This is a genomic window from Streptomyces sp. NPDC002838 (genome assembly GCF_040295365.1).
Taxonomy (GTDB): Bacteria; Actinomycetota; Actinomycetes; order Streptomycetales; family Streptomycetaceae; genus Streptomyces.
The window spans coordinates 54,830-111,063 of sequence record NZ_JBEOVF010000030.1 but is presented as its reverse complement, the minus strand read 5'-3'; the positions used below and the strand labels follow the sequence as shown (position 1 = coordinate 111,063).

Genomic DNA, 56,234 nt, shown 5'->3' with positions numbered 1-56,234 from the left:
GGCGGGTTTGAGGTCGCGGTGCAGGACCCCGGCCGCGTGCGCCGCGCCCAGCGCGCCGAGCAGGGCGATGCCGATCCGGGCGGCCTCGGCGGCGTCCACCGGGCCGCGGGTGGCGATCCGGTCGGCGAGGGACGCGCCGTTGATCAACTCCATGACGATGTACGGGCGTTCGTCGTGCTCGACGACGTCGTGGACGACGACGATGTGCGGGTGGCTCAACTGGGCCACCGCGCGTGCCTCGCGCAGGGTGCGGTCGCGCTGCCGCCGGGCCTCGTCCGCGGAGAGGGTGTCGTCCAGGGGGAGTTCCTTGACCGCCACACCTCGCCCGAGCAACTGGTCCGTGGCCCGCCACACGACGCCCATGCCGCCGCGACCGAGCCTCGACTCGAGGCGGTAACGCCCCGCGATCACACGGAAGTTGGCCCCCTCGGTCCCCATGCGCCCCATCATGCCGCACCGGACGGACGCCTTCCGGGGCGGCGACCGGCCAAGTATGCCGCCGCCCCAAGACTGCCGGTGGCACACTCCAGGGAACTCAGGCCTTGAGTGCGCACACCGCTCAGGTGATCCTGGCCGAGATCGGTGCGGACATCTCCCGTTTCCCGTCCGCCGGCCACCTCGCCTGCTGGGCTGGATTGTGTCCGGGCAACTACGACTCCGCGGGCAAGAGCCCCTCCGGCAAGTCCCGTGCCACCCGCCGCCCGGTCAGCAACTCAACCACCTCGGCTTCCAGGCCAGCCTCCAACCCGTGCAGGCCGCCGCACCGCATCGTGGTCACCCGAATTGAGACAAGACGAGCGCACCGACCTTTCTTGGCAAACTCAACGAGAACTCGATGAGATCACATGGCGGCTCAACACGCGCCCAAGAAAAACCCTCGGATATCGCACACCGGCAGAAGAGCTGGACGAAATACTAAGCGCCGCTCGATGCTCTCACCGCTTGAATTCACCCTCTCGCCAGCCCTGCAGCACAGTCTCAAACTGTTTGCGCGTGGTGGCCCAGTCTTCCACAGGAGAGGCCATGTAGATCGCGTACTCAACCCCGCTCCGGGCGATGTACATCAGGTCGACGGCTCGGTACACCCCAGCACGGCGTGAACCCTTCACCTGCTCCGTCCACTTGTACTCCAGCCGGGAGCCTTGACGGTCACGGTAAAGCTGGCGCTGCATGCTCAAGTGTTCGTAATCCACCAGCTGCCGTCTCAACTGCTGTTCCAAGTCGACTTGGTGCTCGTACGGGTCGCCGAAGTCCGGCAAGGTATCGACGGCGATACGCACTACGTGCTCACCCCTGTCGGGCGAATAGTCGATCTGCTGCAAGCCATCCTTGCTCTTGATGGAAACCGACCGCTCCCAGCCCTCGGGGAGGTAGAGGCTAAAGCCCGCGGGATCGTCGTACTGCTTCCAGCCCGCGGGAACCGTCCCCTGCGGCTCCTCCGTCGGCGAGGGACTGACGCTGGGGCTGAGGTTGGAACCCTGCGTGGCGGAGATCCCGTTGCCGGAGTTCCACTCGCGCAACGTGACCGCGGCTCCCGCGCCGATGATCGCGACGACGGCGACGACAAGGGCGACCGTGCGCAGACGGCGCCGCTTCTTCGGGGGCGCCGCGGGCGGGCCCACCTGGGTGACGGCGGCCGGATGCGGCCTGGTGACACCGGTCTGCGGCTGCTCGTAGCGCCCCTGCTGTCCGTACGACCCGTGCCGCGTCGGCACGAACGCCTGCGCCCTGTTCGACCGCCGCCCCTCCGCCGCCTCGGCGAGCATCTGCTCGGCCTCCGCAGCGCTCGGCCGGTCGGCCGGGCCCTTGCGGAGCATGGCGGTGATGACGGGCCCGAGCGGTCCGGCGTTGACCGGCTGGGCGGGTTCCTCCTCGACGACCGCCTGCATCGTGCCGATGGGCGAGGTGCGGCGGAACGGCGAACGGCCCTCCACCGCCGTGTACAGCGTCGCGCCGAGTGCCCACAGGTCGGAGGCGGGGCCGGGGTCGTGGCCGCGGACGCGCTCGGGGGCGAGGTAGTCGACGGAGCCGACGACCTCGCCGGTGCGGGTGATGGCGGTGTCGCCCTCGATCTGGGCGATGCCGAAGTCGGTGAGGAGGACGCGGCCGTCCTCCGAGAGCAGTACGTTGCCGGGCTTGACGTCGCGGTGCAGGACCCCGGCGGAGTGCGCGGCCCGCAACGCCCGCAGCACCCACAGGCCGATGCGCGCGGCCTCGGTGGGCTCGACACGCCCGCGCTCCTTGACCGCGTCGGCCAGCGAGCGGCCCTCGACCAGCTCCATCACGATCCACGGCCGGCCGTCGTGCTCCAGCACGTCATGCACGGTGACGACGGCGGAGTGGTTGATGCGCGCGGCGGCCCGTGCCTCGGCGCGGGTGCGGGCGAGCAGCCGTTCCTGGTCGCTCTCGGAGACGTAGAGCGCGGCGGTCAGCTCCTTGATCGCGACGGCCCGGTGCAGCACCTCGTCGTGCGCTCGCCACACGCGGCCCATGCCGCCGCTGCCGATCGTGTCGGCGAGCCGGTAGCGCCCCGACACGAGCTGGCCCTGCATCTGATTCACGTTGCCCCGCAATGCTCTTGACAGGGTCAGACTAAGGACCGCCCGAGGTGCGGGGAACCACGGGGGTGCCAAGGAAACCGCACTGTGATGGTTGTCGCCGCCAGTAAGCGCTCAACTGTCACTCGGCGTCGAGGGGGCGCGTTCAGCCCGTGACCTGATAGGTCGCCGACGCCTGCTCGTGCAGCCGGGACACCTCGTCCCGCTCGGCCTCCGGGCCGCGCACCTGCACCACGTGGTACTTCCCGTCGATCAGCATCGCGAGATTGCGCACGAACAGCTCGCGCCCGTCGTCGCCGGTCCAGGTGAACTGCCCCTCGGCCATGGTCCGTCCGCCCACCTGGATCGTCTTCAACCCGGTGGCGGTGGCCCAACTGGAGTCGCGGTACGGCTGCAGCTCCGGCTCCTTCTCCCGCTGGTACACCATGGGATCGGTGCCGTCCTCGTCCGCGGTGTCCCGTCCCGGTACGACGATGAGCTCGAAGTTCCCGTGCGCGTACACGACCTGACCGCGCCCGTTCACCGGGGTGCGGTCCCAGCCGTTGGCGACGGCGACCTGGAAGCCCTCCGTGTCCTTGCGCAGGGTGAAGCCGTCGGCGACCTGGGGGCCGGTGGTCTGCGTCTCGCCGGCACCGGCGGACGACGAGGGGCTGTCGTCGGTCCCCGGCGAGGTCTGGTCGGGCCGGGGCTCGCTGTTCGCCTCCGAGGACGGCTCGGGCGCCGGGCTGACTTCACCGGCGGCACCGGTCCGGTCCGTGCCACCCTCCGCGCCGGGCTCCGCCTTCGGCATGAAGTACATGGCATACACGATCGCGGCGGCCAGTGCGAGCAGGATCAGCACAAGCAGGTTCCGGCCGAGTCTGCGCGGCGAACGGACCTCCTCCCGAGCCCGCTTGTGCCGCCCGTGGTGCGCGGGCAGCCCGGCACGCCGCCGCCGTACCAGCTCGCCCCGCCGCCGTACGATCGGCAGCCGGCTCGTGTCGGAGGGCGGAGCCGCGACGACGTGCGCACCGGCCTCGGGCTCGGGCGCCGAGCGCACCAGCGAACGCAGCCAGCCGCGCAGCTCCTCGAAGTCGAGCCGCTCGGTGGGGTCCTGGCGCAGCAGTGACTCCACGACCGGCCGCAGCGGCCCGCACTCCTCGGCGAAGGCGGGCGGCTCGGCACACACCATCTGCACGAGCTCGGCCGTCGACTCCTCCGGATACGGCGCGTGCCCCTGTACTGCACGGAAGAGCAGCGCGCCCAACGCCCACAGGTCGGTCGCGGGCCCGATCGGCGCCGCCAACTGCCAGTTCTCGTGCACGGGTCCGGCCTGCTCCGGCGCCCACCGCTCGGTCACGGGCCCCACCACCGCCATCCGCGCCTGCCGCGCCCGCTCGGCCGCCAGCGCGGTGGCGGGCCCGCCACGCCGCACGGGCGCCTTCGCGGCGAGGTCGTCCCAGCGGGTGGGGGTGCCGGGGGCGGGGGTACCGCGGTCCGAGACGGGCGTGCCGAAGCCGGGGGCGGGGGCGGGCGCGCCGAAGTCCGTGGTGCGGCCACCGGCGATGTGCGGTGTGGCGCCGCCGTTTCCGCCGGGAGACAGCGCCGTATGGCCCTGGCCGCCTTGTCCGTTGCCTCCGGTGGCCCCGGTGTCTCCGGGCGGCGGCGTGCCGCCGGTTCCGGTGCGGGGCGCGGCGCCGTGCCACGGGGTGGTGGTGCGCACGCCGTAGGGGTCGGCGATCTGTCCCGGCGGCTCGACACCCGGCGGGTGTTGCACGCCGTTCGGGCCGGGGTACGGCGGCTGCGTCGAGCCGTGGGCTGGTGCGGCCGGGGCGCCTTCGGGGGCGGAGCGGGCCCCGGGCAGGGCCGCCGGGTTGCCTCCCGGGGCGGGACGTGCCCCCGGCAGTGCCGTCCGTCCGTTCTGCTGGGCCTCCTGGACCCGGGCCGCGGCCCGCGCCCCCGCGCGATACGCGGCGATCGCACCGGCCCGCGCCGCCCTGATGTCCGCACCGGTGTCGACGGCTCTGGGGGCGAGCTCGGACGACGCCCCGTCCGCCCGGTTCACCCCGTTCGCCACGTCCGACCCGGCAGCCGGCAATCCCCCGGCCGCCCGAGCCTCGATGGCCGCCCGCCGAGCGGCCTCGGGATCCGCCCCGCCGAACCCGACCGCACCGCCGCCCCCGTGGGCACCACCGGACACACCGGGACCGCCGGACACACCGGGACCGCCGGGGCCGGGACCACCGAATCCACCGGGCCCATGGAGGCCACCGCCTCCATGGGAACCACCGTGCCCCTGGGAACCACCGTCCCCATGGGATCCACCGGCGTCACCGAACTCGCCGCCCCACTCCCCCGCCTCGGCCGGCACCGGGTCGTACCCGCACAGTGCCTCCTCCGCCGCGCCGACCGCGAGGCCGGTCAGCATCACACGGCCGTCGTCGCAGACGAGCACCGTGCGGGCGGTGATGTTCCGGTGCACCCAGCCATGGGCGTGCAACACCCGCAGTGCCGTGAGGACGTCGGAGGCGACCTCGGCCGCCCGGTACGGCGTCAGCGGCTGCTCGGCGAGCAGCGCCGCCAGCGGCCGCGCCGACACCAACTCGCTGACGATCCACAGCGAACCACCGTCGGCGAACACGTCGAAGACCTGGTCCAGCCGGGGATGGTCGGGGATCCGCGCGGCGGCCTGCGCGGCCTCCACGGCCCGCTGTACGGCAGGGTCGGCCGGCCGCCGTGGGCCGGTGCGCGCCTGCGGTCGCCGCGCCCCACGGTCCCGCGGGTCCCGTGCCGTGAAACCGTCCGGCAGCCCCTCCGCGTCGAGCACCTCCGCCTCGACGACCTCCGGCAACGGCACCTGCCTGACCAGGACTTCCTGCCCGCTGTAGGTGTCGAAGGCCCGGGTCTCGGTGAGTTCGTACTCGTCGGACGGCGGCAGCGGCAGGCGGTAGCGGTCGGCGAGTACCCGGCCCGCATAGTCGTCCACGTTGCCTCCCCCGGCCGCCCGGTTGGTCAATTCCGTTCGCCTCGCGGCCCGTTCCGCATGCATTCCTGGATGCGTACGGTCCGCAAGCACTCACGATACGTGCCGGAGGCAACCCGCAAAGAGGGGATGGCAGATCTGACGCCCGATCTCAATGTCCGGGACGCCAGGCCGTTCCCTCACGACTTCGGTTCGAAGGTCTCCGCCAGCGTCCGCCATGTGTTCTCGCGCAGCTCGCTGTCCCACTTGGCGGCTTTCGCCGTGTACATCAGCGCATATCCGAGTTGGTCGTTGACGACGAAGCCACGGTCGATGGTCCGGTACTTCGTCCCGCTCTCCACATAGGTGAACTCCCAGTCGGCCGCGTTCCAACCGCGGTAGTCCACCTGCTCTATGCGGATCCTCTTGTACTGGGAGCGCGTCATGTACCGCTCCTGGCTCTTCCAGTCCGCCACCGGGTCGCCCTTCGGCGTGGACGTCCAGGCGACGAGCAGCTTCTGCCCGTCGGGGCCGGTGAAACGATCCCCCGCCGAACCCGTGGACTGGTAGTCCCACCCCTTGGGCAGCCCGAGCGAGTACCCCTGGCTCCCCTGGTGCGTCGAGGCCACCGCGTTGTCGCCGGCGGAACCGGAGGAACCGTCCGAGCCCGCACCGGCGCCCTCGGAGGCGCTCGCCCCGCCACTCGGTGTGCTCTGCGACCCCGAGCCCGTCGTCGCGGACTCGGTCGCCGCGCCGTCCGTACGGGTGCCGCCGTTCTCGTCGTCCTTGGTGTCGGCACTCGCGCTCGCGCCCGCCGTCACCTTGGTGCCGCCGCCCTTGGCCCCGTCGGAGCTCTCGCCGTCACCGCCGAACATGAGCGCCAGCACGGTTCCGATCACGGCGAGCACCACGACCACCGCGATGATCACCAGGGTCCGCCGCGGCACCACATCGGTGAGCGGCGCCCTGGGCACGGGCCGCGGCGGCATGTCCGGCGGCGTCATCACGGGCCACCCGGAGCTCCGTCCGCTCGACGCACCACCCGACACCGCACCGCCCGACGCAGCGCTGTTCGCCCCGCCCGTCGACGCGGCACCCGTTCTCCGCGCACCCTGCTCGTGGCCTTGTGCACCGGAGACCCCACTCGAAGCCGACGCCGTCGACACACTCGACGCCTCCTTGTCCGAGGGAACGCCCGCACCGGAACCCGAGACGCCCGTGCCGCCCCCGGGGCCCGAAACCGCCTTACGGGATCCGGAACCTGAGGTCGCCGTACCGGAGCCGGCGCCCGAAGCCTTCGCGTCAGAGCCGGAACCCACAGCGCCCGTACCACCGCCGGACCCCGAAGCCGCCGTACCGGAGCCGGACCCCGAGCCCGCCGCATCCCCACCGGCATCCGAGACACCCGCCCCGCCACCGGACTTGTCACGGGTCGTGGCCGCGGATGACGCCGCGGAAGAGGCCGCCGCCCCCGCCGCCCCGGCGGCCTTCCGCACGGAACGCAGCGCCCCGCGGAACCGCTCGGCCGCCTCCTCGCCCCGCTTGCTCCCGCTGCCGCCGCCCGAACTCCGCCGGTCCGTACGCTCCTCGGGCGGCACCGGCAGCGGTACGACCTTCGTCGCGTCCAGCGGCGGCTCCGGCTCGGCCGCCTTCGGCTCGGGCGCGTGGATCACCGCGTTGAGCATCGTGCGCGCGCCCGCGTCGTCGAGCCGCTTGGCGGGATCCTTGGTGAGCAGGCCGTAGATGACGTCCTTCAGCGGCCCAGCGTTCTTCGGCTCCTCCAGCGGCTCGGTCATCACGGCGGTCAGGGTCGCGATCGCCGAGCCCTTGTCGTAGGGCGGGACACCCTCGACCGACGCGTACAGCAAGCCGCCCAGCGACCACAGGTCGGCCGCCGGTCCCGGCTTGTGGCCGCGGGCCCGCTCCGGGGAGATGTAGGAGGGCGCGCCGACGAGCATGCCGGTCGAGGTGATCGACGGGTCGCCCTCGACCTGGGCGATGCCGAAGTCGGTGAGCACAACCCGGCCGTCCTCGGAGATCAGCACGTTCGACGGCTTCACGTCGCGGTGCAGGATGCCCTCGCGGTGCGCGGACCGCAGCACGTCGAGGACCGCCAGACCGACTTCCGCCGCACGCCTGGGCTCCAGCAGGCCGTCCTCCCGGATGACTTCGGCGAGCGACTTGCCCTCGACGAGCTCCATCACGATCCACGGCCGGTCGTCCTCGTCGACCACGTCGAAGACCGTCACCGCGCTGTTGTTGCGGATCCGCGCGATCGCCTTGGCCTCGCGCAGCGTGCGCGTGATCAGCCGCCGTTTCTCGTCCTCGTCGATGTTGGACGGGAACCGCAGCTCCTTGACGGCGACCGTCCGGCCCAGCGTCTCGTCCTCGGCCCGCCACACCGTGCCCATGCCGCCGCGGCCGAGCACTTCACCCAGCCGGTACCGCCCCGCGAGGAGACGCCCACGGTTGTCCTGACGAGTCTCCTGACGAGATGTCCCCGCCCTCTCCGCCTCCGACATGCGTCCCCTCATACAACCCGCCCTGACAGAGCCTCCATTGTCCCTCACCCGACAAGTGCCCGACGCCCCGGGTGCCCCTGGCTGCCCCCGGAGTGCTCCACACGCGGGGTCCCCGGTGAACCGCCGTTCCGCCGGTCTGCATGATGGGCCGCGACAAGGGAGGATTCGTGATGCGGCCGCTTCGGACGTTACTGGCCGTGCCCGTGTCCCTGGTCCTCCTCTCCCTGGGCTCGGCCGCCTCCTCGGCGCCCTCGGTCGCGCCCTCGGGCACACTCCTTCCGCTCCTGGTCGCGCGGGGCGGCGCGCCCGCCGCGGCCCTGCTGGCCCGCGAGGAGACCGACACCCGCTACGCCCAGGCCGGCTGGGGCATCGCCCGCACCGACCGCTTCCGGGCGGGCAGCATCACGAAGACCTTCGTCGCGACGGTCGTCCTGCAACTGGCCGCCGAACACCGGCTGAAACTGTCCGACACCGTGGAACAGCACCTGCCCGGTCTGGTGCGCGGAGCGGGCGACGAGGGCCGCGCGCTGACCCTGCGCGCCCTGCTCACCCACACCAGCGGCCTGTACGACTTCACCGCGGACACCGGCGGCGTCGTCCCCCTCACCCCTCGTCAGGCCGTACGCATCGCACTCACCCATCCCCTGGCCGACCCCGGCCGCTACCACTACTCGAACACCAACTACGTCCTGCTCGGCCTGGTCATCGAGCAGGTCACCGGCCGCTCGTACGCCGTCGAGGCCGAGCACCGCGTCATCGCTCCGCTGAGTCTGACGGGCACCTCCTTTCCTGGGTCCCGCACACGTCTCCCCTCCCCGCACGGCCGTGCCTACGCCGCCGACGGAACCGACGTCACCGAACTCGACCCGCGGGTGGCCGGAGCCGCGGGCGAGCTGGTGACGACCCTCGCCGACCTGGACCGCTTCTACGCCGCCCTGCTCGGCGGACGGCTCCTGCCCCCGCACTGGCTGCGCGAGATGCTCGACACCCGTACCGCACACGGCTCGTACGGCATGGGGCTGTTTCCGGTGAGGCTGCCGTGCGGCACCACGGTGTGGGGGCACAACGGCCGGATCACCGGCAGCTACGTGCGCACCGCAGCCACGGTCGACGGCCGCCGTGTCCTCACCTTCCGCGTGAACACGACTGCGATGGCTGATCCCGGCATCGAAGCGGCCTTGCTCGCCGCCGAGTTCTGCCCTCGCACCCCGTAGAACGGCCGGGTTCCGAACGAAGATCCCGGTTCGCGCCACTCGTTCGAGTGACGTTCGCCCGAGCCCGGGCAGCCGCGCCGGATCGGTGGCCCGCGCTGGGACGACCTACAACGGCACGATGTCCGGCGCCCCCAGCCTCGCCGCGTCCGCCGTCAGATCGTCCGGCTGCCGCTGCGACTCCCGCTCGGCCTCCACCCGCTTCTGGTAGTGCTCGACCTCGCGCTCGATCTGGTCCTTGTCCCAGCCCAGCACCGGCGCCATCAGCTCGGCGGCCTCGCGGGCGCTGCGCGCGCCCCGGTCGAAGGTCTCGATGGAGATGCGGGTGCGCCGGGTCAGCACGTCGTCCAGGTGCCGCGCGCCCTCGTGCGAGGCGGCGTACACGATCTCGGCGCGCAGATAGTCGTCGGCGGCCTGCAGGGGCTCGCCCAGCGAGGTGTCCGCGGCGACGAGTTCGAGTACCTCCTCCGCCATCGCCCCGTACCGGTTCAACAGGTGCTCCACGCGCACCACGTGAAGGCCCGTCCGCGAGGCTATCCGCGCTCGCGCGTTCCACAGCGCCCGGTAGCCCTCCGCCCCCAGCAGCGGAACGTCCTCGGTCACGCACTCGGCGACCCGCAGGTCGAGTCCGTGCACGGCCGCGTCCACCGCGTCCTTGGCCATCACCCGGTACGTCGTGTACTTGCCGCCCGCCACGACGACGAGCCCGGGCACCGGATGCGCCACGGTGTGCTCGCGCGACAGCTTGCTGGTGGCATCCGACTCGCCGGCCAGCAGGGGCCTCAGCCCCGCGTACACACCCTGGACGTCGTCCCTGGTCAGCGGCACCGCCAGCACCGAGTTCACATGTTCCAGCAGGTAGTCGATGTCGGCGCTGGACGCGGCGGGGTGCGCCTTGTCGAGGTCCCAGTCGGTGTCCGTGGTGCCGATGATCCAGTGCCGGCCCCACGGGATGACGAACAGCACGGACTTCTCGGTACGCAGGATCAGCCCGGTCGTCGAGTGGATCCGGTCCTTGGGCACGACCAGGTGGATGCCCTTGGACGCCCGTACGTGGAACTGCCCCCGCTCGCCCACCATCGCCTGGGTGTCGTCGGTCCACACTCCGGTCGCGTTGACGACCTGCTTGGCGCGGACCTCGTACTCCCCGCCCGCCTCCACGTCCTGCACCCGGGCGCCGACGACGCGTTCTCCCTCGCGCAGGAATCCGGTCACACGCGCGCGGTTGGCCACCTTCGCGCCGTACCCCGCCGCAGTGCGCACGAGCGTCGCCACGAAGCGGGCGTCGTCCATCTGGGCGTCGTAGTACTGCAACGCTCCGACCAGCGCGTCCTTCTTCAGAGCGGGCGCTACCCGCAGGGCGTGACGGCGGCTCAGATGACGGTGGACGGGCAAGCCCCGGCCGTGCCCGCGGGCCATCGACATGGCGTCGTAGAGCGCGACGCCCGAACCGGCGTACAGCCGCTCCCAGCCCTTGTGCTGCAACGGGTAGAGGAACGGCACCGGCTTCACCAGATGCGGCGCGAGCCGCTCCAGCAGCAGCCCGCGCTCCTTCAGCGCCTCCCGGACGAGCGCGAAGTCGAGCATCTCCAGATAGCGCAGGCCGCCGTGAATCAGCTTGCTGGACCTGCTCGAGGTGCCGGACGCCCAGTCACGCGCCTCGACCAGGCCCGTGGACAGGCCCCGGGTCACGGCGTCCAGCGCGGTGCCCGCGCCGACCACGCCCGCTCCCACGACCAGCACGTCCAGTTCACGCTCGGCCATTGATGCGAGTGACTCGGCGCGCTGCGCCGGCCCGAGTGTCGCTGTCCTCACTGCTGCCTCCCGCTGTAGGTCGCGCCGGTCGCACCCCTGGGGAGTGACCCGGTCACGTATCCCCCATGCCCAAAATTCTGACCGGCTTGCCCGAGTTCAGCCACCACGCGCCCCAGCCTGTGGACAACTTTCACGGACCCGCTGGCAGACGGACACGCCCCTGCGGGAAGGCCGTCACAGACCCGCGGGAAGACACACGTCATCAATCCCACATAACGGTCATATTTACTCCTAGTGTGACATTGCGCTGGTCCATCCTGTCCACTGGGCTTGCGCACCTGTCCCGCTTCGGCTACTGGGAAGGACGGCCCACCGCCATGCCCGCAGATCTCGCCGTCATCGGACTCGGCCCGTACGGCCTGCCCCTGGCCCAGGCCGCCGTCGCCGCCGGCATCCCCACACTCGGGTACCGGACCGGACCCGAGGCCGGCTCCCTCAGCCCCGCCGAAGTGCGCCGGATGCTCGCAGGGGGCTTCCGGCCGACCACGTCCCCGGCCGAGCTCGGCCGGGTGCGCACCGCTGTCATCTGCGCCCCCACCCCACGGGACGCGGACGGCGGCCTCGACCTCGGCCAGGTGGAGGCCGCCGCCCGCACCCTGGCCGCGCATCTGCGCCCGCACACCACGGTGATCCTGGAGTCCCCCGTGCACCCGGGCACCACCGAGGAGTTCCTGCGCCCGCTCCTCGAAGAGGGCTCCGGACTGCGCGCGGGCCGCGACTTCCACCTCGCCTACTCCCCCAGCCGCGTCGACCCCGGCAACCGCGACTTCACCCCCGCCAACACCCCCAAGGTGATCGGCGGCCTCACCCCCGCCTGCACCGAGTCGGCCGCCGCCTTCTACGGCCGCCTCACCGACAAGGTGGTACGCGCGCGTGGACCCCGCGAAGCGGAAACCGTGCAGCTCCTGGAGACCAACTACCGGCACGTCAACATCGCCCTCGTCAACGAGATGGCCGTCCTCTGCCACGACTTGGGCGTCGACCTGTGGGACGTCATCCGCTGCGCGGAGACCAAGCCGTTCGGCTTCCAGGCCTTCCGCCCCGGCCCCGGCGTCGGCGGCCACTCCGTCCCTCAGGACCTGACCGGCAGCCACTCCGGCCGCACTCTGCGCATGGTGGAACTGGCCCAGCAGGTCAACAGCCACATGCCCCGTTACGTCATCCAGCGCGCGGCGACCCTCCTCAACGAGCACGGAAAGTCGGCCCGAGGCGCCCGCGTCCTCCTCCTCGGCGTCACCTACAAGCCCGACCTCGCCGACCAACAGGCCACTCCCGCCCAGGAGATCGCGATCCGCCTGATGGAACTGGGCGCCTCGGTCAGCTACCACGACCCGCACGTCCCGTCGTGGAGTGTCCTGGACCGCCCGGTTCCGCGCGCGGACTCCCTTTACGAGGCCGCCGTCGATGCCGACCTGACGATCCTGCTTCAGCAGCATCGGACGTATGACCTGCAGGGGTTGTCGGTGAAGGCGCAGTTGCTGCTGGATACACGGGGGGCTACGCCTACGGGGGCGGCGCACAGGTTGTGAAGGGGGCGCGTGGGTGGTTGTGGCTTTGGGGCCGGTGGCGTGGGGCGCTCTCGCATCGGTAGCGTACGAGGACGGATCCCGCTGGCCCGGCAGCGGGCTCCGGTTACGGGTGCCTACCCCTAGTCCTTGTAAGGGTGGCCGCTCACCATCCGGGAATCCACAAGATCCACCTCCTCCGGCACTTCACCATCCACAGACGGAGTCGATCCCAGCGGGTGGGCTTGCGGTGGCTGCCCATAGGCGCCCCCTTCCACGACGCCGCCTAGAGGCCCGGTAGGCAGCACGTCGGAGTTCGGGCCGGGCCCCGAGGGCCGGGGCACCCTTCCGCAAATCGCGCCCCACGAGGCCCACTTGGACACGCAAAAGGGCCCGGACCACACAGGTCCGAGCCCTCGAAGCCGTACGGCCTACCGGCCTACCGCTTGTGCTGCGAGTCCGCCACCGTCACCTCGACCCGCTGGAACTCCTTCAGCTCGCTGTACCCGGTGGTCGCCATCGCCCGCCGCAGCGCCCCGAAGAAGTTCATCGACCCGTCCGGCGTGTGGGACGGCCCCGTGAGGACCTCCTCAAGCGTGCCCACCGTGCCCAGGTCCACCTTCTTGCCGCGCGGCAGTTCCTCGTTGACCGCCTCCATGCCCCAGTGGTGGCCCTTGCCCGGCGCGTCCGTGGCCCGGGCCAGCGGCGAGCCCACCATCACCGCGTCGGCGCCGCAGGCGATCGCCTTGGGCAGGTCGCCGGACCAGCCGACGCCACCGTCGGCGATCACGTGCACGTACCGGCCGCCGGACTCGTCCATGTAGTCCCGGCGGGCCGCCGCCACGTCGGCGACCGCGGTCGCCATGGGGACCTGGATGCCCAGCACGTTGCGCGTGGTGTGCGCGGCGCCGCCGCCGAAGCCGACGAGGACGCCCGCCGCGCCCGTGCGCATCAGGTGCAGGGCCGCGGTGTACGTGGCGCAGCCGCCGACGATCACCGGGACGTCGAGTTCGTAGATGAACTGCTTCAGGTTCAGCGGTTCGTGCGAGCCGGAGACGTGCTCCGCCGAGACCGTCGTACCGCGGATGACGAAGATGTCCACGCCCGCGTCCACCACCACCTTGGAGAACTCGGCGGTGCGCTGCGGGGAGAGCGCGGCCGCGGTGACCACGCCCGAGTCGCGCACCTCCTTCAGACGCTGCCCGATCAGCTCCTCCTTGATGGGAGCGGCGTAGATCTCCTGGAGGCGGCGGGTGGCCGCCTCGACGGGCAGGCCGACGATCTCGTCGAGCAGCGGCTGCGGGTCCTCGTACCGCGTCCACAGGCCCTCGAGGTTCAGTACGCCGAGGCCGCCGAGCTCGCCGATACGGATCGCGGTGGCCGGGGAGACGACCGAGTCCATGGGGGCGGCCAGGAAGGGCAGCTCGAAACGGTAGGCGTCGATCTGCCAGGCGATCGAGACCTCCTTCGGGTCCCGCGTACGGCGGCTGGGGACGACCGCGATGTCGTCGAAGGCGTACGCCCGGCGGCCGCGCTTGCCGCGCCCGATCTCGATCTCAGTCACGTGTGTGGCCTTTCCCTGATGCGTTCCAGCGTCTTCCAGTATCGCCGACGGGTACGACAAGGGCGGCCCCGGATGCTCCGGGACCGCCCTCGGCCGACTCGAACGCGCTCTACGCGCGCGTGGCGGTCACTTCACGCCGTCACAGTGCCGTCGCTTCACACCGTCACTTACGGCTGTAGTTCGGCGCCTCGACCGTCATCTGGATGTCGTGCGGGTGGCTCTCCTTCAGGCCCGCCGACGTGATCCGGACGAAGCGGCCCTTGGACTCCATCTGCTCGATGGTGGCGGCGCCCACGTAGCCCATGGTCTGGCGCAGACCGCCGACGAGCTGGTGCAGCACGTTGCCCAGCGGGCCGCGGTAGGGCACCTGGCCCTCGACGCCCTCGGGGACGAGCTTGTCGTCGGCGCCGACGTCGGCCTGGAAGTAGCGGTCCTTGGAGTACGACTTGGCCTGGCCGCGGGACTGCATCGCGCCGAGCGAGCCCATGCCGCGGTACGACTTGTACTGCTTGCCGTTGATGAACTGCAGCTCGCCCGGCGACTCCTCGCAGCCCGCGAGGAGGCTCCCCAGCATCACCGCGTCGGCACCGGCGGCCAGCGCCTTGCCGATGTCGCCGGAGTACTGCAGGCCGCCGTCGCCGATCAGCGGGATGCCTGCCGGGCGGGCCGCGAGGGACGCCTCGTAGATGGCGGTGACCTGCGGGACGCCGATGCCGGCGACGACGCGGGTGGTGCAGATCGAGCCGGGGCCCACGCCGACCTTGATGCCGTCGACGCCCGCGTCGATCAGGGCCTGGGCGCCGTCACGCGTGGCGACGTTGCCGCCGATCACGTCGACGGAGACGCTCGACTTGATCTTCGACATCCAGCTGAGGGCGTTGCTGTTGTGGCCGTGAGAGGTGTCGACGACCAGGAAGTCCACGCCGGCCTCGGCGAGGGCCTGGGCGCGCTCCAGGGCCTCGGGGCTGGCGCCGACGGCGGCACCGACGATCAGCCGGCCCTCGGCGTCCTTGGCGGCCCGGGGGTACTGCTCGGCCTTGACGAAGTCTTTGACCGTGATGAGGCCCTTGAGGATGCCCGCGTCGTCGACCAGGGGAAGCTTCTCGATCTTGTGGCGGCGCAGCAGCTCCATGGCGTCGGCGCCGGAGATGCCGACCTTGCCGGTGACCAGCGGCATCGGGGTCATGACCTCGCGGACCTGACGCGAGCGGTCGGTCTCGAAGGCCATGTCGCGGTTGGTGACGATGCCGAGCAGCTTGCCGGCGCCGTCGGTGACCGGCACGCCGCTGATGCGGAACTTGGCGCACAGGGCGTCGGCCTCGGCCAGCGTCGCGTCGGGGTTCACCGTGATCGGGTCGGTGACCATGCCGGACTCGGACCGCTTCACCAGGTCGACCTGGTTGACCTGGTCCTCGACGGAGAGGTTGCGGTGCAGCACACCGACGCCGCCCTGGCGGGCCATGGCGATCGCCATCCGGGACTCGGTCACCTTGTCCATCGCCGCCGACAGGAGCGGGATGTTCACACGGACGTTGCGTGAGATGCGGGACGAGGTGTCGACCGCGTTGGGGAGCACTTCAGAGGCGCCCGGCAGCAGCAGCACGTCGTCGTAGGTCAGCCCGAGTGTCGCGAATTTACCGGGCACTCCGTCGACGTTGGCAGTCATGACACCTTCCCCAAATGGCCTTGATCGGTGCGGATGTCCATGCTAACGGGAAGCAAGGGTCCCGAATTCCACGGTTCGGGGTGCCCGAGGGCTTCGTATGTTCGTACGGAACCGGCGCATCGCCCGTTCAAGGCGCCGCCTCCCCAAGGGCCTACTGCTCGGCCAGTGCCCGCAGCCGACTCAGCGCCCTGTGCTGCGCCACTCGGACCGCACCGGGTGACATTCCCAACATCTGACCCGTCTCCTCCGCCGTCAACCCGACCGCGATCCGCAGCAGCAGCAGCTCCCGCTGGTTCTCGGGCAGGTTGGCCAGCAGCTTCTTGGCCCATTCGGCGTCGCTGCTCAGCAGTGCGCGCTCTTCCGGGCCCAGGGAGTCGTCCGGGCGTTCCGGCATCTCGTCGGACGGGACGGCCGTCGATCCGGGGTGGCGCATCGCCGCCCGTTGCAGGTCCGCGACCTTGTGCGCGGCGATGGCGAAGACGAACGCCTCGAACGGGCGTCCGGTGTCGCGGTAGCGCGGCAGGGCGAGGAGGACCGCGACGCAGACCTCCTGGGCGAGGTCCTCGACGAAGTGCCGGGCGTCGCCCGGCAGGCGCGACAGCCGGGTGCGGCAGTAGCGCAGGGCCAGGGGATGGACATGGGCCAGCAGGTCGTGCGTGGCCTGCTCGTCCCCGTCGACGGCACGATGGACGAGTGCACCGATCGCCCCCTGGGCAGTGACCGCCTCGTCGTCGCGCATCGGTCCATGGTGCCTTGGCGTCTCGCGATCCGTGGCATCGTGCCCGTTGTTGTGCACTGAAGCGTTATGAGCAGGTGCGCCGGCACTCATCCCCTGCGCCCTCCCCTTCCGCTCGACCGACTCGTCCCCGAGGAACTCCACACCTTCAAGGATGCGGCATCCGCGCCGAAACGAGCAGCGGGCGCCGAAGAGGCCGCTTGACCAGCCCCGTAACCGCGCCCCGAAAGGGGCGCGGCCGATATCGACATGCGGGCTCCGCCGCGCGGGCGCGGCCGGCCACGGCCGGCCCGCAGCTATTCGGCCGCCCGGCCGGCGGAGCGCCTAGCGCACCAGGCCCCAGCGGAAGCCGAGAGCCACCGCGTGTGCCCGGTCCGAGGCGCCGAGCTTCTTGAACAGCCGCCGGGCGTGCGTCTTGACGGTGTCCTCGGAGAGGAACAGCTCGCGGCCGATCTCGGCGTTGGAACGGCCGTGACTCATGCCTTCGAGGACCTGGATCTCACGCGCGGTGAGCGTGGGCGCGGCGCCCATCTCGGCGGAGCGCAGCCGGCGCGGGGCCAGGCGCCAGGTCGGGTCGGCGAGGGCCTGGGTGACGGTGGCGCGCAACTCGGCGCGCGAGGCGTCCTTGTGCAGGTAGCCGCGGGCGCCGGCGGCGACCGCGAGGGCCACGCCGTCGAGGTCCTCGGCGACGGTGAGCATGATGATGCGCGCACCGGGGTCCGCGGACAGCAGCCGCCGGACGGTCTCGACGCCGCCCAGTCCGGGCATGCGTACGTCCATCAGGATCAGGTCCGAGCGGTCGGCGCCCCAGCGGCGGAGGACTTCCTCGCCGTTGGCCGCCGTCGTCACGCGCTCGACGCCGGGCACGGTCGCGACCGCGCGCCGGAGCGCCTCTCGGGCAAGCGGGGAGTCGTCGCAGACGAGGACGGATGTCATGGCCGCCCTCCGCAGCTGATGCACGTCACCTTGAGCCTCCAGGCTGGTACGAAATCGTCACCTGTGCGGTCGACTGACTCGGACACCTGCCCGAGCACTTGTTGTTTCAACCGCCTCGCACTCTCAACGACGGTCACTCGAAAGAGTTACGGGGCCGTGTGCCATCTTCGGCACTCTACGTGAGGGTGCGGACACGGTGCAGACATGCGCGGCGGACCCGCAACGATTCACCACAAGCCGTGCCCCATTCAGCCCTATTTCTTCCCATTTACCAGTGTCTGAGGCTAGATTCGCAATGAGTCATATTTTCATCTCCTTAGATCGTAGATGTACGGTCGTAGACACCGTACCCATCGACAACCTCCCAGAACGGTTACAAGGGGTCACGCAATGGCAGATTTCTCCCGCCTTCCCGGACCGAACGCGGACCTGTGGGACTGGCAGCTTCTGGCTGCCTGTCGAGGGGTGGACAGCTCGCTCTTCTTCCATCCGGAGGGCGAACGCGGTGCGGCCAGGAGCGCTCGTGAGAACTCGGCCAAGGAGGTCTGCATGAGGTGCCCGGTGCGCGCGCAGTGCGCGGCGCACGCGCTGGCGGTCAGAGAGCCGTACGGCGTCTGGGGCGGACTGACCGAGGACGAGCGCGAGGAATTGATGGGGCGAGCGCGCCACCGGCTGGTGTCGGCGTCGCCAGCCGTCGGGGACAGCGCCTCGAACAACTGAAGGAACGTTTCTGCAAGGTGGGCACGCGCAAGCGTGCCCTTGTCTTTTGTCCGTGGCCGTGGCCGTGGCCGCGACCGTGGTCCGTCAGCGGCTCGCCGCCCGCGCCAGCTGCTCCAGCGTCGCCGCCACCGCCGGCACCTGTGCCAGGTCGGGCAGGGTGAGCGCGACGATCTCCCGCCGCACCGCCGGTTCCAGCGTCACCGTGCGCGCGCCTCGTGGCCGTACGGACTCCACCGCGAGCTGGGGCAGTACGGCGACGCCGAGGCCGGCGCCCACCAGGCCCACCACCGCCGGATAGTCGTCGGTCGCGAAATCGATGCGGGGTGTGAATCCGGCGCCCTCGCACACCTCGACCAGCTGGCCGCGACAGCGCGGGCAGCCCGCGATCCACGGCTCCCGGGCGAGTTCGCCGATGGCGACGGATTCCGCGCGGGCGAGCCGGTGCCGTTCGGGTACGAGGGCGACGAGCCGGTCGGTCAGCAGGGGCCGCACCACGAGGTCGTTCCACTCCTCGGCGCCCGGCGCCCCCTCGTACCGGAAGGCGAGGGCCACGTCGCAGTCGCCCTCGCGCAGCAGTTCGACGGACTGCGGCGGTTCGGCCTCCTCCAACGAGACGCGGGTGCCGGGGTGTTCGGCGCGCAGGGCGGCCAGGGCGGTGGGGACGAGCGTGGAGCTGCCGCTGGGGAAGGAGACCAGCCGGACGCGGCCCGCACGCAGGCCGGCGATGGCGGCGACCTCCTCCTCGGCCGCGGTGAGTCCGGCGAGGATCCCTGCGGCGTGCCGGACCAGGGCCTCGCCGGCCTGGGTCAGCCGCATCTCGCGTCCGCTGCGGATCAGCAGGGGCGTGCCGACGGAGGCCTCCAGGGCCTTCATCTGCTGGCTGACGGCGGGCTGGGTGCAGCCCAGTTCGCGCCCCGCCGCCGAGAAGGAGCCGGTGGCGGCCACGGCGCGCAGGACGCGGAGATGTCGGGCCTCGATCACATGTCGAGCATAAGCGGAGCTTGGGGATCCCGCAGAAAGCCTCGTCGACACTTTGGGCCGCGGTCGCCTACCGTGCGCCCATGAGGCTTCTCTCGGTGAATCTGGGCCGCGCGCGGGCCGTGCCGTACACGGACCAGCCGGAAGGACTGACCGGCATCGACAAGCAGCCGATCCAAGGGCCGGTGAAGGTGACCGCGCCCGGGCCCAAGGGGATCGGGGCCGGCGGGCTGGCCGGGGACTCCGTCTGCGACACACGGCATCACGGCGGCGACGACCAGGCCGTGTACGCGGTGGCGCGCGAAGACCTGGACGACTGGGAGCGTGAGCTGGGGCGGCAGCTGGCGAGCGGCGCGTTCGGCGAGAACCTCACCACCGAGGGCCTGGACGTGTCCGGCGCGCGGATCGGCGAGCGCTGGCGGGTCGGGGCCGAGGTGGTGCTGGAGGTGACCTGTGGGCGGATTCCCTGCCTGACCTTCCAGGAGCACATGGGTGAGAAGGGGTGGGTGAAGCGGTTCACGCAGAAGGGGGCGCCGGGGGCGTATCTGCGGGTGATACGGCCCGGTGAGATCCGGGCGGGCGACCCGATCGAGATCGTGCACCGGCCGGACCACGACGTGACGGTGGCCCTGCAGTTCCGCGCGGTCACGACCGAGCGGCAGCTGCTGCCGCGGCTGCTGCCGGCGGGCGAGGCGCTGCATCCGGAGGCGCTGAAGGCGGCGCGGAAGTACGTGGCGCGGCACGGGGTCTGACAGGTGTTCACCGGGAGGGGGTGCTCACCCGGTCTTCACTCGGCGGGAGGCCCTGTGCGGGGAGCGGACGGACCCAGTCCGGGTCATTAACCTTGCGCCATGACAACGGCTCTCATCACGGGATCGACCGCGGGCATCGGCGCCGCGTTCGCACGACGGCTGGCGGCGGACGGGCACAACCTCGTCCTGGTCGCCCGCGACACCAAGCGGCTGCGGGAACAGGCGACCGAACTGCACGACCGGCACGGCATCGAGGCGGAGGTGGTCACGGCCGACCTGGCGACGGACGACGGCATCGAGGCGGTGGCCGCCCGCCTGGCCGACCGCAAGGACCCCGTCGACCTGCTGATCAACAACGCGGGCTTCGGCAACAAGGGGCGCTTTCTCGACGTATCCATGGCCGATGAGCTGACGATGCTCAAGGTGCACTGCGAGGCGGTGCTGCGGCTGACGTCGGCGGCGACCGAGGCGATGCGGGAGCGGGGGCGGGGCGGTGTCGTCAACGTGGCGTCGGTCGCCGCCTTCGTGCCGCGCGGGACGTACGGGGCGTCCAAGGCGTGGGTCGTGCAGTTCACGCAGGGCGCGGCGCGGGATCTGGCCGGGAGCGGGGTGCGGCTGATGGCGCTGTGCCCGGGCTTCGTGCGGACGGAGTTCCACCAGCGGGCCGGGATGGGGACGGACAACATCCCCGGCTGGATGTGGCTGGACGCGGACAAGCTGGTGGCGGCGGCCCTTTCCGACCTCGCGCGCGGGAAGTCGGTGTCGATTCCGGATCCGCGGTACAAGGCGCTCATGGGCGTCGTGAAGGTGGCGCCCAGGGGGCTGCTGGGCGGGATCTCCTCGAAGACGGGGCGCAAGTACGGGCCGCAGTGAGCCCTCGTCATCGCGGTGAGCGACGGCGCCTCCGGTGGGAAAATGGGCATGACGGAAAGACCGGACCCAGGGGGGCCGGAGGCGGCTCATGACGTTCGTACAACTCATCGACTGCAAGACCAGCCGGTTCGACGAGATGAACCGGCTGCTGGACACGTGGGTCGAACAGACCCAGGGGAAGCGGACCGCGACGCACGCGGTGGTCGGCAAGGACCTGTCGGACGCGTCGCACCTCATCGAGATCGTGGAGTTCCCGTCGTACGAGGAGGCGATGCGGAACTCGAACCTCCCGGAGACCGAGCAGACCTTCCGGGAGATGGTCGCCCTGTGCGACACGATGCCGACGTTCACCGATCTGGACGTGGTGCGGGACGAGCAGCTGTTCGCGGCCAGCGCGCGCAGGTTCTTCGACACCTTGGCCACCGAGGGGGAGCTGCCCCCGTTCAACGATCTGCTCATCGAGGACTACCACGACCACGATCCCTCCCACCCGCAGGACGTCATCGGCCTGGACGCGTTCCGGCGCGAGGTCGAGATGTGGCGGGGCGGGTTCGACTTCGCGTTCACCGTCGAGGACCAGATCGCCCAGGGTGATCGCGTGGCCACCCGGTGGACCTGGAACGGGACCCACAAGGGCGACTTCCTCGGGATCTCGGCCACCGGCAGGAACGTCACCATGACCGGGACGACCATCCACCGGTGCACGGTGGACGGGAAGATCGCCGAGGCCTGGTGGCAGTACGACCGGCTGGGGCTGATGGGGCAGCTCGGGGCGCTCGACGCGTTGGAGAAGTGACCCGAAGACAGTGACCTCGTGTACGGGAGAAGCCCCCGTTCCCTGCGGAAACGGGGGCTTCTTGGAGCCGTCGGTGCCTCAGTGGGCGTGGCCGTGGCTGTGGCCGCCGGCGGCCGGCTCCTCCTCTTCCTTCTTCTCGACGACCAGGGTCTCGGTCGTGAGCAGGAGGGAGGCGATGGAGGCGGCGTTCTCCAGGGCGGAGCGGGTGACCTTGACCGGGTCGATGACGCCCTGCTTGATCAGGTCGCCGTACTCGCCGGTGGCGGCGTTGAAGCCCTGGCCCTTGTCGAGCTCGGCGACCTTGGCGGTGATGACGTAACCCTCCAGGCCGGCGTTCTCGGCGATCCAGCGCAGCGGCTCGACGACCGCGCGGCGGACGACGGCGACACCGGTGGCCTCGTCGCCGGTCTTGCCGAGGCTGCCCTCCAGCACCTTGGCGGCGTGGACGAGCGCGGAGCCACCACCGGAGACGATGCCCTCCTCGACCGCGGCGCGGGTCGCGGAGATGGCGTCCTCCAGACGGTGCTTCTTCTCCTTCAGCTCCACCTCGGTGGCGGCGCCGACCTTGATCACGCACACGCCGCCGGCCAGCTTCGCGAGGCGCTCCTGGAGCTTCTCGCGGTCCCAGTCGGAGTCGGTGTTCTCGATCTCGGCCTTGATCTGTGCGACGCGGCCCTGGACGTCCTCGGACTTGCCGGAGCCGTCGACGAGAGTGGTGTCGTCCTTGGTGACCGTGACGCGGCGGGCGGAGCCCAGCACCTCCAGGCCGACCTGGTCGAGCTTGAGGCCGACCTCCTCGGAGACGACCGTGGCACCGGTGAGGACCGCCATGTCCTGCAGCATCGCCTTGCGGCGGTCGCCGAAGCCGGGCGCCTTGACCGCGACCGCGTTGAAGGTGCCGCGGATCTTGTTCACGACCAGGGTCGACAGGGCCTCGCCCTCGACGTCCTCGGCGATGATCAGCAGCGGCTTGGAGGAGTTGGCCTGGATGACCTTCTCCAGCAGCGGCAGCATGTCCGCGATCGCGGAGATCTTGCCCTGGTGGATCAGGATGTACGGGTCGTCGAGGACGGCCTCCATGCGCTCCTGGTCCGTCACGAAGTACGGCGACAGGTAACCCTTGTCGAAGGCCATGCCCTCGGTGAAGTCCAGCTCCAGACCGAAGGTGTTGGACTCCTCGACGGTGATGACACCGTCCTTGCCGACCTTGTCCATCGCCTCGGCGATGAGCTCGCCGACCTGCTGGTCCTGGGCGGACAGCCCGGCGACGGCGGCGATGTCGGACTTCTCGTCGATCGGCCGGGCCGAGGACAGGAGGTCCTCCGACACGGCGGCCACGGCGGCGTCGATGCCCTTCTTCAGGGCGGCCGGGGACGCGCCGGCGGCGACGTTCCGCAGGCCCTCGCGGACCAGCGCCTGGGCGAGCACGGTGGCGGTGGTGGTGCCGTCACCCGCGATGTCGTTGGTCTTGGTCGCCACCTCCTTCACCAGCTGGGCGCCGAGGTTCTCGTACGGGTCGTCGACCTCGACCTCGCGGGCGATGGTGACGCCGTCGTTGGTGATGGTGGGGGCGCCGAACTTCTTGTCGATGACGACGTTGCGGCCCTTGGGGCCGATCGTCACCTTGACCGTGTCGGCGAGCTTGTTGACGCCGCGCTCGAGGGCGCGACGGGCGTCCTCGTCGAACTTCAGGATCTTCGCCATGGGAGCGTAGCCCTCTCGGAAAATGGAGATGAACGGACTGCGCCCCGGGCGCCCGGCTGATTAATGGTCGCGGGGGGCCAGGGGCGCAGCTCGAAGAAAACGTGCGGTGAAGCGAATTACTTCTCGATGATCGCGAGCACGTCGCGAGCCGAGAGGACGAGGTACTCCTCGCCGTTGTACTTCACCTCGGTGCCGCCGTACTTGCTGTACAGCACGACATCGCCGGTCTTGACGTCGAGCGGAAGACGCTCGCCGTTCTCGAAACGGCCCGGGCCCACGGCCAGGACGACGCCCTCCTGGGGCTTCTCCTTGGCAGTGTCCGGGATGACCAGGCCAGAGGCCGTGGTCTGCTCGGCCTCGACGGCCTGGACCACGATGCGGTCCTCAAGCGGCTTGATGGCAACCTTGGAGCTGGCGGTCGTCACGATCCGACCTCCCCCTTCGGAGATCTCACGGGGTTAACTGTCTGAGGTGGCGACCAGGTCGATCCGTCGTCGCGGGTGCCGGACCTGCCCGTCGCGTTGTTGGCACTCTCCAGGGGGGAGTGCCAGAGCTGAGACTATGACCGCGGTTAGCACTCGGTCAAGCGGAGTGCCAGTTCCGTGCGGCGCGGGGGCGGCGGGCCTCGTCCTCAAACGCCGGACGGCTGAGACGGCTCGGCCGGCGCTGGAACGCTCAGCCCCCTTACAGGTAGTCCTCCAGGCGTCCCACCGTCAGCCCCTTCCCGCGCACCTCCCGCAGCAGCCTCGCCGTTCGTTCCACCAGCGTCAGGCCGGTCGCCTCCCCCGAGGTCACCGACACGATGTCGCCCGCCCGCAACCGGCTCCCGCCCTGCGTGAACGTCAGTCCGGTGTCCTCCATCGACGCCCGCCACAGGACGACCGCCGAGATGCCGCAGTCGGCTGCCGCGCGGAGTGTCGTCGTGTCGTACGTGCCGTAGGGCGGGCGGAAGAGGCGGGGGCGGACGCCGAAGCGGGACTTGAGCTTGTTCTGCTGGCCGCAGATCTCGGCGCGCTGGCCGGCGTAGGGCAGGCCGCGCAGGGCGGGGTGGTCGAGGGTGTGGTTCTGGATGCTCGCGCCGACCGACCGCAGGCGTGCGAAGTGGCCGTACCCCGGGCCGACGACACTGTCCGTGAGGAACATGCTGACCGGGAGCCGTAGCTCACGGACCATGTCGACGAAGCGCGGATCCTTCTCGGCGCCGTCGTCGTAGGTCAGGAAGACGACCTTGTCGGGCGTGCGGATGTGACGGACGACGGGTGGGAGGGCCGGGCCCGCCGTGCGGGTGGCGGGGGGCCGGGCGGCCGGCTTCGGGGCCGGAGGGAGCGGGGCCTCGAGGCCCCAGCGGCGGTACGGCTGCGCACCCACCCCCCGTTCGTCGGCCGATCCGTGCGATCCCACCCGCTCGGCCGCCTTCTCCCCCGGCCGTTCGACGGAGCCGAGGGCGCAGCCCGTCAGCAGGACGGCGGCCACCAGCGTCCCCGCCAGCGGGCCCCGCGGTCGCCTCACAGGTAGTCCTCCAGGCGGGCCACGGCGTACCCCCTGTCCGTGACCTTGTTCAGGAACCGGCGGATCATGTCCGGCATTGTGCCCTTCCAGTCGTCCCGGCCCCGGAAGTGACTGAGGACGATGTCACCCGGATGGAGGTCCCGGTCCCACTCGCGGTACTCCCAGCGGTCGACGAAGACCTCCTCGTTCCACAGGGGCACGTACCTGATGCCGCAGGCCTTGGCGGCGCGCAGGGTGTCCTCGTCGTAGTTGCCGAATGGCGGGCGGAAGAGGGTGGGGCGCTTGCCGTAGCGCCTCTCGATCACGCGCTGCATGCCGCAGATCTCCCGCTTCTGGCCGAGGTACGACAGGCCCGGCAGGTAGGGGTGGTGCAGGGTGTGGTTGTTCAGGACCACTCCCCGGTCCTGCATCTTCTTGAAATAGCCGTAGTCCTCCTTGACCAGGTAGTCGCTGAGGAAGGCGGTGTACGGGATCTTCAGCTCGCTCATCATCCGCAGGAACGCCCGGTCCTTCTCGGCACCGTCGTCGATGGTCAGGAAGACGACCTTCTGCCGGGTCGGGATGGTGGTGAAGACCGGGGGGAGGTTCCGTTCCCGGTGGCCGTCGACCTCGAAGCCCTTGCGAGTGGTGATCCTCGGTTTCACGGCGGGGGGTGAGGGGGCCGTCAGCGGAACATTGGCCAGACCCCAGCGCTTCGCCGCCGCGACGCGGGCCCGGTGCGCGGCGTACAGCCTGCCCGCGTACCGGTCGAGGGCCTGGGCCGGGGGTGCCTCCAGGTTCTGCTGACCGGGGGCCGGCCGGACGTCGGAGTCGAAGCCCTGCGCGCAGCCCGCGGCGAGAGCGGCGACGCCCAGCACGGCGAGGCCGCCGCGGACGGGCACCCGGCACACCGCACCCTTTTTGTCATTTTGTACTACTAGTCGCATGGTCCCGGATCTTCGCAGGCCGCCGTCGCGAACCCGGCCCGACACCGCCGCCGGAGGCGTACGGTCCACCGACTGGCCCACAATGAGCCGGTGAACGACCTCGCTCCCCTCCTCACCCCCGAGGGCCGCGCCCTCCTCGACGCGGTGCGCGGCACCGCCCCCGCCGACGAACTCGCCGTCGCCACCCGGCTGCGCCGTGAGCATCCCGCCGAGCTGGTGTCGGCGGCGCTCGGGCAGGCGCGACTGCGGCAGCGGGCGGCGGCGAAGTTCGCGGCCGCGGACGCCGAGCGGATGTTCTTCACGCCGAACGGGGTCGAGCAGTCGACCCGGGCGAGCGTGGCGACGTATCGGGCCGAGCGCTTGTGGGCGATGGGCGTACGGTCCGTCGCCGACCTGTGCTGCGGGATCGGCGGGGACGCGATCGCGCTGGCGCGGGCCGGGATCCGGGTGCTCGCCGTGGACCGGGATCCGCTGACGGTGGCGGTGGCGCGGGCGAACGCCGAGGTGCTGGGGCTCGCCGGGCTGGTGGAGGTGCGGGAGGCGGATGTCATGGAGGTGGATACGGCCGGCTACGACGCCGTGTTCGTCGACCCGGCGAGGCGGGGCGGCCGATCAGGAGGGGGCGCGCGAAGCGCGTCGATGAGGGGTGGTGGTCGGGCGACGGGCGGGCGGATCTTCGATCCGGAGGCCTACTCGCCACCGCTGTCCTGGGCGATCGAGGCCGCCCGCACGGCACCGCACGCCGCCCTGAAGGTCGCCCCCGGCATCCCGCACGAAGCCGTCCCCGCCGACGCCGAGGCCGAGTGGATCTCGGACGGCGGGGACGTGAAGGAGGCGGTGCTGTGGTTCGGCACCGGGGCGGGGGCCGTGCGCGCGACGCTGTTGCCGGGGCCGCGGACGCTGCTGGGAAGGGGACTGCCGGATCCCCGAGTCCGGCCTGTCGGACGGTACTTGTACGAGCCCGACGGCGCCGTCATCCGCGCCCATCTGGTCGCCGAGGCCGCCGAACAGCTCGACGGCGGGCTGGTCGACGCCACGATCGCGTACGTGACCTCCGACGAGCTGCGGCCGACGCCGTACGCCTCCGCCTACGAGATCACCGACCAGCTTCCCTTCAACGTCAAGAAGTTGAAGGCGCTGCTGCGGGAGCGGGAGGTCGGGATCCTGACCGTGAAGAAGCGGGGGTCGGCGGTCGAGCCGGAGGAGCTGCGGCGGAAGGTCAAGCCTCAGGGGCCGAACTCGGCGACGGTGTTCCTGACCAGGGTCGCCGGGGCGCCCACCATGCTCCTGGGGCACCCGGTCTGATCAGGACGCCTCGGCGGCCCGGCGCAGGAGCAGTTCCCGCTCGCGTTCGTTGCGCGTCAGTTCAGCCGCCCTTACGAACTCGGCCCATGCCTCTTCCCCGCGCCCCAGCCGCAGCAGCAGATCCCCGCGGACGCTGGGCAGCAAGTGGTAGTCCCGCAGGGCGGGTTCGGCGGTCAGGGCGTCGACGATCTCCAGGGCCGGTTCCGGTCCCTCCGCCATCGACACGGCGACCGCGCGGTTGAGTTCCACGACCGGGGACGGGGCGCGGACGGCGAGCAGGGCGTACAGGGTGGCGATCCTCGGCCAGTCGGTCTCCTCGTACGAGTAGGCCATGGCGTGGCATGCGGCGATCGTGGCCTGGAGGACGTACCGGCCCGGGGCGCCGGATGGGGGTCCCCCCGCTCGAGCGGAGCCGAGAGTGGGGGAGGTGGCACCGGCGCGGTCGAGGGCGGTGATGCCACGGGCGATGAGCATGCGGTTCCAGCGGGCGCGGTTCTGGTCCTTGAGGAGGATCGGTGCGCCGTCGGGGCCGGTGCGGGCGGCCGCGCGGGACGTCTGGAACTCCAGGAGGGAGGTCAGTCCGTGGACCTCCGGTTCCTTGGGCATCAGGGCGGACAGTACGCGGGCCAGCCGCAGGGCGTCCTCGCACAGCGCCGGGCGCAGCCAGTCGTCGCCTGCCGTGGCGGCGTAACCCTCGTTGTAGATCAGATAGATGACGTCCAGGACCGAGCCGAGCCGGGCCTCGCGGTCGGGGCCGTACGGCACCTCGAAGGCGACGTTCTTCTGCGCGAGGGTGCGCTTGGCACGGACGATGCGCTGGGCGACCGTCGGCTCCGGCACCAGGAACGCGCGGGCGATCTCGGCCGTGGTCAGGCCGCCGAGCAGACGCAGGGTGAGGGCGGTGCGGGCCTCGGCGGACAGGACCGGGTGGCAGGCGGTGAAGACCAGCCGGAGCAGGTCGTCGTCGATGTCGTCGGGGTCGGCGGGCTCCTTGGGCGGTGCCACGTCCGACAGGTCCCGCCCCATCTCGGCCAGCTTGCGGGCGTAGTTCTCCCGGCGGCGGATCAGGTCGACGGCACGGCGGCGGGCAGTGGCCATGAGCCAGGCCCCCGGATTGTCGGGCACCCCGTCCCGCGGCCACTGCTCCAACGCGGCGACGAGCGCGTCCTGCGCCAGCTCCTCGGCGATCCCGACGTCCCGGACGATACGGGCGACGCCGGCGATGATGCGTGGCGACTCCATACGGAAGACGGTCTCGACGGTGTGGCGCGGGTCGGGGGTGGAGGGCTGTGGGCTCACAGCCCCCATGCAACACCCCGCGCCGCTCCTGGCCAAGGAGCGCCGGGATCAGCCCTCCTCGATCTCCCGCACCTCGCAGGTCATCGTCCATTCCTCGCCGTGGACCTTGAGGAACCGCTTGGTCCACTCGATCGCCTCGGCCTTGTCCCTGCACTGCATGATCGCGTAACCGCCGATGACCTCCTTGGACTCGGTGAAGGGCCCGTCGGTGACGGAGAGTTCGCCGCCCGCCAGGTGCACCCGCGTGCCCTGCGCGCTCGGGAGCAGGCCGGCGGTGTCGAGCATCACACCGGCCTTGGTGATCTCCTCGAGCAGCTCGCCCATCCGCTGCATCAGCTCGGGGCTCGGTCCCTCGGAGGGCATGCTCTTCTCGTCGATCTGAACGAGCGACAGGTAACGGGGCATGGTGACTCCTCGTATCGGTGGGCCGGGTCTTTCCCGGCCTCTCACCCCTGCGTCGAACGGGAGACCCCCGGATCGACACGCTCGCCGGAATTCTTCGAAGAATTTTCTCGGCCACCCGTTCCCGCAGGTCGGCCGCCCTTTCCGTACAGGACCCCGGCCGCCGTCGCCGCCATCCCCAGCGGCCCCGCCGCCACCCAGTACGCCGTCGAGAACCCGTCGACGAGCCCCTGGGGCCCCTCTCCCCGGCACTCAGGGCCACCGTGCCCAGCACACCCAGCCCGACCGCCCCACCGACCTGCCGCGAACTGTTGAGCAGCCCGGACGCCATGCCCGTCTCCGCCGGGGCGCCCCCCGTCGTCGCCGCCGTCCCCAGCGGCACGAAGCACATGCCGATGCCGACGCTCGCGACCGCCGACGGCCCGAGGATCGACAGCGGGAACCCGCCGTCCACCGCCACCGCCGCCGCGAACCAGGCGATCCCCACGGCCCCGAGCAGCCCGCCCACCAGCAGCAGCGTCCCGGATCCGTACCGCCCGACCGCCCCTGCCGCGATCACCGACCCGGCCACGACGCCCACGCAGAACGGCAGGAACGCGCATCCGGCGGTCGTCGCGCCGTAGCCGAGCACCTGCCGCATGTACAGCGAGGTGAAGAAGAAGGCCGCGAACCGGCCCGCCGACATCAGCAGCGCGAAGACGTTCGCCGCGAGCACCGGCCCCTGCGTGAGCATTGCGAGGCGCAGGAGCGGCTGCCGTACGCGCCTCTCCGTCACGGCGAAGGCGGCCAGCAACAGCGCCGCCGCGCCGAGCGCGCCCGCCGTCCGCCAGGCCGTCCAGCCGTACGACTCCGTCCGCGCCGGGCCGAGGACCAGCAGCGAGGTCCCGCCGGTGACGAGCAGGGCGCCGATGGCGTCGAGGCACGGTCGGTGAGCCGGTCGTCGGCGGGCACGGCGGACCGTACGGCGGCCAGGACGGCGACCACCACCGGCACGTTGACCAGCATGACCGACCGCCAGCCGGTCCCTTGCCTTCGGCGGGCTGCTGATGCTCGGCGGACGGCTCGCCGACGTCGCCGGGCGGCGCCGGGTGCCGGTGGTCGGCTTCGTCGTCTTCGGCGTGGCCGGCCTGGTCGGCGGACTCGCCCAGGAACCAGGCCAGTTGATCGCGGCACGGGCCGTGCAGGGCGCCGGTGCCGCCGCGCTCGCCCCGGTCGCGCTCGCGCTCATCGCCGTCAACTACGCGGAAGGTACGGCCCGTTCGCACGCCCTTGGGCTGTGGGGCGCCTCCGGCGCGGTCGGCGGAACTGCGCGGCGAGCAGTGCCGGCAGTGACCAACGGGAGGTCCTTGTCTGGGAGTTCACCCTGCGAGGCAGATTATTGTACGTGTATATGAATTGGCCAGGAGTGGACCGCGGGCGGCGCGAGAGAATGCCCGGGTGACAGAGAACGCGCGCCCAGGTCGCAAACGAACCGTCGGACGTCCCCCGCGCATAGCCGCGGAGCAGATCGTGGACGTGGCACGGCGCATCCTCCAGGAGGAGGGCGTCGAGGCGGTCTCCATGCGCCGGGTCGCCAAGGAGGTCGGCGCGACCCCGATGGCGCTCTACCACCACGTGCGCGACAAGGACGAGTTGCTGCTGCTCACGCTGCGGGGCATGGCGGCGACGTTTCCGCGCCCGTCCCTCCCCGAGGATCCGCGCGATCGCATCCTGACCACCGCCGTCCACATGCACGCGGTCCTCAGCGAGGTGGTCTGGGTCATCGACGTGCTGAGCCTCGGCGACCTCACGGACAAGAACGCGCTGTGGATGCCGGAGGAGATCATCGACTCGGCCATCGCCTGCGGACTGACCCCAGAACGGGCGCTGCACGCCTACCGCACCATCTGGTACGTCGTCCACGGCGCCCTGGTCTTCCACCGCGCCGACACCCGCCGCGCCGCCGACCCCGACCGCAGGCCCTTCTTCCCCGCGCTTCTCACCGAGGAGGACGCCTCCGAACTCCCCCGCCTGACCGCCCTGTCGGCCGACTGGGACGAGCTGAAGGCGCGTTACGACGTGGCCGAACAGCTCGCCGCGGTGGTGGACGGGCTGCTGGGGAAACGGGGTTGAACGGGAACGCCGTCGGGCCTCACCGCAGCGACTCCCACAACTCCCCCGCCTCCGGCTCGTCCGCCACCACCCGGTTGCGGTCCGACGGCGCCGGCAGCACCGGCATCGTCACCGTGGTCACCTCGTCCGCCGGCAGACCCCGCAGGCTCTCGCCGAGGCGCATCAGCTCGGTCAGCGAGTCGAGGCCGGTGTCGGTGGTGAGGCTGCCGGTGACGGCGTCGGCGACCCGGTACAGCTTGGCGGGGTCGGACAACAGGTTCGTCGCGGAGATCTGCTCCAGCAGCGCCTTCACCAGCTTGTGCTGGAGGCCTATGCGGCCGAGGTCGCTGCCGTCGCCGATGCCGTGCCGGGTGCGGGCCAGGGCGAGGGCCTGCGCGCCGTCGAGATCATGGGTGCCGGCCTCCAGTTTCAGGTGGCTGTCCTCGTCGTCGATGTCCTCGTCCGTGGTGACGGTGACCCCGCCGAGCGCGTCCACCAGCCGCGCGAAGCCGGCGAAGTCGATCTCGATGTAGTGGTCCATGCGCACGTCGGTGATCGACTCGACCGTCTTGACCGCACACACCGGCCCGCCCACCGAGTACGCGTTGTTGAACATGGAGTTGTACGCCACCGACGTCGACCCCCCGGACGGCAGCGGGCAGGACGGGCGGGTGACGAGCGTGTCGCGCGGGATGCTGACCACGGTCGCCTTCGTACGGCCCGCGTCGAGGTGTACGACCATCGCCGTGTCGGACCGGGCACCCTCGCTGTCGCCGCCGCCGAGCTCCTGGTTCTCCTTGCCGCTGCGCGAGTCCGAGCCCAGGACCAGGATGTTCAGGGACCCGGTGGGCAGCGGCGAGGCGGAGACCGTACCGGACGGGGTCGGTGTGGTCACCGCCTTCGGCGGGCGGTCGTCGCCGAGCGCGTTGTTGATGTCGACGCTCTTGATGTTGCTGTTCAGGTGCCAGTACGCCCAGCCCGCCACGGCAGCGCCCAGCACCAGTGCGCCCGCGAGAGTGAGACCGGCGGCCTTGAGCGCTCTCGACCGCCGGCCCCTTCGTCTGCCCTCGTCGCCGTTCTCCGCGTGTCCGGTCACAAGAGGAACATAAGTCCGAATTATTAGGAGAATGTTAGGGACGGGATCGCGAGACGGTTTTCTTCGGAATTTCTCATACTTCTCGGGCCCCGCTCACCCCAGGGTCACCGCCGGCACCGGATTGCTCCCGCTCCACGACCCGTTGAACCCGAAGGTCACCGACCCGCCATTGGGAACCGTCCCGTTGTACGAGGCGTTGGAACAGGTGACCGCCGCCCCTGACTGCGTACAGGTCGCGTTCCAGGCCTGCGTGATCCGCTGCCCCGCGCCGAAGGTCCAGCCGGCCTTCCACGACGACAGCGAGGCACCCGAGCAGGCGATCCTCACCTGCCCCGTGAAACCGGTGTTCCACTGACTGGTGACGCTGTACGTCGCCGTACAGGCATCCGTCGGCGGTGTCGTGGTCCCGCCGAGGGCTTCGGCGATCGCGTGGTAGGCCGGTTTCGGCGCGTAGTTCTCGTCGTACGGCGTCGCCGCGCCCTGACCCGGGAAGGTGTCCGGGATCCAGGAGTCGGAGTCGGTGAAGCCCCAGACGGTGACGCCGACGCACCGCGCGACCGCCACACACGCCGAGAGCACCGACTTGTAGTCGGCGGCCTGCTGCGTCAACTTCGCGTCGGTGGCCGGGAGCTGCATTCGGATGTCCAGCTCGGTGATCGCCACGTCCACGCCGAGGTCGGCGAAGCGCTGGATGTTCTGCTGGAGCGTGGACGGGACCTGGCCCAGGATCAGATGGGCCTGGAGACCGACCCCGTCGATCGGGACGCCGCGCTCCTTCAGGGACTTGACCAGGTCGTACAGGGCGGTGCTCTTGGCGTTGACGCCCTCGACGTTGTAGTCGTTGATGTACAGCTTCGCGGACGGGTCGGCGGCGCGGGCGGCGGTCAGGGCCTGGGCGATGTAGTCGGCGCCGAGGCCGTTGTACCAGAGGGTCTGCCGGTAGGTGCCGTCCTCGTTGAACGGCTCGTTCACCACGTCCCAGGTGGCCAGCCGGCCCTTGTAGCGGCCCACTTCCAGCGCGATGTGGTCGTTCATCAGCTGGCTCAGCTGGGCGGGGGTCCAGCTGCCGTTCGTCAGCCAGCTCGGGTTCTGGCTGTGCCAGACCAGGGTGTGGCCGCGTACCTGCTGCCCGTGGGCCTCGGCGAAGTCGACGATTCTGTCGGCCTCGGCCCAGTTGAAGTTCCCCCGGGTCGGCTCGACCGAGCCCCACTTCATGGCGTTGCCCGGGGTGAGCGCGTTGAACTCGCGTCCGGCGATCTCGCCGTAGGTGCCGGTGAGTTTGGAGCCGGTGACCGCCGTGCCCATGACCTTGCCCTTGGCGTCGGCCAGGTCGCGCAGGGGTGCGTCGGCGGCGTGCGCCGCGGGCGCCGTGACCAGCAGCGTGCCCAGCATCGCGAGGCCGCTCAGGAGTGACGCCAGGGATAAGCCCGTTCTCAGAGATCTCATTGCGGATGCCTCCGAAAGTTTCGGTTGAACAACCGATTGGCTTCGGAGCAGTGTGGGGGCCCGCACCACACCCGTCAATACAGGAACACGCCTACCTGCTACCCCGCCCCGGGCGCTCCCGTACTGGCGCGCACCACCAGGCTGGTCGCCAGCTCCACCCGAGTCGCCGCCGGCGTCCCCTCCTCGCGACCGAGGTCGAGGACCAGCTTGGCGGCCGCCTCGGCCATCTCGGTCAGCGGCTGCCGCACGGTCGTCAGCGGCGGCCCCACCCAGGGCGCCACCGGCAGATCGTCGAACCCGACCACGCTCAGGTCCTCCGGGATGCGCAGCCCCAGCTCGCGAGCGGCCTCGTACAGCCCGAGCGCCTGGAGGTCGTTGCCGGCGAAGACGGCGGTGGGCCGGTCCGGGCGGCGCAGCAGTTCCAGGCCGCACCGGTAGCCGGCCTCGTGGTGGAAGTCGCCGGCCGCGATCAGCTCGGGGTCGACCGGCAGCCCGGCGGTCTCCAGGGCGGCACGGTAGCCGTCGATCCGGGCGCGGCTGCACATCATCCGGGACGGTCCGGTGATCGCGCCGATGCGGGTGTGCCCGAGCTCGACCAGATGCCGGGTGGCGGCGAGCCCGCCCTGCCAGTTGGTGGCTCCGATCGAGGGCACGTCGGCGCCCGGGTCGCCGGCCGGGTCCATCACCACGAAGGGGATGGACCGGCTGTTCAGCAGGGCCCGCTGGGACTCGTCGAGCCCGGACAGCACGAGGATCACGCCGTGCGGCCGGCGGGCGGCGACCTGGTCGGCCCAGGTCCGCCCCGGCGTGAGCCGACCGGCGCTCTCGCTCAGCACCACGCTCAGCCCGGTGTCCCGCGCCACGTTCTCCACGCCCCGGATGACCTCCATCGCCCAGGCGCTCTCCAGCTCGTGGAAGACGAGGTCGATCAGGGGCGAACGGCTCGCCTCGGCGCGGCGGCGCCGATAGCCGTGGGCGCGCAGGAGCCCTTCCACGCGGCTGCGGGTCGCCGGGGCGACATCGGCACGGCCGTTGAGGACCTTCGAAACTGTCGGCGCGGACACGCCGGCCTCACGCGCGATCTCGGCGAGGGTCGCGGTCTGCGCGGACCGTCCTGTCGTCGGCCCTGTCGACTGCGTTGTCCGGGTTTCACCGGGCTCCGGGGGTGTCATGGCGGCGATCGTATCCCTGCGCGACCTCTTGACGAACCCTTCTCACCGCCCTAGGTTCCCAAAACATTCGAATTGTATCTCGAAACATTCGCGAGAGGGCCATCCACCCCGACAGGAGTTTCATGACCACCGCGCCCTGGCGTGACCCCGCCCTGCCCGCCGCCGCCCGCGTCGACGACCTCCTCTCCCGGATGACCCTGGAGGAGAAGACCGCCCAGCTGTACGGCGTGTGGGTGGGCGCCACCACGGACGGCGACGAAGTCGCCCCCCTCCAGCGCGAAATGACCGCCGAGTACGACTGGGACGAGCTGATCACCCACGGCCTGGGCCAGCTCACCCGCCCCTTCGGCACGGCCCCCGTGGACCCGGCCCTTGGCGCACAGGCTCTGGCCCGCGCCCAACGGCGTATCGCCGAGGCCGGCCGCTTCGGCATCCCCGCGATCGCCCACGAGGAGTGCCTGGCCGGCTTCACGGCCTGGCGGGCGACGGCCTACCCGGTCCCGCTCGCCTGGGGCGCCACCTTCGACCCCGCCCTGGTCGAGGAGATGGCCCGGCGCATCGGCCACGACCTGCGCTCGGTCGGCGTCCACCAGGGCCTCGCCCCCGTCCTGGACGTCGTACGGGATCCGCGCTGGGGCCGGGTGGAGGAGACCATCGGCGAGGACCCGTACCTGGTCGGCACGGTCGCCGCCGCCTATGTCCGCGGCCTCGAGTCCACCGGCATCATCGCCACGCTCAAGCACTTCGCCGGGTACGCCTCCTCGGCCGGCGCCCGCAACCTGGCCCCGGTGCGGGCCGGGATCCGGGAGTTCGCTGACGTGACGCTCCCGCCGTTCGAGCTTGCCCTGCGCGAGGGCGGCGCCCGTTCGGTGATGGCCGCGTACACCGACACGGACGGTGTCCCGGCGTCGGCGGACCCCGCCCTGCTCACCGAACTCCTGCGAGAGCAGTGGGGTTTCACCGGCACGGTGGTCGCCGACTACTTCGGCGTCGGCTTCCTGCAGACCCTGCACCGGGTGGCGGGAACCGAGGCGGAAGCCGCGCACGCGGCACTGGCGGCGGGTATCGACGTGGAACTCCCGACGCTCAAGTGCTACGGCAAACCGCTGCTGGAGGCGGTCCGGACGGGCGCGGTCCCGGAGTCCCTGATCGACCGGGCGGCCCGCCGGGTCCTGCTCCAGAAGTGCGAACTGGGTCTGCTGGACGAGGACTGGGAGCCCGAGCCGACCGGGCCGGTCAACCTCGACTCGGCGGCGAACCGCGCACTGGCCCGCCGCCTCGCCGAGAAGTCGGTCGTCCTGCTGGACAACCCGGACGGCCTGCTGCCGCTGGCCCCGGACACGAGGATCGCGGTCGTCGGTCCGCGGGCGGCGGACGCGCTGGCGATGCTCGGCTGCTACTCCTTCCCGTCCCACGTCCTCCCCCACCACCCCGAGGTACCGACGGGCATCGACATCCCCACGCTGCTGGACTCCCTCCGGGCCGAACTCCCCGACGCGAAGGTCACGTTCGCGGAGGGCTGCGGGGTGTCGGACCCGGACACCTCGGGCTTCGAGGAGGCGGTGGCGCGGACGGCCGAGGCGGACGTGTGCGTGGCGGTACTGGGCGACCGGGCGGGCCTGTTCGGGCGGGGCACGTCGGGCGAGGGCTGCGACGCGACGGACCTGCGGCTGCCGGGCGCTCAGGCGGAGTTGCTGGACACGCTGGTGGGGACGGGCGTCCCGGTGGTCCTGGTCCTGCTGACCGGCCGTCCCTACGCGCTCGGCCGCTGGGACGGCCGGCTCGCCGCCGTCGTCCAGGCCTTCTTCCCTGGGGAGGAGGGCGGCCCGGCGGTCGCGGGAGTGCTGTCGGGCCGCGTCAACCCCTCCGGCCGCCTCCCCGTGAGCGTCCCGCGCGTCCCCGGCGGCCAGCCCTGGACCTACCTCCAGCCCCCGCTGGGCCTCCGGGTCGAGGTGAGCAACCTGGACCCGACACCGCTGTACCCGTTCGGGCACGGGCACTCGTACACGGACTTCGTGTGGGAGGACTTCACGGGCGGCGCCGAGCCCGCGGAGCTCGGCACGGACGGCTCGTACGACGTGTCGCTCACGGTCCGCAACGCGGGCGAGCGGCCGGGCGCGGAGGTCGTGCAGCTGTACCTGCACGATCCGGTGGCGTCGGTGACCCGTCCGGACGTCCGCCTGATCGGTTATCAGCGCCTTGAGCTGGCGCCGGGCGAAGCGAGCCGGGTGACCTTCCGGTTCCATACGGATCTCTCGGCGTTCACCGACCGTTCAGGCCGGCGAGTGGTTGAACCGGGCGCCCTCGAACTACGGTTGGCGGCGTCCAGCGCGAACGTACGCCACACAGCACGGCTCAGGCTCACCGGGCCTGACCGGGTGCTCGGCCCCGACCGGCGGTTGCGGTGCGGGACGGAGGTGTCGGGGGTGGCGTGATCCTCCGCGCCGGGAGCACGGGGGATCCGATGGACAGGTACGTTCACCACCAGTTGCGGGAGGTCGTTTCGGCCCTCGCCGCCACTGCCGTCGCCGCGACGGTGGTGGGCGTCGTCCGCGGGTTCCCGCCGCCGAAGGTCAACTGAGAGCGTCGGCACGGCAAGGTCGTCTGGCGGGGTCATGTCCACAGCAGTCCGTGGGAGCTCTCGGTCAGCCGTCGGCCACCGGCTCGAACCGCCACCGATGCACTGCCCGGGTGACCAACTCCTCGTCCGGCTCCGGCAGCTCGGGCAACTCGGCGTCGTACGGCGCGTCCCACCAGGTGATGACCAGGACCCGGTCCTGCGGCGCCCGGAAGGTCTCCCGGCGCAGGGGCCGCGGCGTGAGCTCCTGCGCCCGCGCCCAGGCCAGCAGCTCCTCGCCCCGCCCGTCCACGGCCCGGGCCTCCCACATCAACGCGACCGTCACGAGTACAGGTTCTCCTTGCTGACCTCGTGCACGTGGTCGTGGCCGGGGACATGCGGTTCCGTCACCGGCAGGGACGAGTCCGCCGAGAGCTCCCAGCTCGACGCGGACCGGTTCCGCGCCACCATCTCGGCACCCAGCGCGGCCACCATCGCCCCGTTGTCCGTGCACAGCTTGGGCCGCGGCACCCGCAGCCGGATCCCGGCCGCCTCGCACCGCTCCTCGGCCAGGGTCCGCAGCCGCGAGTTGGCGGCCACGCCGCCGCCGATCATCAGGTGGTCGACGCCCTCGTCCTTGCAGGCCCGTACCGCCTTCCGGGTCAGCACGTCCACGACCGCCTCCTGGAAGGAGGCCGCCACATCGCGCACCGGGACGTCCTCCCCCGCCGCCCGCTTCGCCTCGATCCAGCGGGCCACGGCCGTCTTCAGGCCGGAGAAGGAGAAGTCGTACGCCGGGTCGCGGGGGCCGGTCAGACCGCGCGGGAACGCGATGGCCGAGGGGTCGCCCTCCTTGGCGTACCGGTCGATGACCGGCCCGCCCGGGAAGCCCAGGTTCAGGACGCGGGCGATCTTGTCGAAGGCCTCCCCCGCCGCGTCGTCGATCGTCGCGCCCATCGGCCGTACGTCGGAGGTGATGTCCGAGGACAGCAGCAGCGACGAGTGCCCGCCGGACACCAGCAGCGCCATCGTCGGCTCCGGCAGGGCGCCGTGCTCCAGCTGGTCCACGCAGATGTGGGAGGCGAGGTGGTTGACGCCGTAGAGCGGCTTGCCCAGCGCATAGGCGTACGCCTTCGCCGCCGAGACGCCGACCAGCAGGGCCCCGGCAAGGCCCGGACCGGCGGTGACCGCGATGCCGTCCAGGTCCCGCGCGCTCACCCCCGCCTCCTTCAGCGCGCGGTCGATGGTCGGCACCATCGCTTCGAGGTGCGCCCTGCTGGCCACCTCCGGTACGACCCCGCCGTAACGGGCGTGCTCGTCCACGCTGGACGCGATGGCGTCGGCCAGCAGGGTGGTGCCCCGGACGATGCCGACGCCGGTCTCGTCGCAGGAGGTCTCGATGCCGAGGACGAGTGGTTCGTCAGCCATGGGTCTCGGTTCCTTGTACTGAGGTTGGTCCCGCGGCGGAGCCGCTGTCGGATGTTGTGGTCAGGCGCATCACCAGGGCGTCCACGTTGCCCGGCTGGTAGTAGCCGCGCCGGAATCCGATGGCCTCGAAGCCGAAGCGCTCGTAGAGCTTCTGGGCGCGGACGTTGTCGATCCGGCACTCCAGCATCACTTCGGCGCACTCGAAGGCGGTCGCGGCCCGCAGCAGCTCGGTCAGCAGCCGTCCGCCGAGGCCGGTGCCCTGGTGGTCGCGGGCGACGGCGATCGTCTGGACGTCGGCCAGGTCTCCTGAGGAGGCCAGACCCGCGTACCCCACGATTCTGTCGTCCTGCTCGGCCACGAGGTACCGCCGCGTCGCCTCCGGCCCGCGCGCGTGGGCCAGCTCGGACCAGAACATGCCCCGCGACCAGGCGTCCTCGGGGAAGAGGGCCCGTTCGAGTTCGAGTACGGGGTCGATGTCCCACCAGCGCATCTCGCGCAGCCGGGGGGTCACGGTCGTCGATTCGGTCACTTGGGGGTGACCACCTTGTAGTTCTTGGGGACCTGGGCGTCCGGGCGGCGGAGGTACAGGGGTCGGGGCGCCGGGAGTTCCTCACCGGCGGCAAGTCTCTCGGCGGCCAGACTCGCCATCGCCGCGGCCGACACATGCTCGGGCTCGTGGGCGCTCGGGAAGGTGTCCGGGTACAGCAGCGCGCCCGCGCCGACGGCGGGCAGCCCGGCCACCTGGTCGGCGATGTCGGCGGGCCGGGCGACGGCCGGGTCGGTCAGCCGGGTGCGTGAGTCGGCGTACTTCGCCCAGTAGACCTCCTTGCGGCGGGCGTCGGTCGCCACGACGAAGGGGCCCTTCTCGATGTCGGCCGCGTACGCGAGGCCGTCCAAGGTGCACACGCCGTGCACCGGGACGCCGAGCGCGAGCCCGAAGGTGTCCGCGGTCATCAGGCCGACGCGCAGCCCGGTGTAGGGGCCGGGGCCGATGCCGACGACGATGCCGGTGACGGCGTCGAGCTTGAGGCCGGCCTCGGCGAGCACGCGGTCGACGGCCGGCAGCAGCAGCTCGCCGTGTCGGCGCGCGTCCACCTGGCTCGACGAGGCGATGACGTCCGCACCGTCGTGCAGCGCGACGGTCACGGCGGGGGTGGCGGTATCCAGAGCGAGCAAGAGCACGCAAACAGCCTACGGCTCATCAGGGCCCGTGTCGGACGTCCCGTCGTCCGCCCGGAGGGCGGGCCCTGCGGCGTCCGGTGCGTGCGGTCGCAAGGCGCCGGAGCCGTCCTCGATGAGGGCCCTAGGGGTCCCCCCACGCCCTTGAGGCAGTGAGGGAGTGCGTGCCGGGCGTCGCGGGGCAGGCGGGACGTCCGACACGGGCCCTGAGGCCCGGCACGGCCGCCCAGGTCGGGCGGTCACCTGCTGCTACCGTCGCCACGAAGCAAGGTGTACGACAACGAGGTGGGCGACCGTGGCAAGCAGCAGCGCCGGAATCGTGACCGGGCTCACCGTGGCGGCCCTCGCGGCCGTCGGCTTCCTCGCCTACCAGGCCTCCGCGACCGTCCCGGCCGACCTCGGCAAGCCGCGCGCGGGCAGTTCGCCTGCGGTGTCCGCCTCGAAGGCGCCCCGGAGCGCGAAGGACCCCGCCCCGCCGCCCGCCGGGTCCGGTACGGGTGAACGGGTCGTGTACTCGCTGGCCGAAGACCGGGTGTGGCTGGTCGGCCCGGGCGAGAAGGTCACGCGCATGTTCGAGGTCGCCCCCGGCACCGTCGACCCGGCGCCGGGCACCTACACGGTCACGTCCCGCTCGAGCGCGGTCACCGGCACCGACGGCACCCCCGTCGTGCACGTCGTCCGCTTCACCAGCGTGAACGGCGTGACGATCGGCTTCAGCGCGGCGGTCGACGGCTCTATGCCCGTGCCCGACCCGACCGTGCAGACGGGCGGCATCCGCGAGTCACGGGCGGACGGCCACGCGATGTGGCTGTTCGCGACGGTCGGCGCGAAGGTCGTCGTGATCCGCTAGGGCCTGTCCGGCGGGACAACGCCGCAGATGGGCGTGCCAGACCCCGCGTCTGCGGCATGGTCCGCCGGACCGCCGCACAGGCTCTAGGGCCCTTCTGATGGATCTCCGCAGGCGACGCTGCGGAGATCCATCAGAAGGGCCCTAGGCCGCCTTCGGGTGCTCCGCGGGCCGCTGGACCGTCCCCGGGTCGGGTACGCGCGGCGGTGTCGAGATCGCCTTCGCGGCGGCGCACGACGCCAGCAGGTCTCGCATGGACACGCCGGCGACGACCTCATAGGGATGCGACGGTGACTGCGGCTTGCTCTCGGTGGCCGACATGGACGCCTCCTGAAGTTCGGGGGCGGGCGTAGTTAGGTACACCTAACTACGGACTGGATACCATGTGACCACGGCCAAGACGCCGAACGCAACATCTTGCCGACGCCTTGTCGGAACATTCATGAGTCACCCGCATGAGTCAGGCGGACAGCACGCTCAGGTCCGCCGCCGCCCACCGCTCCCCCAGCCCGGTCAGCGTCACGTGCCGTACCTCGTCCGTGGTGTCTCCCACGGCCCGGTGGATGACGACCTCCAGCCGGTCGTCGGTCAGCTCCTCGACCTTTCCCTCGCCCCACTCCACGACGATCACCGACTCGGGCAGCGAGACGTCGAGGTCGAGGTCCTCCATCTCGTCCAGCCCGCCACCCAGGCGGTACGCGTCGACGTGGACCAGGGGCGGGCCCTCACCGAGGGAGGGGTGCACGCGGGCGATCACGAAGGTCGGGGAGGTGACCGCACCCCGCACCCCGAGCCCCTCGCCCAGCCCCCGGGTCAGCGTCGTCTTGCCCGCGCCGAGCTCCCCGGTGAGCATCACGAGGTCGCCGGCGCGCAGCAGCTTGGCGAGACGTCGGCCCAGGTCACGCATCTGCTCGGGGGAGGTGACGGTCAGCTCGGTCTCAGCCGGGTCGTGCGGTGCTGCTGGTGCTTCCATAACCACTTACGGTAGCCCCTGCGGGCACGGCACCCGCGCGGGTGAGCAGGTCGGCGAGGCGGTCGGTGACCACTTCCGGGTGCTCCAGCATCACCAGGTGCCCGGCGTCCGGCACCAGGACCAGTTCGGCGTCCGGCAACAGGTCGGCGATGGCCTCGCTGTGCTCGCTGGGCGTGACGAGGTCGCCGACGCCGGCCAGCACGAGCACCGGGACGTCCGTGAAGTGGGCGAGGGCCTCGGCCTTGTCGTGGTCGTTGAACGCCGGGTAGTACTCGGCGACCACATCGATCGGCGTGCCCTCGATCATCCGCTCGGCGAACCGGGCCACGGCCGGATCGACGTCCCGGGACGAGAAGGAGTACCGCTTGATGATCCCGGCGAACAGATCGGCGGTGGCCCGGCGCCCCTTCTCCACCAGCGCGGCCTGCTGCCCCAGCGCCTTCAGCACCCCCGGCAGCACCCGCCGTACGGCATTGACGCCGGCGACCGGCAGCCCGAAGTTGACCTGGCCGAGCCCTCCGGACGACGTACCGACGAGGGCGACGGCGACGACCCGGTCGCGGATCAGCTCGGGGTACTGGTCGGCCAGGGCCATGAGGGTCATCCCGCCCATGGAGTGCCCGACCAGCACGATCGGCCCCTCCGGCACGGCGGCGTCGATGACGGCCTTCAGGTCGCGGCCGAGCTGGTCGATGGTGACCGGCACGCCGTCCTGGACCTGGGCCACGCCCCGCCCGGACCGGCCGTGGCTGCGCTGGTCCCAGTGCACGGTCCGTACGACGCCCCTCAGGGCCGCCCGCTGGAAGTGCCAGGAGTCCTGGTTGAGGCAGTAGCCGTGGCTGAAGACGACGGTGACCGGGGCGGGGGCCTTGCGGCCGAAGAGCCGGCGCCTGCGGGGTGCCGGTCCGCCCTCGGGTTCGACGTCGTCGACCTCGTAGTACAGCTCGGTGCCGTCGTCGCCGTATGCCTTGCCGGGCGTGCCGCGCAGCGCGCCGTACGGTCCCGCCGAGTCCAGCGCGAGCCGGGCCTTCTGGCGCATGCCACGGCCGACGGTGAGCCGCTCTATGGCGACGCCGGCGGCCGCGCCCGCGGCGACCACGCCTATCGCGACGCCCGCGATGCCGGTCGCCCGCCGCCAGCCTCCGGCCACCCCCGTGGCGGCGGCGACGGCCGCGGCGGCGTCCGCGACGGACTCCGCACTGCTCTCGCTCACGTACCGCTCCTCTTCGCCGGACTGCCGGGTTCGCCGGGTCGTTGTTCGTTGTGATGCCGGTGATACCTGTGTTGCCGTTGGGGCCGAACTGCTTGCCTCTGTGGGCCCCGTTCGGGTTACCCGTCCTGCCCCGCCCTCACCGGTGTTTGTTCCTCATTCACATAGACGCGGGGAACGCGCGTTCCGATCCGGGTGACGATTTCGTACGCGATGGTCCCCGCGGCCTGCGCCCAGTCCTCGGCGGTGGGCTCGCCGCGGTCGCCGGGCCCGAACAGCACCGCCTCCGCACCCGGCCCGGGCTCGTCACCGCCCAAGTCCACGACGAACTGGTCCATCGCGACCCGTCCGGCGACGGTACGCCATTTGCCGTCGACCAGTACCGGGCCGGTCCCGGAGGCGTGCCGCGGGATGCCGTCCGCGTAGCCGACGGGCACCAGGCCGAGGGTGGTCTCGCCCGGAGTGACGTAGTGATGGCCGTAACTGACGCCGTGGCCTCCCGGCACGCGCTTCACCAGCGCGATGGACGCCGACAGCGTCATCACCGGGCGCAGTCCGAAGTCGGCGGGGCTGCCGATCTCGAGGCTGGGCGAGATGCCGTAGAGGGCGATCCCGGTCCGCACGAGGTCGAAGTGGGCCTCGGGGAGGGTGAGCGTGGCGGGTGAGTTGGCGATGTGCCGCACCTCGGGGCGGACGCCCTGGCCCTCGGCGTACGTCACCATCTCCCGGAAGCGGGTGAGCTGGGCGGCGATGGAGGGATGCCCGGGCTCGTCGGCGCAGGCGAAGTGGGACCACAGGCCGGTGATCCGGAGCAGCCCCTCGCGCTCGGCACGCAGGGCGGCGCCGACCAGTTCGGCCCAGTCCTCGCCCGGCTGGCAGCCGCCCCGCCCGAGCCCGGTGTCGGCCTTGAGCTGCACGCGCGCGGGTGTACGGGCGTTGTGGGCGGCCTCGGTCACCTCGCGCAGGGCCCACATTCCGCTGACCGCCACGTCGAGGCCGGCCTCGATGGCCTCGCGCCAGGGCCCGCCGGGCGTCCACAGCCAGCACATGATGCGTCCGGTCAGCCCTGCGGCCCGCAGCGCGAGGGCCTCCTCGGGCGTGGCGGTGCCCAGCCAGCTCGCTCCCGCCTCGACCGCCGCGCGGGCGCACGGCACCGCCCCGTGGCCGTACCCGTCGGACTTCACCACGGCCATGACGGCCGCCCCGGGCGCGTGGGCGCGCAGGGTCCGCACATTGGCCCGCAGGGCGGCCAGGTCGATCTCGGCACGGGCACGCAGGGGTGCGGTCCGCGGGGCAGCTGTCTCATTCATGGCGCCCCCAGTGTCTCAGAGGGGTCGGACAGTCCCGTGGACGCCTACTTTCCCGACCTGCGGCCCCACACGTACACCCGGTCGCCCGTCTTCAGCACGTCCCACAGCTTGCGGGCGTCGCCGAGGCGCAGATTGACGCAGCCCATGGAGCCGACGGTGGTGTGGATGCTGCCGTAGACGGCGTGGAAGGCCTGGCCGCCGCTGAAGAACTGGGAGTACGGCATCGGCGTGTGGTACAGCGTCGACCAGTGGTTCTTGTGCTTCCAGTAGATCTTGTGCCATCCGCCCCGGGTCGGATACGCGGCCCGCCCGCTGCGCATCGGCACGGGCCCGAAGACGACCTTCTCCCCCTTCTGCACCCAGGTCAGCTGACGGCTGAGATCGACACAGGCGACCCGATGGGTCCGCACCGGGCACTTCTTCGCCGCGTTCGGGTTCTTCCTCGCGGAGATGAGCTGCATCGTCGACCAGGTGACGGGCCCGGCGAACCCGATGGCCGGCTTGATCTTCTCCTTCACCTGGAAGGCCCGGACGGCCCGGCAGTCGGCCGCCGACTGCTTGCCGTCCACCTTGAGCTTCAGCCACCGCTCGACCTGCCGCTGATAGGGCCCGGTCCGCTTGCTGCACGCCACGCGCGCGACGGCGTCGCCGAGCGGCACGTACTCGACGAGCGCGTACGTCCCCTCCCCCGCGGCCCTCGGCTCGACCGCGTCCTCCTCACCACTGGGCACGTACACCTTCGGCGCGAGCAACTGGTCGGGCGTATCGACCTGCCAGGGCTGATACGGCCCAGGCGGCACGCCGGGAACCAGCTCGGCGTCGGGGGAGGGAGCGGGGGCCGGGGCGGGGGGCGCTGGTGAGGCCCAGGCGGTCGTGGCGGGCAACGCGGTGGCTGCGACGAGGAGGACGGCGAGGCATCGGGGGACGAGTCGGGGACCGAATCGGGGAAGGATACGTCTGCTGATCATGCGATCAGAGAAACGCGGGGGCGGGCCGCGGAGGGGGTGACGCGCGGCCGGATCACCCGTTTTGACGAGAGGTCACTTCTTGGCCGGCCGAGTCGGGTGGTGGGTGGCGAAGGCCCGGCCGGGAAAGCGGGAGGCCGGGTTGGCGGTCCCTGACCGGCTGCTTCACGCGTGACTGGAGGATGTGTTCCACCGGGTGGATCGGCTGACCTGGGGTTTTCCGGCGTGGGGGTGGAACACATCCACCAATTGCTGAGGTTGATCACTTCGGTGCCGACTCAGGTGGGGAATTCGCCGACCGTGTCGTGATTCAGGCCTCGAGTGATGCGGGAAGTCGCCGCAGGCCAGCAGCCGGCTCTGAGACACGTGTCGGCTGAGCCGCCGGTCATAGGGTGCTGGGCATGAGCATCATCGGGGTCGGCATCGATGTCGCCGAGATCGAGCGGTTCGCGGCGTCGCTGGAGCGTACGCCCGGGCTGGCACGGCGGTTGTTCCTGGACAGTGAGTTGCTGTTGCCCAGCGGGGAGCGGCGCGGTGTCGCCTCGCTCGCGGTGCGGTTCGCGGCGAAAGAGGCTCTTGCGAAGGCCCTTGGTGCTCCGCCGGGGCTGCACTGGACCGACGCCGAGGTGTACGTCGAGGACAGTGGGCAGCCGCGGCTGCGGGTGACGGGGTCGGTGGCGGCGCGGGCGGCTGAACTCGGCGTGCAGTCTTGGCATGTGTCGCTGAGTCATGACGCCGGGGTAGCCTCGGCCGTGGTGATCGCGGAGGGGTGAGGCCACCGGCCCGCCGGCCGTGGCGGCCCCACCCCGGACGGCCGTCAGCAGATCGACTGGCTGCTGTTCACGCGGGTGATGTTGCGGAACGTCGTGTTCTCGCCGCAGGGGTTTTCCCGTATCGCCGAGTTGGTCACCGTCAGGTTCTGGATGGTGATGTCCTTGTTGTTCGGGAACTCCGAGCGTGCGGCCAGGCGGATCTCGCCGCCGCCGGTGACCGTGCCGCTCTGGGCGGCGAGGTTGACGTTGTAGCAGTTCTCGATCAGGACCGAGTTGTTGCCGGTGTTGGAGATCGTCACCTTGTTGATCGTCGCGCCGCCGCTCTCCGACACACAGAACACGCCCCGGCCGCCGCCGCGTGCGATCACTTCGCCGACCCGGATGTTGGTCGGATAGCCGCTGCCCACGCGGCCGTTGCGGTTGGCCATGCGGAAGGCGGCGTACCCCGTGCCGGTGCCCGCGTTCTCCGCGTCGACCTTCGTTACGTTCGCGTTGATGGTCTGGTTCAGCAGCAGGCCCGACTCGCCCACGTTGCGAGCGGTGACCGTACCGATGGTGATGCCGTCGACGCCGTACGTCTCCACCGCGTGGCTGGAGGCGCCGGAGACGAACACGTTGTCGATCCGGACGTTCCTCGTCCACTGGCTGGTGTCGCCGCGGTTGTCGATGCGGACGCCGAGGCCGCGCGACAGGCGCATGTCGAGCTGGCCGAGGACCACGTTCTGCACGTTGCGCATGAAGATGCCGTACAGCGGGGTGCCGGTGAGGTTCAGGTGCTGGACCTCGACGTCCCGGGTGCCGCGGGAGTAGACCGGGGCCTGGTCGCCGGAGCCGGTGCCGGTGACGTTGATGGTGCCGCAGACGTCCAGGACGGTGTAGCTGGGGAGCGAGATACGCGAACCGGCGGACATCGATCCCGAGCCGCGGACCACGACTCGTTCCTTGGCGGTGCGGCCGGCGGTGAGGCTGTTGACGGCCGCCTGCACGGCGGCGCGCAGGTCGGTGCCGGTGTAGACGGTGCTGCTGCCGCGACGGGCGGTCCAGGTGCTTCCGTTGAGGACGGCTTCGGCCTGGTACGAGCCATCGCCGCAGGCGGCGGCCCGGGCCGCCGCGGCCGGGGCGGTGGGGGCGGCGTTGGCCGTCAGGGCGCCCGCGGTGGTGAGGAGGGCGACGGCGGCGGCCGCGGTGGCCAGGCGCCGGACGGGTCGGGCGGGGCGAGCGGATCTGGGTCGCATGCGGGTGCGTCCTCTCCTCGAACCGATCTCGTCGAACCGAATTCGACTGAATCGATTCATCCTGTGGGGGGCGGTGAGTTTGGCAAAGCGGCGGCAAAGCGTCAATGGGTGTGGCGTGTTTGGTCTTTCGCCATCCACGGGAGACGTCGATCTACGGGAGACTCATCGCATGCGTACTGCGTACAGCGTGGAGACGGTGAGGGCGGCCGAGCGGGAGCTGATGGCACGGCTTCCTGACGGGGCGCTGATGCAACGGGCGGCGGCGGGACTCGCCGCCGCCTGCGCGGACCTGCTGGGACGGGTGTACGGCAGCCGCGTTGTGCTGCTGGTCGGCAGCGGGGACAACGGCGGCGACGCCCTGTACGCCGGGGCCCGGCTGGCCCGGCGCGGCGCCGGTGTCAAGGCGGTGCTGCTCGCGCCCGAGCGGGCCCATGCCGGAGGGCTGGCGGCGTTGCGGCGGGCGGGCGGAAGTGTGGCCGGGACGGGAGCCGTCGAGGAGCTGATCGGCCGGGCCGATCTCGTCGTCGACGGGATCGTCGGCATCGGCGGGAAGGGCGGACTGCGGTCGGACGCGGTGCCGTTGGCCGCCGCCGCGGAGCGCTCGCGGGCCGCCGTCGTCGCCGTCGACCTGCCGAGCGGCGTGGACGTCGACACGGGCGAGGTGCACGGGGCGGCCGTACGGGCCGACCTGACCGTCACCTTCGGGACGCACAAGCCGGGGCTGCTGGTCGATCCGGCGCGGGAGTACGCCGGGTCGGTTCGGCTCGTCGACATCGGGCTGGAGCTGCCCGCCGAACCCGAATTGGAGGCGTTGCAGCACGCGGATGTGGCCCGGCTGCTGCCGGTGCCGGCCGTGGAGAGCGACAAGTACCGGCGTGGCGTGGTCGGTGTCGCCGCCGGGTCCGCGCGCTATCCGGGGGCCGCCGTGCTCGCCGTGGCAGGGGCCCTGCGGGGCGGCGCGGGGGCCGTTCGGTACGTCGGGCCCGCCGGGGACGCCGTGATCGCGCGCTTTCCCGAGACGCTCGTGTCGGACCAGGGGCCGAAGCGGGCGGGGCGGGTGCAGGCGTGGGTCGTCGGGCCGGGGGCCGGGGAGGACGCGGCGACCGTGGCCGAGGTGCTGGCGGCGGACGTGCCGGTGCTGATCGACGCGGACGGGTTGCGGCTGGCGGAGGTCGGGGCGGTGCGGGGGCGTACGGCGCCGACACTGATGACTCCGCACGCGGGGGAGGCGGCGGCGTTGCTCGGGGTGGCACGCGAGGAGGTCGAGGGGGCTCGGCTGGGCGCGGTGCGGGAGTTGGCGGGGCGATACGGGGCGACCGTGCTGCTGAAGGGGTCGACGACGCTGGTGGCCGATTCCGGGGGCGGGGCGGTGCGGGTGAACGCGACGGGGACCGGCTGGCTGGCTACGGCGGGGAGTGGGGACGTGTTGTCGGGGCTGGCGGGGTCGTTGCTGGCGGCCGGGCTTTCGGCGGTGGACGCGGGGAGTGTGGGCGCGTATCTGCATGGGCTGGCGGGGAGGTTCGCGGCGGGTGGGGCGCCGGTGGGGGCGCATGATGTGGCGGCGGCTGTGCCCGGGGCTTGGCGGGATGTCGTGGAGTGAGGATGTGCGGTTGCGGTGGGGTGGGGGCCCCGCGGCGGAGTCGCTGAGGACTTCTCGCCCCCGGGGGCTCCGCCCCCTTGACGCCGCTCGCGGAAGCACGGCACTGACCAAGAAGCGGGCGGCCAACGGTGCCCGTTCAAGCCGCGGCCAGCTCACACCACACGTACTTACCCGGGTTGCCATGTCTGGCCAGCGGCTGCCACCCCCATACGTCGGCACAGGCCCGGACCAACGCCAGCCCCCGCCCTTCCTCCAACTCGACGCCCTCGTCCAACGACCTCGGCGCTTCCGGCGGCTCAGGATCGGCGTCCCACGCCCCGATCCGCAACACCCCCGCCGACCAGCACACCCGCAGGGCGGCCGGCCCCTTCGTATGGCGTACGGCGTTGGAGACCAACTCCGCCGCGAGGAGCTCCGCGACGTCCACCAGGCCGATCAGTCCGTGCATCGTCAGGATCAGGCGGAGGGTACGGCGGCTTACGGTGACCGCGCGCAGGTCGTTCGGGATGTAGAGGGAGTACTCCCAGGGCTCGATTTCGGGCATGCGTGAACTCCGTTCCGGTTGGTGGGGGTTGCGGTCTGCGGGCGGTGCCATTGCCGCAGTCGTCATGGCAGGACGGGGCGGTGCGAATCCGCTCCGTGTGCGTCGCATCACTGACGGTACGGGTAACCTGTAACCCCGAGCAAGCTGATCGCGAAATCCGTCCCCGAACGAGGAGCAATCGATGGTCCAGAGGCGCGAACCAACCGCACGCCAGATGCGCCTGGGGATCGAACTGCGCAGGCTGCGCGAGGCGGCAGGACTCACCGCCATCGAGGCAGCAGCGCTACTTGGGGCGAATCGCGTCCAGATGAGCCACATCGAATCCGGGCTCGTGGGCGTGAGCGAGGAGCGGGTACGGCGCCTCGCGTCCCACTACGCCTGCACGGACGGGGAGTTCATCGACGCCTTGGTCGTCATGGCCACCGACCGTACACGCGGTTGGTGGGAGGAGTACCGGGGCCAACTGCCCACGTCATTCCTGGACCTGGCCGAGTTGGAGCACCACGCCACGTTCCTGCACGAAGTGGCGATCCTGTACGTGCCGGGCCTGCTGCAGACTGAGGACTACGCCCGCGCGGTGTTCTCTGCCAGGGTGCCCGAACTTACCAGCGAGGAACTTGAGTTGCGCGTCCGGCACCGGATGAGGCGCCAGCAGATCAGCATCCCGTACAAGTTGGTGCTCCATGAGGCGGCCCTACGCATCAGGGTCAGCGACCGCGCGGCCTCCCGAGCTCAACTCACCAAACTCCTGGAGCTCTCCGAAGCGGACAACATCACCATGCGTGTCATCCCCTTCGCCCTGGACGGCTTCGCCAGAGCCGCCAGCACCATGTCGTACGGCGGTCCCGTCCCCAAACTCGACACGGTGGTCCGTGACGTACCCCATGGCTCGGCCTTCATCGACTCCGAAGCGCAGCTCAGCATCTTTCGAACGCGCTTCCGTACAGTGGAAGCCGTATCACTCGACCCGGAACGGACACGTGACTTCATCCACCGGCTGACAAAGGAGCTGTGAGGCACCCCATGAGCAACTGGCGTAAGTCGTCCTACTCAGGCCCCGACGATGGCAACGCCTGCGTGGAGATCGCGAACTCCCCCACAAACATAGCCATACGCGACTCAAAGGCCCCGGCCAGGGCAACCCTCTCCTTCCCGCCCAGAGCCTTCACCCCGTTCCTCGAAGCCCTGAAGACCCCTCACTCCACCGTCACCGACTTCGCCAGATTCCGAGGCTGATCCACCTCGTTCCCCCGAGCCGTGGCCAACTCACAGGCGAACACCTGCAACGGCACCGTCGCGACCAGCGGCTGAAGCAAGGTCGGAGTCGCCGGAATACGGATCAGGTGGTCCGCGTACGGCACCACCGCCTCGTCCCCCTCCTCCGCGATCACGATCGTCCGCGCACCCCGGGCCCGGATCTCCTGGATGTTGGAGACGATCTTGTCGTGCAACACAGACCGCCCGCGCGGCGACGGCACGACCACCACCACCGGCAGATCCTCCTCGATCAACGCGATCGGCCCGTGCTTCAACTCCCCCGCCGCAAAGCCCTCGGCGTGCATGTAGGCGAGTTCCTTCAGCTTCAGCGCGCCCTCGAGCGCCACCGGATACCCCACATGCCGGCCGAGGAACAGCACCGTGTTCTTCGAGGCGAGCGTGCGCGCCAGCTCCCGTACGGGCTCCATGGTCTCCAGCACCCGCTCCACCTCGCCGGAGATGTGCGACAGGTCCCGGACGACGGCGCCGATCTCGTCGCCCCACTTGGTGCCCCGCACCTGCCCCAGGTACAGGGCGACCAGATAACAGGCCACCAGCTGCGTCAGGAAGGCCTTCGTCGAGGCGACAGCCACCTCCGGCCCGGCGTGCGTGTACAGCACCGCGTCCGACTCGCGCGGAATCGTCGACCCGTTCGTGTTGCAGATCGCCAGCACCTTGGCACCCTGCTCACGGGCATGCCGCAGCGCCATCAGCGTGTCCATGGTCTCGCCGGACTGGGAGATGGCGATCACCAGGGTCTGCTGGTCGAGAATCGGATCCCGGTACCGGAACTCGCTCGCCAGCTCCACCTCGCACGGAATCCGCGTCCAGTGCTCGATCGCGTACTTGGCGATCAACCCGGCGTGAAAGGCCGTACCGCACGCGACGATGACGACCTTGTCGACCTCCCGCAGCACCCCCGGAGGGATCCGCACCTCGTCCAGCGTCAGCGAGCCGGACGCGTCGATGCGCCCCAGCAACGTATCGGCGACCGCCTTGGGCTGCTCGGCGATCTCCTTGAGCATGAAGTAGTCATAGCCCCCCTTTTCCGCGGCCGACGCGTCCCAGTCGACGTGGTACGAGTGGACGTCCGCCGGACGGCCGTCGAAGCCCGTCACCGTCACCCCGTCCCGGCGCAGCTCCACCACCTGGTCCTGACCCAGCTCGATCGCCGACCGCGTGTGGGCGATGAACGCGGCGACGTCCGAGGCGAGAAAGGCCTCGCCGTCTCCAACGCCCACCACCAGCGGCGAGTTCCGCCGCGCCCCCACGACCACGTCCGGATCGTCGGCATGCACCGCCACCAGCGTGAACGCCCCCTCCAACCGCCGGCACACCAGCCGCATGGCCTCCGCCAGGTCCGCGCAGGAGGAGAACTCCTCGGCGAGCAGGTGCGCCACGACCTCGGTGTCGGTCTCGGAGGCCAGCACATGCCCCCGCTCCTCCAGCTCGGCCCGCAGCACCGCGAAATTCTCGATGATCCCGTTGTGCACGACGGCCACCCGGCCGGCGTTGTCGATATGCGGGTGGGCGTTCGCATCCGTCGGCCCGCCGTGCGTCGCCCACCGCGTGTGCCCGATCCCCGTCGTCCCCGTCGGCAGCGGACGCTCGACCAGTTCCTTCTCCAGGTTGACCAGCTTCCCGGCCTTCTTCGCCGCCGCCAGCCCGCTGTCCGCCTGCACGGCGACGCCCGCCGAGTCGTATCCCCGGTACTCCAGCCGCTTCAGCCCGGCCATGACGATCTCGAGCGCCGACTGTGACCCCACGTATCCCACAATTCCGCACATGAACGGCAGCCTACGATCCAAATCCCGCCCGAAAAGGCTCCCGCGTGCCCGAAATCGGAAATTCCCACCGCATGCACGCGCCCCGTTACGCCTGGGGACCACTGGCACCGACCGGCCCGACACCTGGAGCTGATCGACTGCCCGGATGCGCAAGGGATTGGTCGTCACTCTGCTCTGGTTGGCCGCCGGCCTGGCAGCGTGGCAACTCCTCCAGGAGGCCGACACCCAGCTGGAAGGCATGGTGCTGCTCGCCGTCGTGATCGGCGTTGGCGCCACACTCCTGATCCCCGCGCTGTTCTTCTCCGCCAACGGCGAGTTCATCGAACTGCGCGGGGCTCCGCGCCTGGCCCTCCTCCACGCGGTCGCCCTGCTGATCGTTGCGACCTTGGCCCTCATGGGGCACTTCGAGCGTGGTGAGGGGGAGTACGTCTGGAAGTACGGCGAGCCGAGGACCATCACCGTGCCCAAGCGCTGGACCTGCAAAATGGGCGCCGGCGAGTGCCGTGGCTCGTGGGAAGCGCTCGGATCGGACGACCGTACGCAGAGGGGCACGGTCCACATCTGGCGCGACGACTTCGACGAGTACGGTCTGCGCGGCCCGCTCCCCGCGGGCGAGGCCGACGACACCGTGGAGTTCGAGGGGCGCGCGCTCGGCGAGGAGGCCGCCACTTCCGGGTACGCCGACCGGCACAGGGAGTCGGTCGTCCTCGGCCGGATCCCCGCGCTCGTCGGCTGGATCGCGGGCGGCCTCGGGATCATCCTGGCGTTCTACTCCACGGCCCCCGGCAGGACTCCCCGCTGGTGACTTCCAGCAACCCCACGTGACGGACCCCACCCGCCATCCCGTACGAACTCCGTTAACAATGGACTGTGATCTCTCCGGTCTCCTCGATACCCCGGAGCGCCCACCGGCACAAGCCGGAGGCGACTCCCTTCGTCGACCTCACCCGAGCCGAGTGGAGCGCGCTGCGCGACAAGACGCCGCTGCCGCTCACCGCCGAGGAGGTCGAGAAGCTGCGCGGCCTCGGCGACGTCATCGACCTCGACGAGGTGCGGGACATCTACCTCCCGCTGTCCCGGCTTCTCAACCTCTACGTCGGCGCCACGGACGGCCTCAGAGGTGCCCTGAACACCTTCCTCGGCGAACAGGGCTCCCAGTCCGGCACACCGTTCGTCATAGGAGTCGCCGGCTCGGTCGCCGTAGGAAAGTCCACGGTCGCCCGCCTCCTCCAGGCCCTGCTCTCCCGCTGGCCCGAGCACCCACGCGTCGAACTCGTCACGACCGACGGCTTCCTGCTCCCCACCAAGGAGTTGGAGGCCCGCGGCCTGATGTCGCGGAAAGGTTTCCCCGAGTCCTACGACCGCCGCGCGCTGACCCGCTTCGTCGCCGACATCAAGGCCGGCAAGGACGAGGTGACGGCCCCCGTCTACTCCCACCTCATCTACGACATCGTCCCCGGCCAGCGGCTCACGGTCCGCCGCCCCGACATCCTGATCGTCGAGGGCCTGAACGTCCTCCAGCCCGCCCTCCCCGGCAAGGACGGCCGCACCCGCGTCGGCCTCGCCGACTACTTCGACTTCAGCGTGTACGTCGACGCGAGCGGCGAGGACATCGAGCGCTGGTACCTCAGCCGCTTCCGCAAGCTGCGCGCGACCGCTTTCCAGAACCCGTCCTCGTACTTCCGCAAGTACACGCAGGTCTCCGAAGAGGAAGCCCTCGACTACGCCCGCACGCTGTGGCGCACCATCAACCGGCCCAACCTTGTGGAGAACATAGCCCCCACCCGCGGCCGCGCCACCCTCATCCTCCGCAAGGGCTCCGACCACAAGGTGCAGCGCCTGAGCCTGCGCAAACTGTGACCGTTACTCTGCCGCCATGCTCCACCTGCGCCTGATCACCCCGGCCGACAGGACCACCGACGTGGTCCGCCTGATCGAGAAGACGGTCGGCACCACGCACCTGGTCGTACTGCCGGGCAGCGCACGCAACCCCGCCGGAGACGTGGTGATGTGCGACGTGGCGCGCGAGGCGGGCGACGAACTCCTCACCGGGCTCCAGGAACTGGGCCTCGACAGCACCGGCTCCATCGCCGTCGAGAACATCGACCTCTCGCTGTCCAAGCGCGCCGACAAGGCCGAGGCGGAGGCCCCCGGCGAGGCCGCGGACGCGGTCCTGTGGGAGCACCTGACCGACGCGACCCACGAGGAGTCGAGCCTCTCCATCACCTACCTGGCCTTCATCACACTCGCCACGATGATCGCGGCCTGCGGTGTGGTCCTGGACAACGCGATCCTGATCGTGGGCGCGATGGCGGTGGGGCCGGAATTCGGGCCCCTGGCGGGCATCTGCACGGCGGCCGTACAGCGCGCGCCACGCTTGGCGCTGCGGTCACTGATCGCGCTGCTGGTGGGCTTCGCGGTGGCGATGGCGGTGACGGTGGGCTTCAGCCTCTTCATGGACGCCGTCGGCCTGTTCACCGAGGAACAGCTGGAGGCCGCCCGCCCCAACACCGGGTTCATCTACGCCCCGGACTGGTTCTCCTTCGTCGTGGCGGTACTCGCCGGTGCCGCCGGCACACTCTCCCTGACGTCCGCCAAGTCCGGCGCCCTGGTCGGTGTCGCCATCTCCGTGACAACCGTCCCGGCCGCCGCCAACGCGGCGGTGGCCCTGATCTACGGCGACACCAACCAAACCGTACGCTCGACGCAGCAACTCCTGCTGAACCTGCTGGCCATCATCCTGGCCGGCACGCTCACCCTGATGCTCCAGAAATGGCTCTGGTCCGCCCAACGCAAACGATCAGCTGTCTAAAACGCCGGCACTGCAACGCCTCAAGGGGCGCGGGGAACTGCGCGACAAGCCACAACAAACCCGCAGCCCGCACACCACAGAACCCCCACCCCCTACCCGAACATCACCCCAACGCGGACTTCACCGCATCCGCAAGCCGCCCAGCCACAGCCCGAGCCTGATCAATATCCGCAGCCTCAACCATCACCCGAACCAACGGCTCGGTCCCGGACGGCCGCAACAAGACCCGCCCGGTCTCCCCCAGCTCAGCCTCCGCATCAGCCACAGCCGCCGCAAGCTCAGCAGACGTACCCACCCGCGACCGATCCACATCAGGCACATTGATCAACACCTGAGGCAACCGCTCCATCACACCCGCCAGCTCCCGCAGAGACCGCCCACTCTCCGCAACGCGAGCCGCCAGCAACAGCCCGGTCAGCGTGCCATCCCCAGTCGTCGCATGATCAAGAATGATCACGTGCCCGGACTGCTCCCCGCCCAGGGCGTACCCGTGCTCCTTCATCTCCTCCAGCACATACCGGTCCCCGACCGCCGTCTGGACGAGCTTCAGCCCTTCGCGCTCCATGGCGAGCTTGAAGCCGAGGTTGGACATGACAGTCGCCACCACGGTCTCGGCGCGCAGAGCGGAGCGCTCCCGCATCGCCAGCGCGAGCACGGCCAGGATCTGGTCGCCGTCGACTTCCTCACCGGTGTGGTCCACGGCCAGGCACCGGTCCGCGTCCCCGTCGTGCGCGATGCCGAAGTCGGCCCCGTGCTCGACGACCGCGGCCTTGAGCAGGTCCAGATGCGTGGACCCGCAGCCGTCGTTGATGTTGAGCCCGTCCGGCTCGGCCCCGATCGTGACGACCTCGGCCCCGGCCCGCGAAAAGGCCTCCGGCGAAACCCGGGAAGCCGCACCGTGCGCCTCGTCCAACACGATCTTCAGCCCGTCCAGCCGGTTCGGCAGCACGCCGACGAGATGGGCGACGTACTGGTCGAACCCTTCCTCGTACGACCGCACCCGCCCGACGCCCGCACCCGTCGGCCGGTCCCACGGCGCACCCGTGCGGTGCTCCTCGTACACGGCCTCGATGCGCTCCTCCAGCTCGTCGTCGAGCTTGTGGCCGCCGCGGGAGAGGAACTTGATGCCGTTGTCGGGCATGGCGTTGTGGCTGGCGGAGAGCATGACACCGAGGTCGGCGCCCAGCTCGGCCGTCAGGTACGCCACCGCGGGCGTCGGCAGCACACCCACGCG

The 56,234-nt window shown here is 71.0% G+C and carries 50 protein-coding genes and 3 pseudogenes (2 of these 53 running past the window's edge); 20 read left to right on the top strand and 33 right to left on the bottom strand.

Annotated features, from left to right (window positions below; genetic code table 11):
• Positions 1 to 438, bottom strand: partial view of a serine/threonine-protein kinase gene (locus tag ABT063_RS32200; RefSeq protein ID WP_351063206.1) — the 5' end (the start) only. The gene continues 747 nt to the left of window position 1, outside the view; 438 of the gene's 1,185 nt are visible here — the first part of the coding sequence; the start codon lies at positions 436 to 438; its stop codon lies off the left edge, out of view.
• A 116-nt stretch (positions 439 to 554) separates the two neighbouring features.
• Between ABT063_RS32200 and ABT063_RS32195 the strand changes: the two are divergent.
• Both ABT063_RS32195 and ABT063_RS52375 read left to right on the top strand, forming a co-directional pair.
• Positions 555 to 690: pseudogene (locus ABT063_RS32195) on the top strand (transposase); the annotation flags it as partial.
• Between the two features lie 105 nt (positions 691 to 795).
• Positions 796 to 900 (top strand): annotated as a pseudogene (locus ABT063_RS52375) (IS30 family transposase); the annotation flags it as partial.
• A 35-nt stretch (positions 901 to 935) separates the two neighbouring features.
• On the opposite strand, the gene ABT063_RS32190 reads toward ABT063_RS52375, so the two are convergent.
• From ABT063_RS32190 to ABT063_RS32180, 3 genes are all read right to left on the bottom strand, one after another.
• Entirely contained in the window at positions 936 to 2,552 is a 1,617-nt protein-coding gene (locus tag ABT063_RS32190; RefSeq protein WP_351063204.1) for a serine/threonine-protein kinase, read from the bottom strand.
• A gap of 151 nt (positions 2,553 to 2,703) precedes the next feature.
• A complete protein-coding gene (locus ABT063_RS32185; RefSeq protein ID WP_351063202.1) occupies positions 2,704 to 5,523 on the bottom strand; it encodes a serine/threonine kinase C-terminal domain-containing protein in 2,820 nt (939 codons plus the stop codon).
• Positions 5,524 to 5,699: 176 nt separating this feature from the next.
• Positions 5,700 to 8,021, bottom strand: a complete 2,322-nt coding sequence (locus tag ABT063_RS32180; protein ID WP_351063200.1) for a serine/threonine-protein kinase — start codon at positions 8,019 to 8,021, stop codon at positions 5,700 to 5,702.
• Between the two features lie 170 nt (positions 8,022 to 8,191).
• On the opposite strand from ABT063_RS32180, the gene ABT063_RS32175 reads away from it, so the two are divergent.
• Complete coding sequence (locus ABT063_RS32175; protein WP_351063198.1) at positions 8,192 to 9,235, top strand: serine hydrolase domain-containing protein; 1,044 nt, start codon at positions 8,192 to 8,194, stop codon at positions 9,233 to 9,235.
• A 105-nt stretch (positions 9,236 to 9,340) separates the two neighbouring features.
• Here the strand turns inward: ABT063_RS32175 and ABT063_RS32170 are convergent, their stop codons facing one another.
• Complete coding sequence (locus tag ABT063_RS32170) at positions 9,341 to 11,047, bottom strand: glycerol-3-phosphate dehydrogenase/oxidase (protein WP_351063196.1); 1,707 nt, start codon at positions 11,045 to 11,047, stop codon at positions 9,341 to 9,343.
• Positions 11,048 to 11,364: 317 nt separating this feature from the next.
• Here ABT063_RS32170 and ABT063_RS32165 point away from each other — a divergent pair, with 317 nt between their 5' ends.
• Positions 11,365 to 12,576, top strand: coding sequence for a nucleotide sugar dehydrogenase (locus tag ABT063_RS32165; RefSeq protein WP_351063195.1), 1,212 nt, complete (start codon positions 11,365 to 11,367; stop codon positions 12,574 to 12,576).
• A 415-nt stretch (positions 12,577 to 12,991) separates the two neighbouring features.
• Here the strand turns inward: ABT063_RS32165 and ABT063_RS32160 are convergent, their stop codons facing one another.
• The 4 genes from ABT063_RS32160 to ABT063_RS32145 form a co-directional block, all read right to left on the bottom strand.
• Complete coding sequence (locus ABT063_RS32160; RefSeq protein ID WP_351063193.1) at positions 12,992 to 14,116, bottom strand: GuaB3 family IMP dehydrogenase-related protein; 1,125 nt, start codon at positions 14,114 to 14,116, stop codon at positions 12,992 to 12,994.
• A 163-nt stretch (positions 14,117 to 14,279) separates the two neighbouring features.
• On the bottom strand, positions 14,280 to 15,782 hold the full coding sequence (guaB, locus tag ABT063_RS32155; protein WP_351063191.1) for an IMP dehydrogenase: 1,503 nt from the start codon (positions 15,780 to 15,782) through the stop codon (positions 14,280 to 14,282).
• 151 nt (positions 15,783 to 15,933) lie between these two features.
• The gene (locus tag ABT063_RS32150) at positions 15,934 to 16,521 is read right to left on the bottom strand and encodes a sigma-70 family RNA polymerase sigma factor (protein WP_124439837.1); all 588 of its coding nucleotides are present in this window, start codon (positions 16,519 to 16,521) and stop codon (positions 15,934 to 15,936) included.
• Positions 16,522 to 16,842: 321 nt separating this feature from the next.
• Positions 16,843 to 17,454 (bottom strand): response regulator transcription factor, encoded by a 612-nt coding sequence (locus ABT063_RS32145; protein WP_003948568.1) that lies wholly within the window; start codon positions 17,452 to 17,454, stop codon positions 16,843 to 16,845.
• A gap of 390 nt (positions 17,455 to 17,844) precedes the next feature.
• Between ABT063_RS32145 and ABT063_RS32140 the strand changes: the two genes are divergently transcribed.
• Positions 17,845 to 18,174, top strand: coding sequence for a WhiB family transcriptional regulator (locus tag ABT063_RS32140; protein ID WP_351063189.1), 330 nt, complete (start codon positions 17,845 to 17,847; stop codon positions 18,172 to 18,174).
• Positions 18,175 to 18,258: 84 nt separating this feature from the next.
• Here ABT063_RS32140 and ABT063_RS32135 read toward each other — a convergent pair whose 3' ends face one another.
• Positions 18,259 to 19,155 (bottom strand): LysR family transcriptional regulator, encoded by an 897-nt coding sequence (locus ABT063_RS32135; RefSeq protein ID WP_351063187.1) that lies wholly within the window; start codon positions 19,153 to 19,155, stop codon positions 18,259 to 18,261.
• Between the two features lie 80 nt (positions 19,156 to 19,235).
• Here ABT063_RS32135 and ABT063_RS32130 point away from each other — a divergent pair, with 80 nt between their 5' ends.
• From ABT063_RS32130 to ABT063_RS32120, 3 genes are all read left to right on the top strand, one after another.
• Positions 19,236 to 19,904, top strand: a complete 669-nt coding sequence (locus ABT063_RS32130) for an MOSC domain-containing protein (protein WP_351063185.1) — start codon at positions 19,236 to 19,238, stop codon at positions 19,902 to 19,904.
• Positions 19,905 to 20,003: 99 nt separating this feature from the next.
• Positions 20,004 to 20,777: an SDR family NAD(P)-dependent oxidoreductase gene (locus tag ABT063_RS32125; protein WP_351063184.1), complete on the top strand. Its 774-nt coding sequence runs from the start codon at positions 20,004 to 20,006 to the stop codon at positions 20,775 to 20,777.
• Positions 20,778 to 20,865: 88 nt separating this feature from the next.
• The gene (locus tag ABT063_RS32120; RefSeq protein ID WP_351063182.1) at positions 20,866 to 21,573 is read left to right on the top strand and encodes an ester cyclase; all 708 of its coding nucleotides are present in this window, start codon (positions 20,866 to 20,868) and stop codon (positions 21,571 to 21,573) included.
• 78 nt (positions 21,574 to 21,651) lie between these two features.
• Here the strand turns inward: ABT063_RS32120 and groL are convergent, their stop codons facing one another.
• The 4 genes from groL to ABT063_RS32100 form a co-directional block, all read right to left on the bottom strand.
• Positions 21,652 to 23,277 carry a chaperonin GroEL gene (gene groL / locus ABT063_RS32115; protein ID WP_351063180.1) on the bottom strand — a complete coding sequence of 542 codons (1,626 nt, stop codon included), beginning with the start codon at positions 23,275 to 23,277 and terminating at the stop codon, positions 21,652 to 21,654.
• 116 nt (positions 23,278 to 23,393) lie between these two features.
• The gene (gene groES / locus ABT063_RS32110) at positions 23,394 to 23,702 is read right to left on the bottom strand and encodes a co-chaperone GroES (protein ID WP_095747815.1); all 309 of its coding nucleotides are present in this window, start codon (positions 23,700 to 23,702) and stop codon (positions 23,394 to 23,396) included.
• 259 nt (positions 23,703 to 23,961) lie between these two features.
• On the bottom strand, positions 23,962 to 24,786 hold the full coding sequence (locus ABT063_RS32105) for a polysaccharide deacetylase family protein (RefSeq protein ID WP_351063178.1): 825 nt from the start codon (positions 24,784 to 24,786) through the stop codon (positions 23,962 to 23,964).
• On the bottom strand, positions 24,783 to 25,712 hold the full coding sequence (locus ABT063_RS32100; RefSeq protein WP_351063177.1) for a polysaccharide deacetylase family protein: 930 nt from the start codon (positions 25,710 to 25,712) through the stop codon (positions 24,783 to 24,785). The genes ABT063_RS32105 and ABT063_RS32100 overlap by 4 nt, the downstream gene beginning before the upstream one ends.
• A gap of 90 nt (positions 25,713 to 25,802) precedes the next feature.
• Between ABT063_RS32100 and ABT063_RS32095 the strand changes: the two genes are divergently transcribed.
• Positions 25,803 to 27,017 (top strand): class I SAM-dependent methyltransferase, encoded by a 1,215-nt coding sequence (locus ABT063_RS32095; protein ID WP_351063175.1) that lies wholly within the window; start codon positions 25,803 to 25,805, stop codon positions 27,015 to 27,017.
• Here ABT063_RS32095 and ABT063_RS32090 read toward each other — a convergent pair whose 3' ends face one another.
• From ABT063_RS32090 to ABT063_RS32080, 3 genes and pseudogenes are all read right to left on the bottom strand, one after another.
• Positions 27,018 to 28,325 carry an RNA polymerase sigma factor gene (locus ABT063_RS32090; RefSeq protein WP_351063174.1) on the bottom strand — a complete coding sequence of 436 codons (1,308 nt, stop codon included), beginning with the start codon at positions 28,323 to 28,325 and terminating at the stop codon, positions 27,018 to 27,020.
• Positions 28,326 to 28,364: 39 nt separating this feature from the next.
• A complete protein-coding gene (locus tag ABT063_RS32085) occupies positions 28,365 to 28,721 on the bottom strand; it encodes a YciI family protein (protein WP_351063173.1) in 357 nt (118 codons plus the stop codon).
• A gap of 337 nt (positions 28,722 to 29,058) precedes the next feature.
• A pseudogene (locus ABT063_RS32080) lies at positions 29,059 to 29,592 on the bottom strand (MFS transporter); the annotation flags it as partial.
• A gap of 172 nt (positions 29,593 to 29,764) precedes the next feature.
• On the opposite strand from ABT063_RS32080, the gene ABT063_RS32075 reads away from it, so the two are divergent.
• On the top strand, positions 29,765 to 30,112 hold the full coding sequence (locus ABT063_RS32075) for an MFS transporter (protein WP_351063171.1): 348 nt from the start codon (positions 29,765 to 29,767) through the stop codon (positions 30,110 to 30,112).
• 43 nt (positions 30,113 to 30,155) lie between these two features.
• On the top strand, positions 30,156 to 30,830 hold the full coding sequence (locus ABT063_RS32070; protein WP_351063169.1) for a TetR/AcrR family transcriptional regulator: 675 nt from the start codon (positions 30,156 to 30,158) through the stop codon (positions 30,828 to 30,830).
• Between the two features lie 19 nt (positions 30,831 to 30,849).
• Here the strand turns inward: ABT063_RS32070 and ABT063_RS32065 are convergent, their stop codons facing one another.
• From ABT063_RS32065 to ABT063_RS32055, 3 genes are all read right to left on the bottom strand, one after another.
• Entirely contained in the window at positions 30,850 to 31,905 is a 1,056-nt protein-coding gene (locus ABT063_RS32065; RefSeq protein ID WP_351063168.1) for an LCP family protein, read from the bottom strand.
• 93 nt (positions 31,906 to 31,998) lie between these two features.
• Entirely contained in the window at positions 31,999 to 33,351 is a 1,353-nt protein-coding gene (locus tag ABT063_RS32060) for a glycoside hydrolase family 10 protein (RefSeq protein ID WP_351063166.1), read from the bottom strand.
• 98 nt (positions 33,352 to 33,449) lie between these two features.
• Positions 33,450 to 34,523, bottom strand: coding sequence for a LacI family DNA-binding transcriptional regulator (locus tag ABT063_RS32055; RefSeq protein WP_351063164.1), 1,074 nt, complete (start codon positions 34,521 to 34,523; stop codon positions 33,450 to 33,452).
• Between the two features lie 122 nt (positions 34,524 to 34,645).
• On the opposite strand from ABT063_RS32055, the gene ABT063_RS32050 reads away from it, so the two are divergent.
• Complete coding sequence (locus ABT063_RS32050) at positions 34,646 to 36,958, top strand: beta-xylosidase/alpha-l-arabinosidase (protein WP_351063162.1); 2,313 nt, start codon at positions 34,646 to 34,648, stop codon at positions 36,956 to 36,958.
• 210 nt (positions 36,959 to 37,168) lie between these two features.
• Here ABT063_RS32050 and ABT063_RS32045 read toward each other — a convergent pair whose 3' ends face one another.
• From ABT063_RS32045 to tsaB, 4 genes are read right to left on the bottom strand one after another with little or no spacing between them, the layout of a single operon-like run.
• Positions 37,169 to 37,426, bottom strand: a complete 258-nt coding sequence (locus ABT063_RS32045; RefSeq protein WP_351063160.1) for a hypothetical protein — start codon at positions 37,424 to 37,426, stop codon at positions 37,169 to 37,171.
• Entirely contained in the window at positions 37,423 to 38,508 is a 1,086-nt protein-coding gene (gene tsaD / locus ABT063_RS32040; protein ID WP_351063158.1) for a tRNA (adenosine(37)-N6)-threonylcarbamoyltransferase complex transferase subunit TsaD, read from the bottom strand. Before tsaD ends, ABT063_RS32045 begins: the two co-directional genes overlap by 4 nt.
• Complete coding sequence (gene rimI / locus ABT063_RS32035; RefSeq protein WP_351063229.1) at positions 38,501 to 38,998, bottom strand: ribosomal protein S18-alanine N-acetyltransferase; 498 nt, start codon at positions 38,996 to 38,998, stop codon at positions 38,501 to 38,503. Before rimI ends, tsaD begins: the two co-directional genes overlap by 8 nt.
• Before the next feature lie 35 nt (positions 38,999 to 39,033).
• Positions 39,034 to 39,690, bottom strand: coding sequence for a tRNA (adenosine(37)-N6)-threonylcarbamoyltransferase complex dimerization subunit type 1 TsaB (gene tsaB, locus ABT063_RS32030; RefSeq protein WP_351063156.1), 657 nt, complete (start codon positions 39,688 to 39,690; stop codon positions 39,034 to 39,036).
• Positions 39,691 to 39,982: 292 nt separating this feature from the next.
• Here tsaB and ABT063_RS32025 point away from each other — a divergent pair, with 292 nt between their 5' ends.
• A complete protein-coding gene (locus ABT063_RS32025) occupies positions 39,983 to 40,537 on the top strand; it encodes a hypothetical protein (protein WP_351063154.1) in 555 nt (184 codons plus the stop codon).
• Positions 40,538 to 40,678: 141 nt separating this feature from the next.
• Here the strand turns inward: ABT063_RS32025 and ABT063_RS32020 are convergent, their stop codons facing one another.
• The 5 genes from ABT063_RS32020 to ABT063_RS32000 form a co-directional block, all read right to left on the bottom strand.
• Positions 40,679 to 40,855, bottom strand: coding sequence for a hypothetical protein (locus tag ABT063_RS32020; RefSeq protein WP_351063152.1), 177 nt, complete (start codon positions 40,853 to 40,855; stop codon positions 40,679 to 40,681).
• A gap of 139 nt (positions 40,856 to 40,994) precedes the next feature.
• Positions 40,995 to 41,507 carry a tRNA (adenosine(37)-N6)-threonylcarbamoyltransferase complex ATPase subunit type 1 TsaE gene (tsaE, locus tag ABT063_RS32015; protein WP_351063150.1) on the bottom strand — a complete coding sequence of 171 codons (513 nt, stop codon included), beginning with the start codon at positions 41,505 to 41,507 and terminating at the stop codon, positions 40,995 to 40,997.
• Positions 41,473 to 42,720, bottom strand: a complete 1,248-nt coding sequence (locus tag ABT063_RS32010) for an alpha/beta fold hydrolase (RefSeq protein WP_351063148.1) — start codon at positions 42,718 to 42,720, stop codon at positions 41,473 to 41,475. Before ABT063_RS32010 ends, tsaE begins: the two co-directional genes overlap by 35 nt.
• Before the next feature lie 116 nt (positions 42,721 to 42,836).
• Positions 42,837 to 44,027, bottom strand: a complete 1,191-nt coding sequence (gene alr, locus ABT063_RS32005) for an alanine racemase (RefSeq protein WP_351063146.1) — start codon at positions 44,025 to 44,027, stop codon at positions 42,837 to 42,839.
• Between the two features lie 44 nt (positions 44,028 to 44,071).
• Positions 44,072 to 44,995, bottom strand: coding sequence for a L,D-transpeptidase family protein (locus ABT063_RS32000; RefSeq protein ID WP_351063144.1), 924 nt, complete (start codon positions 44,993 to 44,995; stop codon positions 44,072 to 44,074).
• A 398-nt stretch (positions 44,996 to 45,393) separates the two neighbouring features.
• Here ABT063_RS32000 and ABT063_RS31995 point away from each other — a divergent pair, with 398 nt between their 5' ends.
• Entirely contained in the window at positions 45,394 to 45,765 is a 372-nt protein-coding gene (locus tag ABT063_RS31995; protein WP_351063142.1) for a holo-ACP synthase, read from the top strand.
• Positions 45,766 to 45,809: 44 nt separating this feature from the next.
• Here the strand turns inward: ABT063_RS31995 and ABT063_RS31990 are convergent, their stop codons facing one another.
• Positions 45,810 to 47,000, bottom strand: a complete 1,191-nt coding sequence (locus ABT063_RS31990; protein WP_351063140.1) for a hypothetical protein — start codon at positions 46,998 to 47,000, stop codon at positions 45,810 to 45,812.
• Between the two features lie 169 nt (positions 47,001 to 47,169).
• Between ABT063_RS31990 and ABT063_RS31985 the strand changes: the two genes are divergently transcribed.
• The gene (locus tag ABT063_RS31985; protein WP_351063139.1) at positions 47,170 to 48,600 is read left to right on the top strand and encodes an NAD(P)H-hydrate dehydratase; all 1,431 of its coding nucleotides are present in this window, start codon (positions 47,170 to 47,172) and stop codon (positions 48,598 to 48,600) included.
• 136 nt (positions 48,601 to 48,736) lie between these two features.
• Here the strand turns inward: ABT063_RS31985 and ABT063_RS31980 are convergent, their stop codons facing one another.
• Positions 48,737 to 49,144 carry an ATP-binding protein gene (locus ABT063_RS31980; RefSeq protein WP_351063137.1) on the bottom strand — a complete coding sequence of 136 codons (408 nt, stop codon included), beginning with the start codon at positions 49,142 to 49,144 and terminating at the stop codon, positions 48,737 to 48,739.
• A gap of 181 nt (positions 49,145 to 49,325) precedes the next feature.
• Here ABT063_RS31980 and ABT063_RS31975 point away from each other — a divergent pair, with 181 nt between their 5' ends.
• Together ABT063_RS31975 and ABT063_RS31970 are read left to right on the top strand one after the other, a co-directional pair.
• A complete protein-coding gene (locus tag ABT063_RS31975) occupies positions 49,326 to 50,159 on the top strand; it encodes a helix-turn-helix domain-containing protein (RefSeq protein WP_351063135.1) in 834 nt (277 codons plus the stop codon).
• Positions 50,160 to 50,167: 8 nt separating this feature from the next.
• Positions 50,168 to 50,380 carry a DUF397 domain-containing protein gene (locus ABT063_RS31970; RefSeq protein WP_351063133.1) on the top strand — a complete coding sequence of 71 codons (213 nt, stop codon included), beginning with the start codon at positions 50,168 to 50,170 and terminating at the stop codon, positions 50,378 to 50,380.
• Here the strand turns inward: ABT063_RS31970 and glmS are convergent.
• Positions 50,341 to 52,188 (bottom strand): glutamine--fructose-6-phosphate transaminase (isomerizing), encoded by a 1,848-nt coding sequence (glmS, locus tag ABT063_RS31965; protein ID WP_351063131.1) that lies wholly within the window; start codon positions 52,186 to 52,188, stop codon positions 50,341 to 50,343. The two genes, ABT063_RS31970 and glmS, sit on opposite strands and share 40 nt — an antisense overlap.
• A gap of 145 nt (positions 52,189 to 52,333) precedes the next feature.
• On the opposite strand from glmS, the gene ABT063_RS31960 reads away from it, so the two are divergent.
• The 3 genes from ABT063_RS31960 (at position 52,334) to ABT063_RS31950 (ending at position 55,000) form a co-directional block, all read left to right on the top strand.
• The gene (locus ABT063_RS31960) at positions 52,334 to 52,993 is read left to right on the top strand and encodes a hypothetical protein (RefSeq protein WP_351063130.1); all 660 of its coding nucleotides are present in this window, start codon (positions 52,334 to 52,336) and stop codon (positions 52,991 to 52,993) included.
• Between the two features lie 65 nt (positions 52,994 to 53,058).
• A complete protein-coding gene (gene coaA, locus ABT063_RS31955) occupies positions 53,059 to 54,048 on the top strand; it encodes a type I pantothenate kinase (protein WP_351063128.1) in 990 nt (329 codons plus the stop codon).
• A gap of 16 nt (positions 54,049 to 54,064) precedes the next feature.
• The gene (locus ABT063_RS31950) at positions 54,065 to 55,000 is read left to right on the top strand and encodes a DUF389 domain-containing protein (protein ID WP_351063126.1); all 936 of its coding nucleotides are present in this window, start codon (positions 54,065 to 54,067) and stop codon (positions 54,998 to 55,000) included.
• Positions 55,001 to 55,103: 103 nt separating this feature from the next.
• On the opposite strand, the gene glmM is transcribed toward ABT063_RS31950, so the two are convergent.
• Positions 55,104 to 56,234 carry the 3' portion of a phosphoglucosamine mutase gene (gene glmM, locus ABT063_RS31945; protein ID WP_351063125.1) on the bottom strand. 228 nt of this gene lie beyond the right edge of the window, so 1,131 of the gene's 1,359 nt are visible here — the last part of the coding sequence; the start codon falls outside the window, past its right edge; the stop codon is at positions 55,104 to 55,106.

What these genes read in the sequence shown, in the direction of transcription:
- ABT063_RS32190 (WP_351063204.1), bottom strand. Translation starts at nt 2,552, where the DNA reads ATGCAGGGCCAGCTCGTGTCGGGGCGCTACCGGCTCGCCGACACGATC.
- ABT063_RS32180 (WP_351063200.1), bottom strand. Translation starts at nt 8,021, where the DNA reads ATGTCGGAGGCGGAGAGGGCGGGGACATCTCGTCAGGAGACTCGTCAG.
- ABT063_RS32175 (WP_351063198.1), top strand. Translation starts at nt 8,192, where the DNA reads ATGCGGCCGCTTCGGACGTTACTGGCCGTGCCCGTGTCCCTGGTCCTC.
- ABT063_RS32165 (WP_351063195.1), top strand. Translation starts at nt 11,365, where the DNA reads ATGCCCGCAGATCTCGCCGTCATCGGACTCGGCCCGTACGGCCTGCCC.
- guaB (WP_351063191.1), bottom strand. Translation starts at nt 15,782, where the DNA reads ATGACTGCCAACGTCGACGGAGTGCCCGGTAAATTCGCGACACTCGGG.
- ABT063_RS32150 (WP_124439837.1), bottom strand. Translation starts at nt 16,521, where the DNA reads ATGCGCGACGACGAGGCGGTCACTGCCCAGGGGGCGATCGGTGCACTC.
- ABT063_RS32145 (WP_003948568.1), bottom strand. Translation starts at nt 17,454, where the DNA reads ATGACATCCGTCCTCGTCTGCGACGACTCCCCGCTTGCCCGAGAGGCG.
- ABT063_RS32140 (WP_351063189.1), top strand. Translation starts at nt 17,845, where the DNA reads ATGGCAGATTTCTCCCGCCTTCCCGGACCGAACGCGGACCTGTGGGAC.
- ABT063_RS32130 (WP_351063185.1), top strand. Translation starts at nt 19,236, where the DNA reads ATGAGGCTTCTCTCGGTGAATCTGGGCCGCGCGCGGGCCGTGCCGTAC.
- ABT063_RS32125 (WP_351063184.1), top strand. Translation starts at nt 20,004, where the DNA reads ATGACAACGGCTCTCATCACGGGATCGACCGCGGGCATCGGCGCCGCG.
- ABT063_RS32120 (WP_351063182.1), top strand. Translation starts at nt 20,866, where the DNA reads ATGACGTTCGTACAACTCATCGACTGCAAGACCAGCCGGTTCGACGAG.
- groL (WP_351063180.1), bottom strand. Translation starts at nt 23,277, where the DNA reads ATGGCGAAGATCCTGAAGTTCGACGAGGACGCCCGTCGCGCCCTCGAG.
- ABT063_RS32100 (WP_351063177.1), bottom strand. Translation starts at nt 25,712, where the DNA reads ATGCGACTAGTAGTACAAAATGACAAAAAGGGTGCGGTGTGCCGGGTG.
- ABT063_RS32090 (WP_351063174.1), bottom strand. Translation starts at nt 28,325, where the DNA reads ATGGGGGCTGTGAGCCCACAGCCCTCCACCCCCGACCCGCGCCACACC.
- ABT063_RS32085 (WP_351063173.1), bottom strand. Translation starts at nt 28,721, where the DNA reads ATGCCCCGTTACCTGTCGCTCGTTCAGATCGACGAGAAGAGCATGCCC.
- ABT063_RS32075 (WP_351063171.1), top strand. Translation starts at nt 29,765, where the DNA reads ATGCTCGGCGGACGGCTCGCCGACGTCGCCGGGCGGCGCCGGGTGCCG.
- ABT063_RS32060 (WP_351063166.1), bottom strand. Translation starts at nt 33,351, where the DNA reads ATGAGATCTCTGAGAACGGGCTTATCCCTGGCGTCACTCCTGAGCGGC.
- ABT063_RS32055 (WP_351063164.1), bottom strand. Translation starts at nt 34,523, where the DNA reads ATGACACCCCCGGAGCCCGGTGAAACCCGGACAACGCAGTCGACAGGG.
- ABT063_RS32050 (WP_351063162.1), top strand. Translation starts at nt 34,646, where the DNA reads ATGACCACCGCGCCCTGGCGTGACCCCGCCCTGCCCGCCGCCGCCCGC.
- tsaD (WP_351063158.1), bottom strand. Translation starts at nt 38,508, where the DNA reads ATGGCTGACGAACCACTCGTCCTCGGCATCGAGACCTCCTGCGACGAG.
- rimI (WP_351063229.1), bottom strand. Translation starts at nt 38,998, where the DNA reads ATGCGCTGGTGGGACATCGACCCCGTACTCGAACTCGAACGGGCCCTC.
- ABT063_RS32020 (WP_351063152.1), bottom strand. Translation starts at nt 40,855, where the DNA reads ATGTCGGCCACCGAGAGCAAGCCGCAGTCACCGTCGCATCCCTATGAG.
- tsaE (WP_351063150.1), bottom strand. Translation starts at nt 41,507, where the DNA reads ATGGAAGCACCAGCAGCACCGCACGACCCGGCTGAGACCGAGCTGACC.
- alr (WP_351063146.1), bottom strand. Translation starts at nt 44,027, where the DNA reads ATGAATGAGACAGCTGCCCCGCGGACCGCACCCCTGCGTGCCCGTGCC.
- ABT063_RS32000 (WP_351063144.1), bottom strand. Translation starts at nt 44,995, where the DNA reads ATGATCAGCAGACGTATCCTTCCCCGATTCGGTCCCCGACTCGTCCCC.
- ABT063_RS31995 (WP_351063142.1), top strand. Translation starts at nt 45,394, where the DNA reads ATGAGCATCATCGGGGTCGGCATCGATGTCGCCGAGATCGAGCGGTTC.
- ABT063_RS31990 (WP_351063140.1), bottom strand. Translation starts at nt 47,000, where the DNA reads ATGCGACCCAGATCCGCTCGCCCCGCCCGACCCGTCCGGCGCCTGGCC.
- ABT063_RS31985 (WP_351063139.1), top strand. Translation starts at nt 47,170, where the DNA reads ATGCGTACTGCGTACAGCGTGGAGACGGTGAGGGCGGCCGAGCGGGAG.
- ABT063_RS31980 (WP_351063137.1), bottom strand. Translation starts at nt 49,144, where the DNA reads ATGCCCGAAATCGAGCCCTGGGAGTACTCCCTCTACATCCCGAACGAC.
- ABT063_RS31975 (WP_351063135.1), top strand. Translation starts at nt 49,326, where the DNA reads ATGGTCCAGAGGCGCGAACCAACCGCACGCCAGATGCGCCTGGGGATC.
- ABT063_RS31970 (WP_351063133.1), top strand. Translation starts at nt 50,168, where the DNA reads ATGAGCAACTGGCGTAAGTCGTCCTACTCAGGCCCCGACGATGGCAAC.
- glmS (WP_351063131.1), bottom strand. Translation starts at nt 52,188, where the DNA reads ATGTGCGGAATTGTGGGATACGTGGGGTCACAGTCGGCGCTCGAGATC.
- ABT063_RS31960 (WP_351063130.1), top strand. Translation starts at nt 52,334, where the DNA reads ATGCGCAAGGGATTGGTCGTCACTCTGCTCTGGTTGGCCGCCGGCCTG.
- ABT063_RS31950 (WP_351063126.1), top strand. Translation starts at nt 54,065, where the DNA reads ATGCTCCACCTGCGCCTGATCACCCCGGCCGACAGGACCACCGACGTG.